The organism is Streptomyces sp. NBC_01497, from assembly GCF_036250695.1.
In the GTDB taxonomy this organism is placed as follows: Bacteria; Actinomycetota; Actinomycetes; order Streptomycetales; family Streptomycetaceae; genus Streptomyces.
Genome location: NZ_CP109427.1, coordinates 346,030 through 403,700 on the forward strand (window position 1 = coordinate 346,030; position 57,671 = coordinate 403,700).

The 57,671-nt window shown below is 69.8% G+C and carries 45 protein-coding genes and 3 pseudogenes (1 of these 48 running past the window's edge); 17 read left to right on the plus strand and 31 right to left on the minus strand.

Annotated elements, in window-relative coordinates; all coding sequences use genetic code 11:
* Both OG310_RS01615 and OG310_RS01620 read right to left on the minus strand, forming a co-directional pair.
* A protein-coding gene (locus OG310_RS01615; RefSeq protein WP_329454055.1) for a response regulator transcription factor crosses the window boundary here: on the minus strand, positions 1-526 show its 5' portion. The gene continues 128 nt to the left of window position 1, outside the view; only the first 526 of its 654 coding nucleotides appear in the window; it begins with the start codon at positions 524-526; its stop codon lies beyond the left edge, outside the window.
* 763 nt (positions 527-1,289) lie between these two features.
* The gene (locus tag OG310_RS01620; RefSeq protein WP_329454056.1) at positions 1,290-2,264 is read right to left on the minus strand and encodes a magnesium transporter CorA family protein; all 975 of its coding nucleotides are present in this window, start codon (positions 2,262-2,264) and stop codon (positions 1,290-1,292) included.
* 234 nt (positions 2,265-2,498) lie between these two features.
* Between OG310_RS01620 and OG310_RS01625 the strand changes: the two genes are divergently transcribed.
* The gene (locus tag OG310_RS01625) at positions 2,499-2,744 is read left to right on the plus strand and encodes a hypothetical protein (RefSeq protein WP_329454057.1); all 246 of its coding nucleotides are present in this window, start codon (positions 2,499-2,501) and stop codon (positions 2,742-2,744) included.
* 263 nt (positions 2,745-3,007) lie between these two features.
* On the opposite strand, the gene OG310_RS01630 is transcribed toward OG310_RS01625, so the two are convergent.
* The 5 genes and pseudogenes from OG310_RS01630 to eno form a co-directional block, all read right to left on the minus strand.
* On the minus strand, positions 3,008-3,817 hold the full coding sequence (locus tag OG310_RS01630) for a trypsin-like serine peptidase (RefSeq protein ID WP_329454058.1): 810 nt from the start codon (positions 3,815-3,817) through the stop codon (positions 3,008-3,010).
* Positions 3,818-4,137: 320 nt separating this feature from the next.
* Positions 4,138-4,509 (minus strand): annotated as a pseudogene (locus OG310_RS01635) (NAD-dependent epimerase/dehydratase family protein); the annotation flags it as partial.
* Positions 4,510-4,615: 106 nt separating this feature from the next.
* Positions 4,616-5,146, minus strand: coding sequence for a hypothetical protein (locus OG310_RS01640; RefSeq protein WP_329460532.1), 531 nt, complete (start codon positions 5,144-5,146; stop codon positions 4,616-4,618).
* A 211-nt stretch (positions 5,147-5,357) separates the two neighbouring features.
* Positions 5,358-6,005, minus strand: a pseudogene (locus OG310_RS01645) (MFS transporter); the annotation flags it as partial.
* Between the two features lie 348 nt (positions 6,006-6,353).
* Complete coding sequence (gene eno / locus OG310_RS01650) at positions 6,354-7,661, minus strand: phosphopyruvate hydratase (RefSeq protein WP_329454059.1); 1,308 nt, start codon at positions 7,659-7,661, stop codon at positions 6,354-6,356.
* Positions 7,662-7,823: 162 nt separating this feature from the next.
* On the opposite strand from eno, the gene OG310_RS01655 reads away from it, so the two are divergent.
* The gene (locus OG310_RS01655; protein WP_329454060.1) at positions 7,824-8,246 is read left to right on the plus strand and encodes a MarR family winged helix-turn-helix transcriptional regulator; all 423 of its coding nucleotides are present in this window, start codon (positions 7,824-7,826) and stop codon (positions 8,244-8,246) included.
* Between the two features lie 606 nt (positions 8,247-8,852).
* On the opposite strand, the gene OG310_RS01660 is transcribed toward OG310_RS01655, so the two are convergent.
* Entirely contained in the window at positions 8,853-9,902 is a 1,050-nt protein-coding gene (locus tag OG310_RS01660; RefSeq protein WP_329454061.1) for an aldo/keto reductase, read from the minus strand.
* A gap of 119 nt (positions 9,903-10,021) precedes the next feature.
* Here OG310_RS01660 and OG310_RS01665 point away from each other — a divergent pair, with 119 nt between their 5' ends.
* Positions 10,022-10,573 carry a TetR/AcrR family transcriptional regulator gene (locus OG310_RS01665; protein WP_329454062.1) on the plus strand — a complete coding sequence of 184 codons (552 nt, stop codon included), beginning with the start codon at positions 10,022-10,024 and terminating at the stop codon, positions 10,571-10,573.
* A 102-nt stretch (positions 10,574-10,675) separates the two neighbouring features.
* On the opposite strand, the gene OG310_RS01670 is transcribed toward OG310_RS01665, so the two are convergent.
* From OG310_RS01670 to OG310_RS01690, 5 genes are all read right to left on the minus strand, one after another.
* A complete protein-coding gene (locus OG310_RS01670; RefSeq protein ID WP_329454063.1) occupies positions 10,676-12,004 on the minus strand; it encodes an MFS transporter in 1,329 nt (442 codons plus the stop codon).
* A 249-nt stretch (positions 12,005-12,253) separates the two neighbouring features.
* Positions 12,254-14,380, minus strand: coding sequence for an acetate--CoA ligase family protein (locus tag OG310_RS01675; RefSeq protein WP_329454064.1), 2,127 nt, complete (start codon positions 14,378-14,380; stop codon positions 12,254-12,256).
* A 13-nt stretch (positions 14,381-14,393) separates the two neighbouring features.
* Entirely contained in the window at positions 14,394-14,792 is a 399-nt protein-coding gene (locus OG310_RS01680) for a Zn-ribbon domain-containing OB-fold protein (protein WP_329454065.1), read from the minus strand.
* 5 nt (positions 14,793-14,797) lie between these two features.
* Positions 14,798-15,952, minus strand: coding sequence for an acetyl-CoA acetyltransferase (locus OG310_RS01685; protein WP_329454066.1), 1,155 nt, complete (start codon positions 15,950-15,952; stop codon positions 14,798-14,800).
* Complete coding sequence (locus OG310_RS01690; RefSeq protein ID WP_329454067.1) at positions 15,949-17,121, minus strand: acyl-CoA dehydrogenase family protein; 1,173 nt, start codon at positions 17,119-17,121, stop codon at positions 15,949-15,951. The genes OG310_RS01685 and OG310_RS01690 overlap by 4 nt, the downstream gene beginning before the upstream one ends.
* Positions 17,122-17,478: 357 nt before the next feature.
* Here OG310_RS01690 and OG310_RS01695 point away from each other — a divergent pair, with 357 nt between their 5' ends.
* Positions 17,479-18,111 (plus strand): TetR/AcrR family transcriptional regulator, encoded by a 633-nt coding sequence (locus OG310_RS01695; protein ID WP_329454068.1) that lies wholly within the window; start codon positions 17,479-17,481, stop codon positions 18,109-18,111.
* Between the two features lie 36 nt (positions 18,112-18,147).
* Positions 18,148-18,939 (plus strand): acyl-CoA thioesterase domain-containing protein, encoded by a 792-nt coding sequence (locus OG310_RS01700; protein ID WP_329454069.1) that lies wholly within the window; start codon positions 18,148-18,150, stop codon positions 18,937-18,939.
* Between the two features lie 57 nt (positions 18,940-18,996).
* Here OG310_RS01700 and OG310_RS01705 read toward each other — a convergent pair whose 3' ends face one another.
* The 7 genes from OG310_RS01705 to OG310_RS01735 all read right to left on the minus strand — a co-directional run bounded on the left by OG310_RS01705 (position 18,997) and on the right by OG310_RS01735 (position 28,035).
* A complete protein-coding gene (locus OG310_RS01705) occupies positions 18,997-19,863 on the minus strand; it encodes a MaoC family dehydratase (RefSeq protein ID WP_329454070.1) in 867 nt (288 codons plus the stop codon).
* A 1-nt stretch (position 19,864) separates the two neighbouring features.
* Positions 19,865-20,785 carry an SDR family oxidoreductase gene (locus OG310_RS01710; RefSeq protein ID WP_329454071.1) on the minus strand — a complete coding sequence of 307 codons (921 nt, stop codon included), beginning with the start codon at positions 20,783-20,785 and terminating at the stop codon, positions 19,865-19,867.
* 745 nt (positions 20,786-21,530) lie between these two features.
* Positions 21,531-22,511, minus strand: a complete 981-nt coding sequence (locus tag OG310_RS01715; RefSeq protein WP_329459987.1) for an ROK family protein — start codon at positions 22,509-22,511, stop codon at positions 21,531-21,533.
* 32 nt (positions 22,512-22,543) lie between these two features.
* Positions 22,544-24,241, minus strand: coding sequence for an ABC transporter ATP-binding protein (locus tag OG310_RS01720; RefSeq protein ID WP_329454072.1), 1,698 nt, complete (start codon positions 24,239-24,241; stop codon positions 22,544-22,546).
* Positions 24,238-25,155, minus strand: coding sequence for an ABC transporter permease (locus OG310_RS01725; protein WP_329454073.1), 918 nt, complete (start codon positions 25,153-25,155; stop codon positions 24,238-24,240). The genes OG310_RS01720 and OG310_RS01725 overlap by 4 nt, the downstream gene beginning before the upstream one ends.
* Positions 25,152-26,111, minus strand: a complete 960-nt coding sequence (locus tag OG310_RS01730) for an ABC transporter permease (protein ID WP_329454074.1) — start codon at positions 26,109-26,111, stop codon at positions 25,152-25,154. Before OG310_RS01730 ends, OG310_RS01725 begins: the two co-directional genes overlap by 4 nt.
* 106 nt (positions 26,112-26,217) lie before the next feature.
* Positions 26,218-28,035 carry a peptide ABC transporter substrate-binding protein gene (locus OG310_RS01735; protein WP_329454075.1) on the minus strand — a complete coding sequence of 606 codons (1,818 nt, stop codon included), beginning with the start codon at positions 28,033-28,035 and terminating at the stop codon, positions 26,218-26,220.
* Between the two features lie 305 nt (positions 28,036-28,340).
* Between OG310_RS01735 and OG310_RS01740 the strand changes: the two genes are divergently transcribed.
* The 7 genes from OG310_RS01740 (at position 28,341) to rph (ending at position 41,083) form a co-directional block, all read left to right on the plus strand.
* Positions 28,341-29,576 carry an ROK family transcriptional regulator gene (locus OG310_RS01740; RefSeq protein WP_329454076.1) on the plus strand — a complete coding sequence of 412 codons (1,236 nt, stop codon included), beginning with the start codon at positions 28,341-28,343 and terminating at the stop codon, positions 29,574-29,576.
* A gap of 339 nt (positions 29,577-29,915) precedes the next feature.
* Positions 29,916-31,439, plus strand: a complete 1,524-nt coding sequence (locus OG310_RS01745; RefSeq protein ID WP_329454077.1) for a M81 family metallopeptidase — start codon at positions 29,916-29,918, stop codon at positions 31,437-31,439.
* Positions 31,440-31,662: 223 nt separating this feature from the next.
* Positions 31,663-32,538 carry an ATP-binding cassette domain-containing protein gene (locus tag OG310_RS01750; RefSeq protein ID WP_443078527.1) on the plus strand — a complete coding sequence of 292 codons (876 nt, stop codon included), beginning with the start codon at positions 31,663-31,665 and terminating at the stop codon, positions 32,536-32,538.
* Positions 32,535-33,386, plus strand: coding sequence for an ABC transporter permease (locus OG310_RS01755; RefSeq protein ID WP_329454079.1), 852 nt, complete (start codon positions 32,535-32,537; stop codon positions 33,384-33,386). The genes OG310_RS01750 and OG310_RS01755 overlap by 4 nt, the downstream gene beginning before the upstream one ends.
* Positions 33,387-33,622: 236 nt before the next feature.
* Complete coding sequence (locus OG310_RS01760) at positions 33,623-35,626, plus strand: PE-PGRS family protein (protein WP_329454080.1); 2,004 nt, start codon at positions 33,623-33,625, stop codon at positions 35,624-35,626.
* Positions 35,627-36,361: 735 nt separating this feature from the next.
* Positions 36,362-37,207 carry a GNAT family N-acetyltransferase gene (locus OG310_RS01765; RefSeq protein ID WP_329454081.1) on the plus strand — a complete coding sequence of 282 codons (846 nt, stop codon included), beginning with the start codon at positions 36,362-36,364 and terminating at the stop codon, positions 37,205-37,207.
* 1,278 nt (positions 37,208-38,485) lie between these two features.
* Positions 38,486-41,083 carry a rifamycin-inactivating phosphotransferase gene (gene rph, locus OG310_RS01770; RefSeq protein WP_329459988.1) on the plus strand — a complete coding sequence of 866 codons (2,598 nt, stop codon included), beginning with the start codon at positions 38,486-38,488 and terminating at the stop codon, positions 41,081-41,083.
* A gap of 488 nt (positions 41,084-41,571) precedes the next feature.
* Here rph and OG310_RS01775 read toward each other — a convergent pair whose 3' ends face one another.
* Positions 41,572-41,784, minus strand: a complete 213-nt coding sequence (locus OG310_RS01775; protein WP_329454082.1) for a hypothetical protein — start codon at positions 41,782-41,784, stop codon at positions 41,572-41,574.
* Positions 41,785-42,475: 691 nt separating this feature from the next.
* Complete coding sequence (locus OG310_RS01780) at positions 42,476-42,868, minus strand: ArsR/SmtB family transcription factor (RefSeq protein WP_329454083.1); 393 nt, start codon at positions 42,866-42,868, stop codon at positions 42,476-42,478.
* A gap of 242 nt (positions 42,869-43,110) precedes the next feature.
* Between OG310_RS01780 and OG310_RS01785 the strand changes: the two genes are divergently transcribed.
* A complete protein-coding gene (locus OG310_RS01785; RefSeq protein WP_329459989.1) occupies positions 43,111-43,938 on the plus strand; it encodes an MFS transporter in 828 nt (275 codons plus the stop codon).
* Between the two features lie 35 nt (positions 43,939-43,973).
* On the opposite strand, the gene OG310_RS01790 is transcribed toward OG310_RS01785, so the two are convergent.
* Positions 43,974-44,744 carry an IS5 family transposase gene (locus OG310_RS01790; protein ID WP_329454084.1) on the minus strand — a complete coding sequence of 257 codons (771 nt, stop codon included), beginning with the start codon at positions 44,742-44,744 and terminating at the stop codon, positions 43,974-43,976.
* Between the two features lie 151 nt (positions 44,745-44,895).
* Here OG310_RS01790 and OG310_RS01795 point away from each other — a divergent pair, with 151 nt between their 5' ends.
* Positions 44,896-45,339 (plus strand): hypothetical protein, encoded by a 444-nt coding sequence (locus OG310_RS01795; RefSeq protein ID WP_329454085.1) that lies wholly within the window; start codon positions 44,896-44,898, stop codon positions 45,337-45,339.
* 636 nt (positions 45,340-45,975) lie between these two features.
* Here OG310_RS01795 and OG310_RS01800 read toward each other — a convergent pair.
* On the minus strand, positions 45,976-46,923 hold the full coding sequence (locus tag OG310_RS01800; protein WP_329454086.1) for an asparaginase: 948 nt from the start codon (positions 46,921-46,923) through the stop codon (positions 45,976-45,978).
* 166 nt (positions 46,924-47,089) lie between these two features.
* Here OG310_RS01800 and OG310_RS01805 point away from each other — a divergent pair, with 166 nt between their 5' ends.
* Both OG310_RS01805 and nhaC read left to right on the plus strand, forming a co-directional pair.
* Positions 47,090-47,737 (plus strand): GntR family transcriptional regulator, encoded by a 648-nt coding sequence (locus tag OG310_RS01805; RefSeq protein ID WP_329454087.1) that lies wholly within the window; start codon positions 47,090-47,092, stop codon positions 47,735-47,737.
* A 163-nt stretch (positions 47,738-47,900) separates the two neighbouring features.
* Entirely contained in the window at positions 47,901-49,382 is a 1,482-nt protein-coding gene (gene nhaC, locus OG310_RS01810) for a Na+/H+ antiporter NhaC (protein WP_329454088.1), read from the plus strand.
* Between the two features lie 238 nt (positions 49,383-49,620).
* Here nhaC and OG310_RS01815 read toward each other — a convergent pair whose 3' ends face one another.
* The 3 genes and pseudogenes from OG310_RS01815 to OG310_RS01825 form a co-directional block, all read right to left on the minus strand.
* A complete protein-coding gene (locus tag OG310_RS01815) occupies positions 49,621-50,829 on the minus strand; it encodes an RNA polymerase sigma factor (RefSeq protein WP_329454089.1) in 1,209 nt (402 codons plus the stop codon).
* A 34-nt stretch (positions 50,830-50,863) separates the two neighbouring features.
* Entirely contained in the window at positions 50,864-51,208 is a 345-nt protein-coding gene (locus OG310_RS01820; protein WP_329454090.1) for a YciI family protein, read from the minus strand.
* A gap of 906 nt (positions 51,209-52,114) precedes the next feature.
* A pseudogene (locus OG310_RS01825) lies at positions 52,115-52,531 on the minus strand (MFS transporter); the annotation flags it as partial.
* 57 nt (positions 52,532-52,588) lie between these two features.
* On the opposite strand from OG310_RS01825, the gene OG310_RS01830 reads away from it, so the two are divergent.
* Positions 52,589-53,089, plus strand: a complete 501-nt coding sequence (locus OG310_RS01830) for a GNAT family N-acetyltransferase (RefSeq protein WP_329454091.1) — start codon at positions 52,589-52,591, stop codon at positions 53,087-53,089.
* A gap of 91 nt (positions 53,090-53,180) precedes the next feature.
* On the opposite strand, the gene OG310_RS01835 is transcribed toward OG310_RS01830, so the two are convergent.
* The 4 genes from OG310_RS01835 to OG310_RS01850 form a co-directional block, all read right to left on the minus strand.
* Complete coding sequence (locus OG310_RS01835) at positions 53,181-53,549, minus strand: hypothetical protein (RefSeq protein WP_329454092.1); 369 nt, start codon at positions 53,547-53,549, stop codon at positions 53,181-53,183.
* 30 nt (positions 53,550-53,579) lie between these two features.
* A complete protein-coding gene (locus tag OG310_RS01840; protein ID WP_329454093.1) occupies positions 53,580-55,181 on the minus strand; it encodes a restriction endonuclease fold toxin-2 domain-containing protein in 1,602 nt (533 codons plus the stop codon).
* Between the two features lie 450 nt (positions 55,182-55,631).
* Positions 55,632-56,048, minus strand: coding sequence for a nuclear transport factor 2 family protein (locus OG310_RS01845; protein ID WP_329454094.1), 417 nt, complete (start codon positions 56,046-56,048; stop codon positions 55,632-55,634).
* Between the two features lie 83 nt (positions 56,049-56,131).
* Positions 56,132-57,112: an SDR family NAD(P)-dependent oxidoreductase gene (locus OG310_RS01850; RefSeq protein WP_329454095.1), complete on the minus strand. Its 981-nt coding sequence runs from the start codon at positions 57,110-57,112 to the stop codon at positions 56,132-56,134.
* Positions 57,113-57,671: the final 559 nt, after the last annotated feature.

Sequence of the window (57,671 nt, forward strand, 5' to 3'; positions counted from 1 at the left end):
CCTCGACCGACCTGCCCTCGCCCACCAGCAGCAGCACCTCCCGCTCGCGCGGGGTCAGCGACTCGACCTGCGGATCGGGTTCCGGGTCGGGGCCGAAGTCCTGGCTGCGAAACCACCCGACGAGCCGGCCCGTCACACTCGGCGCGAGCGTCACCTCACCCCGTGCGGCCGCCCTGACGGCCATCAGGACCTGCTCCGGCCGGGTCTCCTTCTCTATGAGGGTGCGCACGCCGGCCTTCAGCAGCGTCTCGACCGTCCGGTCCGTTATGTCGCTGGTGAACACGACGATCTTCGACTGCGCCTCACGGGAATCCTCATGGAGCAGCCGATGGATGAATTCCATTCCGTCCATGCCGTCCGGATGAAGGTCTGTTATCACCACATCGGGATCGGTCCTCCGGGCCATGATCAGCCCTTCCACCGCGCTGCCGGTGACCGCCACGTCCGTCACGTCGGCCACGGATTCGAATAAAGTCTTCAGTCCGTCCCGGACAACAGGAACGGAGTCACACACAAGGACACGCATCGTCAATCTCCACGTCTGCACGGATGAGCGGTCGGTGTTGACGGCGGACGGCCACTCGGCACGGGCGCCGCCGGTGAGCGTATGACTCTCGCGCCACGGCCGGAACGGAGACCGGGCACATTCAGCACTCCGGAAACACCTTCAGGCCGACCTTGGGGTGGAGCGACAGGCCGGCCAAAAGTGCACCGCAAAACAGAACACCGCGCATCGAGTGAAGAATGCCGCGCTCGTCCATTGCTCCGGGCCGAGTCCGCCGCTCGCGCGGCGGAGGTTCTCTATCACCCCCGGCATGCTGGGTCGCTGACCCAACTCTGCTTCCCCCTCTCCACGCCCCCAAGCGCCCCATCCATGCCAACGAACCTCTGTTTCCCGGGATTTGACCTTCGGACGACGACGGACGACGAGACCCCGGGGAGAGGGACGGGAGAGAGGGCTGCTCGGGGGGTGCGGTCGACCCGGGGGTGCACCCGGGTGCTGTCCGGATGGCCACGCTGTCCTTGCGGGAACCGCCGGCGAGGCAGGAGCGCGAGCGATGGGCCGAGGTGATCGATGATGCGGTCACCTGCTGCAGCACTGACCCGAAGGCGCGTGGCGACGACTGACCCACCGCCCCCGAATCGCTGATCCGTCCATGGGCGCCTCCCGGGTCCGCGACCTCGGCACCTGCGGCCCCCTACGGAAGGCGTGGCCCCGGGACGCAGCATGCCCCCACTCCACGTACACCGGAGGGGGCGCTTTGCCCCCCGCGCTCCGGGGAACGGCGTCAGATCCAGTCCTTGCGGCTGAAAACGAGGTACAGCGCCAGTGCCAGCAACACGATGACGCCGCTGGAGACGGCGAACCCCCACTCGTGAGCGAAGCCCGGGTACGGGACGTTCTGCCCGTAGAATCCGGTCACCGCGGTGGGCACGGCGATGATCGCCGCCCAGCTGGTCACCTTCTTCATGATGGTGTTCACCCGGTTGGCCTGGACGGCCAGGTTCGTCTCCACGACCGAGTTCATCAGGTCGCGCAATGACTCGGTCCATTCGGTGGCCCGCAGCACGTGGTCATAGACCTCCTGGTAATAGGGCGCGAGCGGCACGGTGACGAGTCGGAGGCCAGGGCGCATCAGGGTGTTGACGACCTCCCGCATCGGCAGCACCGTCCGCCGCAGGTCGACGAGTGACCTGCGCAGGACGAGTACCTGCCGCTGAACGGCGAGAACCTGTTCCCGCCCCTCGGCGAACACCAGGTCCTCCAGCTTCTCGATGGAGTCGTCGAGCGCTTGGACGGCACGGAAGTGCCCGTCGACGAGAAGGTCCAACAGGCCGTGAAGCAAGAACCCGACGCCCTCGGAGGCCAGTTCCGGGGAGCCGTCCCAGCGGGCCATCACCTCGTCGATGTCGATCCCGGGACTCTTACGGACGGTGATCAGCGCCTGGTTGGTGACGAACGCCGCGATTTCGCTGACGGACAGCGCGTCGCCGTCCTCGCCGACACTCGTCGCGTAGGCGTTCAGGTAGATGTGCGTGCGGTAATGATCGATCTTCGGGCGCTGGCCCTGGTGCAGGGCGTGCTCCACCGCGAGCTCGTGCAGACCACACTCTTCACCGATCACCGCGAATTCGTCATGCTCGGGCTCATAGAGGTCGAGCCAGATGACCGAGGCCGGATCGCGGAGGTACTCGGAGACGTCCTGGACGGGGAAATTCTCGGAGATCAGAGTGCCGTTGCGGTAGAGGCGGGTGCGCACCATGGACGCCGAGGGTAGCCGTCCGCGCCGCTCCCACCCGCGGTCGGCTCGCCGCCGTTGTTCCACGGACGCCGGACGCGACACCCTTCACCCTTCCGGCCGGACGAACGACCGGTCCGGTACCGCGCCGGGGGCGAAGCAATGCACGCCGAGGCCTGGCGGGTCCTGGCCCCGGGCGGGCGGCCGGCCCGGTGGGATGTGACGGCCGGTCCGGTCCAGCCACTCCACTTCCCCGTCATGTGGGCGGAGCGCGCCGAACTGAGTCACCTGGTGACCCCGGAGCGCCTGCGCGAGACCCTTGAGGAGGTCGGGTTCGAGCTCATCGCGTGGAACGACCTGACGGCGCTTCACGCCTGCGCGACGCCTGACCGACGCTGGCTTCGGGCAGCGGAGCAGGGCCCCGAGCCGACGGACGCGGCATCACCCGGCAGCCTCACCGCACCGCACCGCACCGCACCGCACCGGCTGAAGGGACCGTGCTGAGGCAAGGGTGCGGGCCGCTCACCGTGCCTTCCGGCGCGGGGGTCCCGTTTTCTCGGGCCGCTGTCAGTGCCACCGCCTGCCCCGGCCTGACCAGCGCCCTCATCCGCAGTCCGTCACTCACCTGGCGAGCCGGTTGACCCGGCAGGCCATGCGGCCGACGAACGTGCGGGGTGCCATGAACACACGCCTGGGTGAAGGCCCCTGACCCCCGCGCCCGTCCCCGTGCCCACCCCGGCGAGGTGTGGGCACGGGGACGGGCAACGTCAGCAGCCGTCGCTTCCGGCGGCCGGTACGACATCGGGGTGCTGCCCCAAGGTCGCACGAAGGATCAGTGTGTCCGCCTGCCAGGTGAGCGGCGAGGAGTACGAGGCGTACTCGTAGCAACCGCCCTGGTGCAGGCCCCCGATGATGCCGCTCACCTCGGTCAGATGGGTGCCGGGCAGCTCGGACAGCCACGGGCTGCCGCTGCTGCCGCCCACGTAGCCGTGGCAGTCGAATCCGGGGAATCCGTCCGTGTAGGCGACCGTGACCGAGCAGCGGATCGGCAGGTCGTCGATGCCGGCGTTGTAGGCGACGTCCGTGATGGCCTGACCCGCGCGGGGCGCGGGACCGAGGACGTTGGCGCCCGTCACGTCCTGGATCGCGGTCTTGCGGTGGCCGACCGACCGGTCGGCGACTTGCAGGATGGCGTAGTCGTACCGCGGGTCCTGACCGCTGCTCCACCGTGGGTCGACGTAGGCGTGAGTCACGGTCCATACACCGTACGGGGTGCGGCCGTTGCGATAGCCGGGGGCGAACTCCCAGCCGGCAGCCGTTCCCGAGACGCAGTGCGCGGCGGTCAGGAGGAGGTCGTGGTGGGGGCTCGCCACCACGCTGGCGGTGCACTCGTGGTGCTGGTCGAGCCCGTCGCGGAACAGGGGGCCCACGGTGGACGTACCGTCGAACGCGGTGGCCGTAGGAGTCCCGGGCGGCGCGGGCGGGTCGGCCAGCGCGGGTGTGGCGGACATGATCCCCATCGCCACCAGTGCCGTCGCGAGCACCGTGGCCACCCGGGCTCGGGAGAATCTGATCATGTGTGGGACCCTTCACTCGAACGGCCGGCTGGAGTCGGCTGGCTATGTGGATATAAGACACCGGATGTGCTGGTCAGCGGATCAGCGGACGCCGATCAGTGGACGATCGTCCCCTGACCCCGCAGGCCCACGGCTCCGCACATGACATCGGCCCGGACCGGAGTGCCGCCGGTTCCCAGCACGATGCGGAACGCTACCCCCCGATCCGTCGGCGGAACAGGGGTGTTGGGTCTACTGCCCAGACCAGCTCCCACAACCTGGGCGAAGCGGAATCAACAGGCGTCCTGTTGCCATCACTCCTGCTACGAGCAGCGTCGGTGATCAACCGGCGTGGCGGGCCGGCCCTCGACCAGACCGGAGAGAGGCGCGGCGACAACGAACGGGCGGTCGGTCCCGGCCAGGGCGTCGCCGAGGGTCTGGACCGCGGCGCGTTCGCAGCGGTCGGACTCCGCGGGGTTGCCCCAGTCGTGCTTGTTGGCCAGGTGGATGACCGCGTCCGCCTGGGCGGCGCCTCGTTGCAGCGAGGCGAGATCGTCCAGGTCACCGCGGACGACGCCGGCGCCCTTGGCCACGAGAGCCTGCTCGGCCCGGTCGGATCGGGCCAGGCCGACGACGTGGTGGCCCGTCGAGATGAGTTCGTCGACAACGGCGGATCCGATCCAGCCGGTCGCTCCAGTGACAAATGCACGCATGAGCGTGACCTCCTTCGCCCGGAAAGGGGCAAGTGATGGATGGAGAGGGAGGGGAGTGCCCTGACCACGGCGCGGGCGCCGCGTCAGGTGGTGTGTGGGCCCTCGGCTACCGCGGCGCGATCCGGTGGGCCCGGCGGGCCCCTGCGACGACGAGGGCTCCGGCAAGGAGCACGACGAGTGCGGCGGCGCGCAGCGCGGTGTCAGCGCCGTGGGTGAATGCCTCGGTGACGGCGGTGTGGTCGGCTGGCGCCGGCATGAGCGCTTCCTGCACCGTGTGCGGGAGCGGCGAGTGACGGCTCAGGTCGGTGGGCAGGTGGTCGGTGAACCCCGCGGTGACGATGGTGCCGACGACAGCCACGCCCAGAGCGCTGCCCAGTTCGCGGGTCGCACGCTGCAGACCTCCGGCGATGCCCGCCCTCTCGACGGGCAGGGCCGAAAAGATCTGGGCGGTCAGACAGGGGGCGGCCAGCATGATGCCGAGCCCGACGACGAACAGGGCGACCGCGTACACGGGGTAGGCCATGGTCGAGGCGTACGAGGGGCCGAGGAGGCCGGCGCCGGTGAGTACGAAGGCCGCGCAGAGGGTCGCGGGGATGCCGAGGCGGCGGATGAGCCCGGGAACGTAGCGGGTGCCCACCAGGAGCGGGATGGTCAGCGGGATGATCCCGAGCCCCGCCTCCAGGACGGAGAAGCCGCGTCCGTATTGCAGGAGTGAGGCGTTGACGTAGAAGAGTCCGAAGGTTTCCGAAGAACGTGATCGTCATGCCGACGCCGGCGGTGCTGAGTGCTGGGCTGCGAAACAGCCGCGGGTCGAGCAGCGGATGGAAAACGCGCAGTTCGACACGCACCCAGCACAGGCCCAGCAGGATGCCGCAGGCGAAGGCGGCGAGGACGACCGTGCTGCCCCACCCCTGTTCGGGCCGTTCGATGATTCCGATCAGCAGTGACACGACGGCTGCCACGCACAACAGCGTGCCGGGCAGGTCGAGGGTGCGCTCCTGCCGGGCGCTGCGCGGCGCCGACCGGGCCGCCCACACCGAGCAGCCGGCCGCGATGAGGGCGACCGCCATGAACAGCGCGCGCCAGGAACCCGTACTCAGCACCGCGCCGCCCCCGACGTTGCCGACGACACCGCCGATTCCGGAGGCCGCCGCCCAGATGGCCGGCGCGTGCGGGCGGCGCCCGGGGGCAGTGGCGTGCAGGAGGATGCCGACGCAGTTGGGCAGGACGCAGGCGGCGCCGAGGCCCGTGACGGCGCGCCCGGCCAGCATGATCGCCACGTCCGGGGCCGTGGCCGACACGACAGCGCCGCAGGCGAATATGCCGAGCCCCGCCATGAGGACCCCCTTGCGGCCGAGCTTGTCGCCGGCCGCACCGGCGGGGATGACCAGGCAGGCGAAGATCACGACATAGGCGTCGACGATCCACAGCAGGTCCGACAGGTGCACCGCACGACACTCAGCCCTGATCGAGGCCGCCGCCTTCCCGTTCCGCATCGCGTTCCTGCGATACCACGGGCCCGTTGTGGCCGGACCGGATCTGCGGTCCGCGACCGGCGCGGGGACAGAACGGGGGAGGGCTGCGCCCTGCTCCTCCTGCTCGCGGGCAGCGATCAACGCTACGTGAGCCCTGATGAGATGGAGGAGCTCAGGGCCGGCCACCAGGCGCCGAGGGACCTCCGACCTCCTGGTACGTCACCGTGCCTCGACGCGAGGGCCGGCAGCCCCGCGCAGGGTCCCCAGCCCGAACGCCGGACATGGGCCCCGCGCCCGGCCCACGCCTCTCAGGCCCATGAGCGGGCCCCGATCGCCACGGGCGCGCGGTCCTCCACCTCTGCCCGCTCGTCAGGCCCGACGCAGTGCGGCGCGGCCCGCGAAGCGCGCAGAGTCACCCAACTCCTCTTCAATTCTGATCAGTTGGTTGTACTTGGCGGTGCGGTCCGAGCGGGAGAGCGAGCCCGTCTTGATCTGACCGCAGCCGGTCGCCACTGCCAGATCCGCGATGGTGGTGTCCTCCGTCTCGCCTGAGCGGTGTGACATGACAGCCGTCCAGCCCGCCTCGTGGGCCACGGCCACCGCGGTCAGCGCCTCGGTCAGGGTCCCGATCTGATTGACCTTGACCAGCACCGAGTTGCCGACGCCGGTGCGGATACCCTCGCGCAGCAGCGTCTCGTTGGTGCAGAACACGTCGTCCCCGGTGAGCTGACAGCGCTCGCCGACGCGGGCGGTCAACTCGCGCCAGCCCTCCAGGTCGTTCTCCGCCATCGGGTCCTCGATGGAGAGGACCGGGTAGGCGTCGATGAGCCCGGCAAGGTGGTCGGCGTGCTCGGAGGGAGTACGGCGCACCCCCTCGCCCGCGTAGTCGTACAGCCCCTCGCGGAAGAACTCCGACGACGCCGGGTCCATGACCAGGCCGATGTCCGTGCCGGGACGGTAGCCGGTGCGCTCGATGGCGGTCATCACGAAGTCGAGGGCCTCCTCGGCGGTACGCAGCGCCGGCGCGAAGCCCCCCTCGTCGCCGACGCCCGTGGAGTGCCCGGCGGCCAGCAGATCGCGGCGCAGGGTGTGGAAGACCTCGCTGCCCATGCGGACGGCTTCGGCAAAGGTGTCCGCGCCCACGGGCGCGATCATGAACTCCTGGAAATCCAGCGGGTTGTCGGCGTGGGCGCCGCCGTTGACGATGTTCATCATCGGCAGGGGCAGGAGGTGGGCGTCCGCGCCGCCGAGGTAGCGGTAGAGGGGCTGGCGGTGGGCCGTCGCAGCGGCCTTGGCGGCGGCGAGGGAGACGCCGAGGATCGCGTTGGCGCCGAGCCGGGACTTCGTGGCGGTGCCGTCGAGGGCGACCAGCGCGGCGTCGAGACCCGCCTGGTCCCCCGCGTCCCGGCCGCGCACCGACGCCGCGATCTCCCCGTTGACGTGGGCCACCGCGCGGTCGACGCCCTTGCCGTGCCAGCGCGACGCGTCTCCGTCGCGCAGTTCCACGGCCTCCCGAGCGCCGGTGGAGGCACCGGAGGGGACCGCCGCGCGCCCGAGGGACCCGTCCGCCAGGACCACGTCGACCTCGACCGTGGGGTTGCCCCGGCTGTCGATGATCCGGCGGGCGGTGACGGTCTCGATAGCGGCGTCAATGGTTCCGACTGCCTGTGCGGACATGGGAGTTCCTTCCCGTTGTCGTATGCCGCGACCCCGGCTGCGACGGCGCTGGCGCTGAGCCCGACCAGGCAAACAATACAGCAATGCTGCTCAGTTTTGCTGTACAGCATTGCTGTGCAGGTCAGAAGCACAGCCACGCTGACCAACGGGGTAAAGTGCCGTATGCCCACCTCGGAAGCCGCCGCCATCGCCGCTGAACTGCGCACCGCGATGGGCAAGCTCACCCGACGCGTCAAACACGAGGACCGCATCCCGCTGAGCCAGGTCGCCGTGCTCGGTGCACTCGACCGCGACGGCGCCATGACCACCAGCGACCTCGCCGCCGATCAGCGCGTACGCCCCCAGTCGATGGCCCGGGCCGTGGGATTGCTCATGGAGCAGAACCTGATCACGCGCCGTACGCACCCCACGGACGGCCGCAAGTCGCTGGTCGAACTTTCGGACGCGGGCCGGGCCGCGCTCGAAGCGGAACGCGGCCGCAGGGCCGGTTGGCTCGCTCAGGCCATCGAGGCCGAACTCACCGATGAAGAGCGGGACTTGCTGGCTCGAAGCGCCACGCTGCTGGACCGGCTGGCCACACGCTAGACGAGCGATCGCCATGTGCCCGCCGGCCGCCGCGCCTGACCGTGGCGTCCTCGGTGGTCTCGGGCCGCATCTGCGTGCGGCGTGGCCTACCCTTTCGACGTGACCGGGCCGACGCAGGTCGAAGAACCGTCGGCGGCCCGCAGTGACCGGGGCGCCGTCGCCACCCGCGCGGCTGTGTCCGGCCCACCGCGGACGGCACCGCGCCCTCGCTGTACTGCATGCCTTCGACGAAGCCTCGCGCGGCACCGAGCCCGCTGGCGTCGGAGCCGTGGAACCGCGAGAAGCCCCGTGGCGAGGTCGTAGACCAGAGCGCCACTCAGCACGCACGCGGCCCGCACGACCGGCTCAGCGAGGCTGAACCACCTCGGTAGCCGCCCGTGGCCCGGCCGTGCCGTCGCCAGTCGCCGCCCGCGAGGGCCGGGCGGGCCCGACGCTCGTCGCCGCCGACACCAACCAACTGCTCCCCGGTGCGCGCGTCCTCGTCTGGGCGCTCCCGCGCAGCGACGACAGTCCGCGTGCGGAGTCGATGCCGACCTTCCCGCCGAGGTCGCCGCGGCGCCCGGCGGCGGTGGCAGCGGTGGCTGTGCGTGGCGCGGGCGGCGGGTGTCAGAGGTTGTCGTAGCCGGGGATAGCGGCTTTGATGCGGTCGAGTTCGCGTGCGTCCGAGACGCCCTGGAAGTCGTGGCGGGGGGTGTAGGGCGCTTCGAGGCGGTGGGCCTCGTCGTCGCTGAGGTCGAGTTCGACGCAGGCCACGGCGTCGTCGATCTGCTGGACCGTGCGGGCGCCGACGACAGGAGCGGCGACGACGGGGTTGCGTCGCAGCCAGGCGAGAGCGACCTGGGCGCGGGAGATACCGCGAGCCGCGGCGATGGCGCCGACTTCGTCGATGATGACGCGGTCGCTGTCGGCGGTGGCCTTGTAGAGCATGTCGGCGTAAGCGCCGTCGGTGGCGGAGCGTACGCCGGCGTTCGCCTGGTCGAAGGGGCGGGCGAGGCGGCCGCGGGCAAGCGGGCTCCAGATCATGGTGGCGACGCCTTCGTCGGCGCACAGTGGGAGCATTTCGCGCTCCTCCTCCCGCGCGAGGAGGTTGTAGTGGTCCTGCATGGTGACGAAGCGGGCCCAGCCGTGGCGCTCCTGGAGGTGGAGGGCCTTGGCGAACTGCCAGGCGTGCATGGACGAGGCACCCAGGTAGCGGGCCTTGCCGGACTTCACCACGTCGTGCAGGGCCTCCAGCGTCTCCTCCATCGGGGTGTCGTTGTCGAGACGGTGGATCATGAGTACGTCGACATGGCCGGTGCCCAGGCGGCGCAGGCTGTGGTCGACCTCGCTCATGATCGCCTTGCGGGACAGGCCACCGCTGTTGGGGCTGCCGGGGCGCATCGCGTGGCGCACCTTGGTGGTGATGACGACGTCGTCGCGGTTCGCGAAGTCCTTCAGTGCGCGGCCGAGGATCTCCTCGCTGGATCCGTAGGAGTACAGGTTGGCGGTGTCGAAGAAGTTGACCCCGGCTTCCAGGGCGTGCCTGATCAGGGGGCGGGCGGCCGCCTCGTCCAGGGACCAGACCGGGTGGCCGCGGTCGGGCTCGCCGTAGGTCATGGCGCCGATGGCGACCGGGGAGACGTCCAGGCCGGTGCGGCCGAGTTTGATGTAACGCACGGGGGCTCCTACTGTGGGAAACGGAAGAAAAGCGGAGAGATCTCCGCCTGACCGTTCCGACGTTAGCGGAGAGTTCTCCGTATCGCAAACGGGTGACCGCTCACACCGCAGGAGGACCCATGGCCGACAGTGCGCCGCAGCGCTCCGACGCTCTGAAGAACCGGGAGCTGATCCTCCAGGTCGCCCACGACGCGCTCACCGAGTCGCCGGACGCCTCGCTCAACTCGATCGCCAAGCGCGCGGGCGTCGGCCCGGGCACGCTCTACCGGCACTTCCCCACCCGCGAGGCGCTGATCCTTGAGGTCCACCGTCACGACACGAAGCGGCTCGTCGACTCCGTGCCGGACGTCCTCGCCGCACACCCCCCGCTGGACGCGCTGCGGCAGTGGTTCACCACCCTGGCCTCCTACGTGCGCATCAAGCACGGCCTGGGTGAGGCACTGCACTCGGCTGCCGCGCAAGAGGTCGTCAGCGCCTCCTGGCCGCCCGTCACCGCGGCCGTCGCGCAGCTCCTCGACGCGTGCGAAGGCGCCGGCGAGGTACGCCCCGGCATCGACCCGGTCGACGTCATCATGCTCATGAGCTGCCTGTGGCGCACCCCCGACACCCCCGACGGCATCGCCCAGGCCGACCGTCTACTGGAACTGGCCATCGACGGCTTCCGCCCGTAGCGCCTCCCTGAAGCCGCGCCCCCCTGAAGCCGACCCGCGGGTGCGCGGCCCCACCCGACTCAACGTGCCGGGCGCCGGAGGCGCGACGCTGACCATGTGGCCTCAGTCCGACGCGCCGGGCTCGGGGGCGGCCGCGCCCGTCGTGGCCGGCAGCGGGGACGTACGACGCCACGGCCCGTGGAACAGCAGCGACGCCGGCAGGAACAGTGCCATGCAGCCGAGCGAGATGACCATCCAGAGGTGCCAGCCGGCGTGGCCGACCACACGGGGGACGGCGAACAGCACCAGCACCGCCACGGCCTTGGACGTGAAGCCGAACAGCCCCCAGGCACTGCCCTGCAGTCGCGCGTCGATGTCCTCGGCGTCCTCGGAGAAGTTGGCCATCCAGGGCCCGTAGGAGACACCCATGGCTCCGCCGAGCAGAGCGCCGGTGATCATCACGTGCGCAGGGGAGACGTCTTGGCGATGCATCAGGATCAGCAGGTACCCGGTGACGACCGCCGTCGCGAGTGTGCCGAACACACAGAGCGGTTTGCGCAGTTGCAGCCGGTCGGAGATCCGGCCGCTCGCCACGACGGTGAGCAGATTGAGCACCCAGAACACCGACATGACTCCGGACGCGGTCGACGCACTCAGATCGAACGACTCCCCCAGCATCGTCGGCCCGTAGAGGGACAACGTCAGGTAGAGGACCAGCCACAGCGCGATGCCGACGACGTGGGCCCAGATGGTGCGGTGCGCCAGCAGTTCCCGCGCCCTGGGCGGATCGGCGCGCTCCGAGGTGGCCAGTGCCTGGTGTTCCGTCTGCCGGATACGGCCGCGCAGTCGGGGCGAGAGGTCGGCGATGTTGAACGCGATCACCAGCGAGGCGATCAGCGACACCGCGCCCATGATGACGAACTGGGAGCGCCAGGAGTCGTGGAAGAGTGGCAGTGTGGCGCTCGCGATCGCGGCGGCGAGGAAGTTGGCCCCGACCGGCCCCCAGGTCCAGAAGCCGAAGGCCTGTGCGCGGCCCATCCGCGGCGAGAAGTCCCGGACGATGGGTGCGGTGCCCGCCAGTGACATGCCGTCGATGACGGACAGCGCGATCCGGACCAGCAGCAGCTGCGTGGGCGAGTGCACCGTCGTCATCAGCACACAGCACACCGTGGTCAGCAGCATGAACGGGATGAGCAGGCGCACCCGCCCGACGGTGTCGGTGAGCCGGCCGCCGATGACGGACGCGAGGGCGCCCGCGATGGTCGCGAGGGCGGACACCGTGCCGTACGTCGACAGCGACATGTGCAGGTCTTTGAGCATCAGGGGGACCACGGGGGCGATCTGCCCCTCGTACGATCCGATCAGGACGGCGAGCACCGCCATGCCGAGGATGCGCATGCGGCGCCCGCCGGTCGGGTACTCGTCGAGTTCGCGCATGTAGGAGAGCTTCATTGCTCCGGCCTTTCTGCGAGTGGACCAAGTACCTGATCCGGCCGACCCTCACTCCGCCGCGCAGCGCCGTTCGCGGAGCGCGAGTATGCCGCGGGAGTTCCCTCTCATCCCGGCGCCGGCGCCTGGGACCGTTGGTCGTCAAGGCGGCGAGCCGGCCTTTCCCGAGGCGGCTGCCAGGTGGTGGACGAAGGCCGCCGCGGTCGCGGCGGGCGACCGCGGCGGCCTCCGGGTGGCGCTACGGGAGGGCGCTCAGTTCCAGGTGACCAGCGCGTCCAGCGCCTCGACCTCGCCCCCGCGGACGAGCAGCGGGTTCACTTCGAGCGATTCGAGCCGCGGTCCCAGCCCGCCTGCGAGCGCGCCGATCCGGGCGATCACCTCGGCGACCTGGTCCAGGTCCGCGCGCTCGGACCCGCGCGCCCCTTCCAGCAGCCGGGCGCCGCGCAGTTCGCCCAGCGCCCGACGGATCTCGGCGGCGTCCACGGGCAACAGCCGCAGTGCGGAGTCACGCAGCGCCTCGACCCAGACCCCGCCGAGACCGACGGCGAGGGTCAGACCCCACGCGGGATCGCGGACCACACCGACCAGCAGTTCCACACCTCCTCGGCGCTGCGGCTGCACGAGGGTGCCGCTGCCGGTGATCCCGTGCCGCCCGAGGGCTTCGCACACCTCGCGGTGGGCCCGGCGTACGGCTTCGGGTCCGTTCAGCGCGAGCTTCACGCCCCCGAGGTCGCTCTTGTGACCGAGCCCGTCGGCAACCGCCTTGAGAACGACCGGGTACCCGAACCCGTCGGCCGCCGCGACCGCCTCGTCCTCAGTGGCGGCCAGGGCGGAGGGGACGACGGTGACTCCGTTGTCCCGCAGCAGCCGCGATGCCCGGTACTCCGTCCAGAGCCCCGTGGTCTCCCCGTGCACGACCGGCGCGGCGCCTGCCTCGGCGGGTGGCGCGGTGGCGGCGGCGGGCAGTGTGCGCGACCATCGGACGGCCGCGCCGATCGCCGTCATGGCGTGCTCGATGCCGCCCGCCACGTACGGGAATCCCGTCTCCCGCTGTATGTGACGACCCGTCTCCGTGACATCGGTGAGCATGTTGCTGGCGACGATCACCGGCCGCTGTGCGTCGCGGATGCGCTGCGCGGTCGCGCCGAAGTTCCCGAGTGTCGCGCTCAGGTCGGCCGGCGGCAGCCGGGGCAGGTCGGACAGGAGCATGATCGCGTCCATGCCCGGGTCGTCGGCGACGACCTCCAGGGCGCGGCTGAGCAGCGTCCGGTCGACCACGACGTAGCCGGTGACGTCCAGCGGGTTCTGCACGGTCGCGAAATCCGGCAGGAGTTCCTCCAGCCGCGCCACCGTCTTGGGGGCGAAGGCGGGGAGTTCCAGCCCCTCCTGCTCGGCCCGGTCGGCCACGATCTCGCACGCCCCGCCCGAGGGTGTCACCACCCCGATCCGCCGACCACTGATCGGGCCGGTCTGGGCCAGCAGTCCGGAGGTGATGATCAGGTCCTCCAGCGAACGGACGCGCACCACGCCCAGTTCGCGGAACGCCGCTTCGACGACAGCGTCGTCGCCCACGAGCGCTCCGGTGTGGGCCTGCGCGGTGTGCGAGGCGAGCGTGCTGGAACCTATCTTGAGCGCCACGACCGGCTTGCCCGCCGCGGCGGCGCGGCGGGCCGCGCGCGCGAACTCCTCGGGATGGCGCACGGATTCGAGGAACAGCGCGATCACCTTGGTGGCCGGATCGTCCACGAGGTGGTCGATCACGTCGGTGACCGAGACCATCATCTCGTTGCCCATGGAGGTGAGCAGGCTCAGACCGACGTTGCGGGCCTGGGCGAAGGACAGGATGGAGCTGGCCAGGGCTCCGCTCTGCAGTACCACGCCCACGGGGCCGCCGATCAGCGGCGGCGGGATCGGCAGTCCGTAGGGTGTGGTCCGCGTGGCGGCGTTGATGTACCCGTTGCCGTTCGGCCCGAGGACGGTCAGCCCGTTCTCCTGGGAGAAGGCGAGGATCTCCTCCTCCAGTTGCCTTCCCCGCGGGCCGGTCTCGCCGAAGCCCGCGGTGAGCACCACGTAACTGCGGATGCCGAGGCCCGCGCCCTCCCGCAGCACGGGCAGTACCGCGGGTGTCGGCACCATGACGTACGCCATGTCGACACGTTCGCCGATGTCCGTGAGGCTGCGCCGCGCGGGCTGCCCGTGCACCACGTCGGTACGGGGATTGACCAGGTGGACCGGCCCCGGGAAGCCGTTGTTGCGGAGGTTGTCGAACGTCGACAGCGACCAGCCCGACTTGTCCGTGGCGCCCACCAGCGCGATGGACCCGGGCGTGAAGAGGGCTCGCATCGCCTCAGGGCCGAGCCGCTTCCTGCCCGCGTTCATACGGTCTTCCTGCTCATGCGGTCTCCCTCACTCGGAAGCACGGCAGCGTGGGAGAGCCCTCGCCGCCCAGTCGGGTGATCTCCAGCTCGACCCGGTCACCGATCCTGACCCGGCCGCCGCCGACGATCCGGGACATCATCCGCACGCCCTCGTCGAGGTCGATCAGCGCGACCGTGTACGGCGGGGTGCCCGCGGAGGGGCTGAAGGCCCGGTGCGCGACGGTGTACGAGTAGACGGTTCCGGTCCCTGGCGAGGTGAACCAGTCGAGCCGGTCACCGAAGCAGTGCGGGCACAGGGCCCTCGGGTAGAACACGGCACGGGCGCAGTCCCGACAGCGCTGCAGCCGCAGTTCCCCGGCGGCGATGCCGTCCCAGAAGGGCTGGGTCTCCGCATCGGACGCGAGATCCGCCACAGTGATCAACTCCTTCCCAGGACGACGGTGGACGCGGACGAGAGGACTCCGCCGGTTCCGTGCACGAGAGCGAGCCGGGCACCGTCGACCTGTCGGTCCGGGTCGGAGACGAAGTCGTGCCGTAGCTGCCGGGTCGCCTCGATGAGCAGGAAGATCCCGTACATCCCGGGGTGGGTGTAGGACAGCCCGCCGCCGTTGGTGTTCATCGGCATCTCGCCGCCGGGGGCCGTTCGCCCGTGTGCGACGAACTCCCCGGCCTCCCCCGGCTTGCACAGGCCCAGGGATTCGAGCGTGAGGAGCACAGTGATCGTGAAGGAGTCGTAGATCTCCAGCAGATCGAGATCGTCGTGGGTGATCCCGGCCATCCGCATCGCGGTGGGGCCGGACCGCGCCGCCCCGGTGACGGTCAGGTCGGGCATCTGGGCGATGGAGCTGTGCGTGGTCGTCTCGCCGTGGCCGAGCACCTCGACCGGATGGGTGCCGAGGTCGGCCCACCGGTCCTCCGCGGCCACCACCACGGCGCCGCCGCCGTCCGTGACCAGGCAGCAGTCCAGCAGATGGAGTGGTTCGCTGATCATCGGGGAGTCGAGCACATCGTCGACCGTGATCGGATCGCGGTAGTAGGCGTCCGGGTTGAGCGCCGCCCACCGGCGGGCGCTCACCGCGACCTCGGCCAGTTGTTCACCGGTCGCACCGTACTGGTGAAGGTAGCGGTTGGCGGCCAGAGCGTACGCGCCGACCGGTTGGGGCAGTCCGAAGGGACGGTCGAACTGCTCGGTCAACGTCGCGGGTGGCCTGGCAGCGCCGCGGGAACGGTTGCTGCGCTGGGTGCTGCCGTAGGTGATCAGTGCGACGTCGATGACCCCGGCCTCGATCGCGGCGGCCGCATGGCCCACGTGTGCCTCGAACGAGGAGCCGCCGATGTTGGTGCCGTCCAGGTAGTCGGGCCGCAGGCCCAGGTACTCCGCCAGTGTCAGTGCCGGCGCCCACGACCAGTTCCCCGCGACGAACAGCGCATTCACGTCCGCCGGCCCGAGGCCGGCCTCGGCCAGGGCCGCCCGGCTCGCCCTGGCCTGCTGGGACAGCACGGTCAGGTGCGGGGTTTTGCCCACCTCCGACTCCGCCACTCCGACGATCGCCGCGCGCCTGCGCGGACTCATTCGCCGATCCCGCCGAGTCGTACGTGTCCCTTAAGAAGGTTGCGGGCTATGGTGCGGCGCTGGATCTCGTCGGTGCCCTCGAAGATGCGCAGGAGGCGCAGCTCCCGGTACCAGCGCTCGATCGGCAGTTCCTTGGTGTAGCCCATGCCGCCGTGGATCTGCAGCACGCGGTCCACCACCTGATTGGCCATCAGAGCGCCGTTGAGCTTCGCGATGGAGGAGGCATGACGGGCGTCCATGCCCTGCTGGACCCGCCAAGCGGCGTACAGCGTAAGCCACTTGGTCGACTCGATCTCCACCTGGGAGTCCGCTATCTGCCACTGGATGGCCTGGTAGTCGCCGATCGGACGGCCCATCGAGTGCCGGATCTTGGCGTAGTCCACAGCCATCTGCAACATCCGCTCGGCGGAACCGATGGCACGCGCCGGGATCATGTAGCGCCCCTGACCGATCCACCGCAACGCCAGGGAGAACCCCTGGCCGACCTCACCCAGTACATTCTCGGCGGGCACTCGCACGTTGTCGAACACCAGCGCCGCCGGGCCCCACTGCCCCATCGTGTGGATCGGCTCGGACTTCCAGCCCATGTCCCGGTCGACCAGGAAACAGGTGACTCCGCCATCCGCGCCCCGGTCCGGATCGGTGACGGCGAAGACCATCACGAAGTCGGCCTCGTTGCCGCCGGTGATGAACGTCTTCTCGCCGTTGATCACCCAGTCGCCGCCGTCGCGCACGGCGCGGGTACGGATGTTCCGGGCGTCGGAGCCCGCTCCCGGCTCGGTGATGGCGAAGCAGGAACGCCGCTCACCTTCGATGGTCGGGAGGAGGTAGCGCTCCTTCTGTTCGTCGTCGGCGCTGTAGAGGATGTTGTCCGCGGAGCCGCCGAAGCTGAACGGTACGAAGGTCCGGCCGGTCTCCATCGCCAGGATGGCCGACATGACGGCACCCAGATTCATCCCGCCGTACTCCTCCGGCGTGTTCACCCCCCAGAAGCCTGCCCTGCGCGCCTTCGCCCGTAGTTCGGCGAGGACGCCCGCGTCCACGGCCGGAGCGCCTGTCCGTTCATTGCGCAGCACGTCCTGCTCCAGGGGCATCACCTCCTTGGAGATGAAGGTGCGCACGGTGTCCCGGATCTGCCGTTCCTCGTCACTGAGGGAGAAATCGACCATCGAAGGAAGTCCTTCCGGCTCAGGGCGTGCGGGCGAACGCCCGGGGATTGTTTCTAGAACGCAACTCTAGGAATAAACTCAGACTGGTCCCGGCCGACAAGCGTGTCAAGACGCCTGGCATCGTCGGTGCCACCGATGTGGGGCCGGCGAACGTATCGGACCGGGACAGAACCGGGCCGGCCCCGGCCGCATGACCCACCCGAGGAACCGGACGGGCCGGCCCCTCGCCGGCGGCAGGAGGAGCACGGCCGGTCGGCGGAGTAAGCACAACCGGCACAGTGCGATACTCAATTCTAAGATTGGATTCGGTACGGTGGGCATGTCGGCGGCCGTCGGCTGCACGCGAGGAGAGGACCCATGACGCGAAGCGCGGGCAACGCCGCAACCGGGGGCAACGCCTGGCAGTGGAGCCGCACCGCGGAAACCCGCCGCGTGCTGTTGAGCGCCGCCCGCGAGGTGTTCTGCGACAAGGGTTTCGCCGAGGCGAGTGTCGCCGCCGTCGTGGAACGCGCCGACTCCAGCGTCGGCAGTCTCTACCACCACTTCGGGGGCAAGACCGAGCTTTTCCTCGCACTCTGGGAGGAGCACCAGGCCACCCACGAGCGCAATGCGGTGGCCGCCGTTGCCGCGGCCCGGGCCGCGGGCGAGGGAGACGATCCGCTCGCCCTGTTCATCGCGGGAGCGCGGGCCTTCCTGGAGGGCTCCTGGCAACGCCGGGACCTGGCCAGGCTGTTCATGGACGGCGACGGTCCACCCGGCTTCGAACTGGCGAGGCGTACGCGCAGCCGTGAGTGGGTCCGGCAGAACGGAGTGCTGCTCGGCGCCGGCATCGATTCCGTCGACCGGCTCACGGTCGCCGTGCTGACCACGATCATCGGCGAGGCGGGCCGCGAGATCGCGACCTGCTCGTCCAAACGCCAGGCCAACAAGGTCACCGAAGCCGCGGTCGTACTGATCCGCCGGCTCGGATCGACGCGGGACGAGAGCTGACGGACGGACCGTCAGACCACACGAACGGAGGCGCTCGTGGCCCAGACGGAGCAGCGGGAGGCGTTTTTCACCCGGGCGGGGGACGAGTTCCTGCCCGCGGCGCACGCACGCGGCTGGTGGACATCGGGCATGATCCATGGTCGCCTGCTCGGCGGTCTGGCGGCCAGGGCGCTGGAGGCCGAACATGCGGCAGACGGCCTCCACTTCACCCGGCTGACCGTGGACCTGTTCCGCAACGCGCCGATGGCGCCCCTGCGCGTTCAGACCCACCGGGTGCGCGACGGACGACGCGTCCGGGTCGCCGACGCCACCGTTCACGGTGCGAACGGCCTTGTCGCCCGGGCGAGTACGGTCATGCTGCGGCGCAGCGAGGAGCCACCCGGCCACATCCCGGAGACTCCGCCCTGGGACGCCCCACCCCCCGAAGAGCTCTTCGCACCGCGCGAAAGAGTATGGACGGCCTGGATGTTCGACGAGCACAACGCCTCCGCGAAGGACGGCTGGCGCGGCGACGGCAGGCGCCGGGCCTGGCTGCGCGAGTCGCGTGAGCTGGTGGCAGGCGAACCCCTGTCGCCGTTCGTACGGGCGGCCCTCGCCGCGGACACCGCGAGTCCGCTCGCCCACAGCGCGGACACCGGCCTGCAGTTCATCAACGCCGACTACACCCTGTGCCTGAGGAGACTGCCGCTCAGTGATGCCATAGGCCTGGAGTCGACCGCCCACACCAGCGAGGACGGGGTCGCCGTCGGGCACTGCACCATGCACGACTCGGCCGGGCCGATCGGTTACTGCATGACCACAGCAGTGGCCAACCCGTCACCCGCCTGAACCCCGTGTCCGGGACCGGGCCTGGACACGCGCCACCGAACCGGCAGGGGGCGGGAGTCAGCTGCCCGGCCCGTCCACCCCGCGAACGCGGACGTGCCCGCGGTCGATCACGACCGTCCCGTCGGTCTTGGTGGTACGAAAGCGTGCGCTGTCGCCGTCGTCCCAGACGGACACGGTCAGCGACTCCCCCGGAACCACCGGACTGCTGAAGCGACCTGACATCGACACGAAACGTGACGGGTCCGACGCCGCCAGCGTGTGCAGCAGCGCCCGCCCCGTGATCCCATAGGTGCACAGTCCGTGCAGGATGGGGCGCTCGAATCCTGCCTTCGTCGCGAAGGCGGGATCACTGTGGAGCGGGTTGCGGTCGCCGGACAGCCGGTAGAGCAGCGCCTGCTCCGGCCTCGTTGGGACGGTGACCTGGTGGTCCGGCGCGCGGTCCGGCGCGGACCAGTCTCCCTTGGGGCCGCGATCGCCTCCGAACCCGCCTTCACCGCGAACGAACAGCGCACTGCGCGAGGTGATCACCGGTTCACCGGAGACGGGGTCCACGGCCACCGCCTCGCTGGTCACCAGAGCGCCCGATCCCTTGTCGTACATCCCGGTGACCTTCGATGTGACGCGTACGGTTCCTGCCGGTGTGAGCGGCCGGTGGAGAGCGAAGGACTGCTCCGCGTGCACCAGCATCGCCGGGTCGAACGTCCCGATGCCTCTGCCGCCGCCTCCTTGCGTGGCGAGTACCGCGAAGGTCGGCAGGACCTGCTGCCGCACGCCCTGCGAGTTCTCCGTGGTGAAGGCCAGTTCGCACAGCGGGTCGTCCAGGCCCGCGCCGACACCCACCGCGTACAGCAGCGTGTCTTTGGACGTCCAGGACCGCTCCACGGGTGCGGACTCGATTCCGATGACACTGCGATCGAGGGTCATGTCAGGTGCTCTCCAGGGGGGCGCGACCGTTCTGCGAGGCGTTCGGACGGGCCTTGCCCACCATGGCCGGGATCACCTCGTCCAGTTCGGAGAGCTCCCAGCGGGACTCCTTCTCGGCTCCCGGCCCGGCGTGCCAGCCCTCCGCGACACTGATCGATCCTCCGCGCACGTTGAACACCCTGCCGGTGATGCCGTGGGCCGAGGGACCGGCCAGCCAGACCACCAGCGGCGCGATGTTCTCCGGCGCCGAAGCGTCGAACGCGTCCGGCGCCGGAGCCACCCGGTCGGGTCGCAGCCCCTTGGTCATCCGGGTGAGCGCCGCCGGGGCCACCGCGTTCACCGCCACGCCGTAGCGTTCCAGTTCGCGCGACGCGATGACGGTCAGCCCGGCGATTCCCGCCTTGGCGGCACCGTAGTTGGCCTGCCCGGGGTTGCCGTAAATGCCCGATGAGGACGTGGTGTTGATGACACGTCCGTCCACGCGCACCCCCGCCTTCGCCTGAGCCCGCCAGTACGCCGCCGCGTGGCGCAGCGGGGCGAACGTGCCTCCCAGGTGCACCCGGATCACCGCGTCCCACTCGTCGGCGGTCATGTTCACGAGCATGCGGTCACGGAGGATGCCGGCGTTGTTCACCAGGACGTGCAGGTCGCCGAAGCGTTCGACCGTGGACTCCACGAGCCGGCGTGCGCCGTCGAAGTCCGCGACGTCGTCGCCGTTCGCCACCGCCTCGCCACCGGCGTCGCGGATCTCCCGCACGACCTCGCCCGCAGGGCCGGACGAAGCGCCGCTGCCGTCGACCTCCGCTCCCAGGTCGTTGACCACCACCCGTGCTCCCTGTCGTGCGAACTCCAACGCGTGCCCGCGACCGATCCCGCGCGCCGCACCCGTGACGATCACCACCCGGCCGTCCATGACGCCCATACGTCCTCCCGTCCACGACTCGGTCCCGGCGCCGCGGTTCCGCGGAGCCGGTCAATGCTAGAATCACTTTCTAAAAAGAGTCTCGGTATGGCGGATCGATGTCAACCCTCGGGCTGGGAAAGCGACTTACGACCAAGATCCGACGCTGCGCCTCGGGCACCTCGCTCCCCGACCCTCGCGGCCGACGATGAGGGACGGTGAACGGCCGGGTCGCACCCTCCGCTTCCTCCTGCCGCGCTTTCGCCGCAGGGAGCGAGCAGACCCGCGGGACACCGAGACCCGCGGGACAGCGGAAGAGGCCGCTGCTGTGCTCGTGCACGAACCGAACCCCGGGCGAAGGCGTGCGGCGAGGCGCAAACGACATCGCCGACGCCACGCGAGGGCTCAACTCGGCGTCGCTGAGCGCTACCTGTGCGGCGCCTTCCCGGCGCCGCCGATCGAGCAGGACGTCGGGGCACGGAGGGCAGCGGGCCCGGTCGCCGGCCGCAGACGTGCCGAAGCCGGCGCCGCTCGGAGGCGATATCCGAGCGTCGCCGGCATGACGACAACAGGGATGGCCGGTTCGGCGTCACCGTGCGTGGTCGTGATTCTCGTGCCGGGCCGCTACGGAGCCGACGACGGCGCGGCCTTCAGCCCGTCGTCGATCCGGGTGCGGGGTGCCGAGGCGAAGGGTGTCCGGGACTGTCTTCACCCACGGGTGCGGAGCACCCTCCCGCCCTGCTCGCAGCCAATCCCCCGGACTTGCTCAACCAGGCACCGCGGAGCCAGCCGACTCCGGTGCCTTCGCGGCACCCGAAGCCGCCGGGGCCCCCGCCGTGCCGGTTGCCGTCAGTTCCGTGCGGGTGCGGGAGGCCGCGCCGACGGCGACAGCGCTGCTGCCCAGTGCCGCCCTGACCAGGGTGATCGGAACGCCGCTGACGGGCGGTTCTGCCGCGAGTGCCGCGAGGATGCGCGGTTCCAGCAGGTGCCAGGCGCCGCTGACACCGCCGCCCACGACGACAGTCGTCACATCGGCCACCCCCGCGACGATGACGATGGCGCGGGCGAGTGCCGCGCCCGCGGCGTCGAACACGGCGAGCGCGTCGGCGTCGCCGCGGCCGGCCGCCGCGCCGACCTGCTTCGCCGTCGCGATGTTTCCCGTCCGCTCCCGGTACCGGGCGGCGATGGACCGGCCGGACGCGAGGGTCTCCAGGTGGCCGTGCCCGCCGCACGTACAGCGGATGTCGCCGAAGCCCGGGACGTGGCCGATCTCGCCCGCGGCTCCGTGCAGACCCTCGAAGAGCTCGCCGCCCAGCCAGAGCGCCCCGCCGACGCCGGTGCCGAGCATGATGCCCAGCGCGTACGGTTCGCCCGCGACAGCGCCCCTCGACGCCTCGCCGCGCAGGAACGCGTTGACGTCGTTGTCGAGGAACGCGGGCACGCCGAGTGCGGCCTCGACGGTCTTGGTGACCGCGAAGCCGGCCCAGCCGGTGAAGGAGTCGCTCGCGACGAGGATGTGCCCTGTCCGGGCGTCGACGACGCCCGCGGCGCCGACACCGACGCCCGTCAGCCGTGCGGCGGGTGTCCTGTCGAGAAGGCCTCGCAGCGCTCCGAGGGCGGCGCCGACCATGGCGTCACCGCCTTCGGCCGCGGGAGTGGGGACTTCGGCACGGTCGACCACGTCGAGACCGTCCGTGCAGAGCACGACCTGGGTGGTCGTACCCCCGATGTCGATCCCCGCGTACAGCTCGCGCGGGGTCCCAGGGTCGGTCGACGAGCTCACGCGACGCCGTCCGATCCGCCGGCGGCCGCGAGGCGTTCCGCCCGGCGCTGCCGCTGCCTCACCGGGTCCGGTACGGGCACGGCGGCCAGGAGCCTGCTCGTGTAGTCGCTCTCGGGGTGCATGAGAGTGGTCTTCGTGGGCCCCTGTTCCTCGATGCGTCCGAGGCGCATGACGACGACGCGTTCCGCGAACTGCTGCACCACGGCCAGGTCGTGGGAGACGAACAGGCAGGCGAAGCCGAGTTCGTCCTGGAGCTCGGTGATCACTTCGAGGACCGTCTCCTGGACACTCACGTCGAGGGCGCTGGTGGGTTCGTCCGCGACGAGGAGCCGCGGGTCGAGAACGAGTGCCCTCGCGAGGCTGACGCGCTGGCGCTGGCCTCCGGACAGTTCGCGTGGCGCTCGCTGGGCGAACGAGCGTGGCAGGCGCACCCGTTCGAGGATGTCCCCGACCCGCGCCGCGCGTTCCCGGGCGGACATGCCGCTCCGGTGGACGCGCAGCGGTTCGGCGATGCACTCGGCGACGGTCATGCGGGCGTCGAGCGAGGCGACCGGGTCCTGGAGGACGACGCCGATGCCCGCGCGCATGGCGTGCCGGTCGCGCCGGCGCGTCTTGTGCAGGTCGGATCCGAAGAGGTGCACCGCACCCTCCGAGGGAGTGATGAGGCCGAGCGCGACGCGGGCCGCCGTCGACTTGCCGGACCCCGACTCGCCGACGAGGCCGACCGTCTCGCCCGGCCGCACGACGAGGGAGACGCCGTCGAGCGCCCGTACCGCCCGGCGGCCGCGGCCGAAGACGACCGAGACCTCCCGGAGGTCCACGACGGGCTCGGGAAGGGCGGGTCCCTCCTGTACAGCGGCGGGGCCCTCTCCTCCTTCCGCCACCGTGAGGCGCGGGACCGCGGCGAGCAGCCGCTTGGTGTACTCGTGGGTGGGCCGCAGCAGGACGTCCTCGACGGTGCCGGTCTCGACGATCTCGCCCTTGAGCATCACGGCGACCCGGTCGGCGAAATCGGCGACGACTCCCATGTTGTGGGTGACGAGGAGTACTCCCGTGCCCGAGCCGACGGTGAGTTCGCGCAGCAGGTCGAGGATCTCGGCCTGCACGGTGACGTCGAGCGCGGTGGTCGGCTCGTCGGCGATCAGCACCTTGGGGTCGTTGGCGATGGCCATCGCGATGACGACCCGCTGGCGTTGGCCGCCGGAGAGCTCGAACGGGAATGCCGACGCGCGGCGTTCCGGATCGGGGATGCCGACGCGGCGCAGCAGGTCCACTGCCGCGGCCGCGGCCTCCTTGGCCGGTACGTCCCGGTGGTTGGTGATGACTTCGGCTATCTGGGCGCCGACCCGTGTGAGGGGGTCGAGCGCGGTGGCCGGCTCCTGGAACACCATGGAGACGGTGCTCCCCCGCAGCCGGGCGAGGTCGGGTTCGGTGGCGGCGACGACGTCGTTGCCGTCGACCGAGGCGCTGCCCGTGGCGCGTGCGTTGCCGGGCAGAAGCCCGATCGAGGCGAGCGCGACGGTCGATTTCCCGGAGCCCGACTCGCCGACCAGGGCGAGCGTCTCGCCGGGGCGTACCTGGAGCGACACACCGCGCACGGCAGGTACCTCGCCGGTCTCGGTGGTGAACGTGACACCGAGGTCGTCGAGTTCGAGTATGGGCTCCGTTGCGGCGGAGCGTTCTGCGGCGGTCATCCGCGTCCCCTCACGTCGAAAGCGTCCCGCAGGCCGTCGCCGATGGCGTTGAACGCGCAGACCACGAGGATGATGGCGAGGCCGGGCGGCAGGATGAGCCACCAGCGGCCGGAATACGCGGCGGTCAGGCCCGCCGACAGCATCCCGCCCCAGTCGGTGGCGGGTGGCTGCGCGCCCAGCCCCAGGTAGGACACGTACGCGACGAGCAGGATCGCGTCGGCCACCTGGAAGGTCGCGGCGACCACGATCGTGGAGATCGAGTTCGGCAGGATGTGCCGGCCGATGGCGCGGGTGTGGCCGCCGCCGATCGCGCGCAGGGTGAGGACGTAGTCCCGGTTCTTCAGGGTCAGCGTCTCGGCACGGATGAGGCGGGAGGGCACCAGCCAGGACACGAAGCCGATGATCACGATGAGCCCGGGGACGCCCGGGTTAGATATGGCCGAGATGACCAGCAGGATGAACAGCGCGGGGATCGCGATGCCGGCGTCGACGACGCGCATCATCGCCGCGTCGACCCAGCCGCCCGCGTATCCGGCCGCGGCGCCCCACAGGGTGCCGATGACGGTCGCGAGGACACCGGCCGCGAGGCCGACGAGCAGCGAGACCTTGCCACCGAACATCAGCCGGCCCAGTTCGTCGTGGCCGACGGCGTCGGTGCCGAGCAGGTGGCTACCGCTCGGTTTCAGGTTCACCTGGTGCAGCAGTGTGTGGGTCTGGTCGGTCGAGTAGAGGAGCGGCCCGACGAAGCAGAACAGGAAGAACACGACGACGGCCACGAGCCCGATGACGGCGAGCCGGTTCTTCGTGAACCTGCGCACCGCGAGGCGGAAGCCGGTGGTCCCGGCCGCTTCGGGGTCCGTCTCGGCGGACGCCCCTGTGCCGGGCGCCTGGCCCGGCTGCAGTACGGCGCTCATGAGCGACCTTCCTTCACTCGTGGATCGATGAGGCGCTGCACGACGTCGGCGAGGAGCGTGCCGACGACGGTCGCGACCGCGATGACGAGGACGCAGCCGAGCAGCACCGGGTAGTCGGAGGACTGCGCCGCGGACCAGAACAGCAGGCCCATTCCCGGGTAGTTGAACAGCTGCTCGACGACGAGCGATCCGCCGAAGACGACCGGCACGTAGTAACCGAGCATGGCCACGACGGACGTGAGGGAGTTGCGGAACACGTGGCGCCACAACAGGGAGCGCCCACGCGAGCCCCCCGCGCGTGCTGTGCGCACGTAGTCCTCGGAAAGGTTCTCCAGGGTGGCCGCGCGCATGTAGCGGCTGAAGACGGCGACCATGGAGGCCGCGCCCGCGACGACCGGCAGGACCAGGCCCTGGGGGTCGGCGAAGACCTGCGCGAGTGTGTCGCCCTGGGGCGCCTGCGGCGGGAGGATCGGCAGGATCTGGCTGAACACCAGCACCAGGATGAGGCCCAGGAAGTAGACGGGCGTCGAGTAGGCGATGAAGCTGAGCGTCGTGGCGACGTAGTCGACGGCCTTGTTGCGTCGTACGGCCTGCCACATGCCCAGCGGGATGGCCAGCAGCAGCCCGATGACCGCCGAGAGCACGGTCAGCACGAGGGTCTTCGGCAGACGCTGCACGATGAGCTGCGACACCGGTTCGTTCAGGGTGTACGAGGTGCCGAAGTCACCGTGCAGAAGGCGGCCGAGGTAGTAGACGTACTGCACGGGCAGCGACTTGTCGAGGCCCTGATCGTGGTTGAAGTCAGCCAGTTGCTGAGCCGAGGCCTGGGGCCCCAGGATGCCGCGGGCTGGGCCGCCGGGCAGCGCGTGCAGCAGGCAGAACACCACGATCGTGACGATGAAGATCACGACGATGGCCTGCAGGACACGCCGGGTCAGGTACAGAAAGGTCGTCATGTGTCATCCGGCCGGTTCGGTTCGGGGGAACGGGGCGGGCGGTGCCCGGTGGTCCGCGAGGGCGCCGGCCCGCTCATGAGCGGGCCGGCGCCGTGGGACGCGGTCGTCACTTGCCGGTCCACTGCCACTGCTGGGGGTGGAAGTTGGCGAGTGCGTCCTGGGCGAAGCCGCCGAGTCCCTTCTTGATCACCGAGATCTGGTAATCGGGCTCGGGCAGCCAGACGACGGGCAGGTCCTTGGCGAGCGCGGCACTGTACTGCTGCACGGCCTCGTTGGTCGACGAGGTCGTCGACGCGCCGATGACCTTGTCGGCCGACGGGTTCGTGTAGTTGCCGAAGTTCGAGCCGCCCTTGGTCTGGAAGAGCGAGTCACCGGTCGGGAAGGCCGGGAAGTACCAGCTGCCCGCGGTGCCGAAGAACGACAGCTGCCACTTGCAGATCGACTGCGACGCGGTGCACTGCGGGGTCTGCGAGAGCACCGAGTTGACGGGCGCGGTCTTGATGTCGAACTTGATGCCGGTCCTCTCCAGGGAGGACTGGATCGCGCTCATCATGTTGTCAGTGACCGGCGAGCCGGACTGCGACAGCACCTGCATCTCGAACTTGGTGCCCTTGGCGACACCCGTGCCGCACTGCGAAGCGGACGAACCGGGGCTGGTGCAGACCATCACACCGCCCTGTTCGGACCAGCCGTGCGCGGCGAGGAGCGCCTTGGCCTTGGCGGTCGAAAACGGGTACGGGTTGTCCTTCTGGGCCGAGGAGACGAAGTCGGACGCCTCGGCGGTCGGGATCGGGCCGTAGCCGGGGACAGCGGTGCCGTTGAAGATGACCTTCGCGAGGCTGGTCTGGTCGATCGACTCCTGGACCGCCTGTCGTGCGTACAGCTGCTTGAACACCGGCCCCATGGTCGGGTTGTTGAAGTTGTACGGCATGTAGGTGATGGCCCAGCCGGTCCACGGCTTGACGTCGTAACCGAGGTTGGTGAACGACGACTTCTGGTCGAGGTCGCTGGCGTTGATGTAGCCGTAGTCGACCTGCCCGGAACGCAGCGCGTTCTCCTCGGCGTCCGTGGTGGTGAACGGAAGGAGGTTCACCGTCGAGATGTTGGCCTTCTCGCCGCCGTCGTACTTCTTGTTGGCGGCGAGGACGACCTTACCCGCGCTCGAGAAGGACTTGAGGGTGTAGGGACCGTCGACGGTCTTCCACAGCGGGTCACTCGCGTAGGCCGATATGTTCTTGGCGGCGTTGTTGAGGTACGTCCACACCTGCTTGGCGCCGGCCGGGGTCTTGTCCGCGTCGGACACCTTGCCGGACGCGGAGGTCTTGTCCCACACGTGCTGCGGCATCGCGGTGATGAGAGGCAGCTCGTTGGCCAGCATCCACTGCGGGTTGTAGGCCTTGTCGAACGCGATGGTGAAGTGGGTGTCGTCGACGACCTTGAACGACGTCCAGTTGTCCGGCGCCTGTCCCTGGTTGTAGCTGGCCCACTGCCCCTTGTTGGCCTTGACGACGTTGTAGAAGAACTGCACGTCGCGGGAGGTGACGGGCTTGCCGTCGCTCCAGTGCCGGTTCCCGAGCGTGATCGTGACGCTCTTGCCGTCCTTGGCGAAGTCGGCCGCGTTCGCCAGCGACGCCTTCTTGTTCCACTGGATCGAACCGGTCGAGCCGTCGTAGGCGATCAGTGGTTCCCACAGGGCCGCGATGATCGAGTTGTTGTTGGTGTTGAGGTGGGCGGCGGTGCCGAGCGGGAGGATCCAGTTCGGTGTGAAGTTCGCCGGCAGCGCGTAGTTGATCGTGTCCGACGAGGCGGACGCGGAACCACCACCGCTCGACCCACTGCACCCCGCGACCAGCGCGGTCGCCGAGGCGGCGGCGCCCGCGACAAGTGCCCAGCGGCGGCGTTGCCGCATACGAGCAGGAAGCATGACTCTCCTCAAGGTGAAACGGCCCGCCTGGTCCCACCAGGAGCGGGAGACATCACGGCAGGGGCGCTTGGGACAGCAGTCAAAGCCGCCGATGCCGAAAAAACAAATGCTGGTTCGTAAAAAATAGGTTTCTTTTGAAATGAAATAAGGGTCGAGGGTGAGGTGTGAGCCCTGTCGATCGCCCCATCTGGTCAATATTTAACCCGTACTACCCGTATTTTCTCGTGTGACCTGCGCCACAAACGACTCCCGGAACCGGGCGTAGTGTCAGCGCCAACATCCCCGTTCCGGAAGTAACTTCACCCATGACTGACGTAAGTGCACCGCACCGGGGCGGTGCCGGAGGTGCACGGCCGCTCGCCTCGCGACTCCTCGAACTCATCGCCTCCGGGCAGGCCGTGACGCGCACCGAGCTGGCGAAACGGCTCGGTGTGGCGCCGTCCACGATCTCGATCACGGTCAGCCAGCTCGTGGAACGCGGACTCGTGGCGGAGCAGGGCACCCGCGCGTCCGGCGGCGGGCGCCCGCGCAAGGTCCTGCGCCTCGGCGGGGCCGACGAGTTCGCCGTGGCCGCCGATGTCGGCGGCCGGCACGCCCGCGTCGGCGTCGTACAGCCCGGTGGGGGCCTGACCGACGTTTCGACGGTCCCCTTCGCCATCGCGGACGGCCCCGAGGTGGCCCTGTCCCGGCTGGCCGACACACTGGAGGCGCTGGCCGAGCGGCACGGCCGCGGCCGGCTCAGGGGCGTCGGACTGTCGCTGCCCGGACCCGTCGACGCGTCGTCCGGAGTCGTGACCCTGCCGTCGCGCATGCCGGGCTGGAACAAGTTCCCCGTCGGCCCCTGGCTGACCGAGCGGTTCGGGGTACCGGCGGCCGTGGACAACGACGCCAACTGCATGGCCGTGGGCGAGTACGCCACCCACCCCGACCGGCACCGCCAGACGATCATGGTCAAGATCGGGTCGGCCATCGGCGCGGGCATCATCGTGGACGGCAGGCTCCACCGCGGCGCCACCGGAGCCGCCGGCGACATCACCCACGTACGCATCGACGCGGCCGGGGACATCCCCTGCTCCTGCGGCAACAGCGGCTGCTTGGAGACCGTCGCGTCCGGGGCGGCACTGGTCCGCATCGTGCGCGAACGCGGCGTCGACATCGGCTCGATCGAGGACGTCGTACGCCTCGCGTCCGACGCGGACCCGACGGCGACGAGCGCCGTACGGCGCGCCGGGCGGTACCTCGGCCAGGTGCTCGCGGCGAACGTCAACTTCTTCAACCCGGACGCCGTGTACCTGGGCGGCATCCTGTCCACGCTCGAACCACTGGTCGCCGCGGTGCGCAGCCAGCTGTACGAGGCCTGCCACCCGCTCGTCACGGAACACCTGACCATCGAACGAGCGAGCCTCGGAGTGGACGCGGGACTGTTCGGAGCAGGCCAGTTCGCACTCCAGCGCGCGGTGCGTCTGGCGTTCGGGAGCGCGGCGGAGGGCGCTCCTCGTACCGGCCTCCCGCATCAGAGCGAGGCGACGACGGAGGTGTGAACGCGGCGTCCGGGGACCCACCGGGCACGGGCCCCCTCGGCCACGGCCGCCCCGCGGAAAACCCACCACACGGCCGCATCGGCACGACGCCGTGCCCGCGCCGGCGGTCACACTGACGCAGCCGTGAGAACCCGACGGCCCGACAGACACGGCCCCCCGGCCGGACACCGATCCCTGACAGCACACCAGCCGCGGCGAGAGGCGCGCGGCGCCGGCACGACGGCCGCCGCATCGAACCGGCCGCCGCCACACCACAGACGTCACGACACGGCCCGCGCAGGCCACACGCCCACGCGGACACGAGAGCACCGATTGCACACGCACGCCCCAGGAGGAGCCATGCCACGTCCCCGCAAGCCCGTCGCCCGCCCCGTCATCGCCATCGCCGGACTGGGCATCGAATCGTCCACCTTCTCGCCGGCACGCACCGAGGCCTCCGCCTTCCACCCGCTGCGCGGGGACGAGGTCATGACCCGCTACCCGTTCCTCGCCCCGGACGAGCCGCTGACCGTGGCCGCCGACTGGCACGGCGCCCTCGTCGGTAAGTCACTGCCCGGCGGCCAGGTCACCGCCGAGGCCTTCGCCTCCCTGACCGACGAACTGATCGAGCGCCTCGCGGCGATGCCCCCGCTGGACGGCCTCTGGTACGACATCCACGGCGCCATGACCGTCGAGGGCATCGACGACGCCGAGGCGCTGCTGCTCGCCCGCGTCCGCGAGACCGTCGGCCCCGACGTCATCGTGTCGACCTCCATGGACCTGCACGGCAATGTCTCCCGCGAACTGGCCCACGGCAGCGACCTGATCACCTGCTACCGGATGGCGCCGCACGAGGACGCCATGGAGACGAAGGAGCGCGCCGTCCGCAACCTCGTCGAGCTGCTCACCTCGGGTGCGCCCCGGCCGGTCAAGGCATGGGTCCCGGTGCCGGTGCTGCTGGCCGGCGAGCAGACCTCCACGCGGATCGAGCCCGCGAGGAGTGTCTACGCGGGAGTCCCGGAGGTGGAGGCCGCGCAGGGCGTCACCGACGCGGCGATCTGGGTCGGCTACGCCTGGGCCGACGAACCGCGCAACCGCGCGGTAGTCGTGGTGACCGGGCAGGACGAGAGTGCTGTCTCGGAGGGCGCCGAGCGGCTGGCGCGCGCCTTCTACGAGGCACGCGAGGACTTCGCGTTCGTCGCACCGACCGGCACGCTCGACGCCTGCCTGGACGACGCCCTGGCCTCCTCCGCCCGTCCCTACTTCATCAGCGACTCGGGCGACAACCCGACCGCCGGCGGCGCGGGCGACGTCACCTGGGGACTCGAACACGTCCTGGGGCGGCCTGAGTTCAAGGACCCCTCGGGCCCCACCGTGATCTACGCGTCGGTGCCCGGCCCCGCGGCGGTCGCCGCGGCCGCGGCGGCGGGCCTCGGCGCGACCGTGACCGTCACCGCGGGCGCCGAGGTCGACGACCGGCATGCCGGCCCCCTCACGCTGACCGGTGTCGTCCACGCGATTCGGCACGGCGATCGTGACGCCGAGACCGAGGTGGTCCTGCGGGTCGGCAGTGTGTACGCGATCCTCACGAAGCTGCGCAAGCCGTACCACCACGAGCACGACTTCACCGACCTCGACCTCGACCCCCGCGGTGCCGACGTCGTCATCGTCAAGATCGGCTACCTCGAACCCGAACTCTTCGACATGTCGGCCGACTGGAAGCTCGCGCTCACGCCGGGCGGCGTCGACCAGGACCTGGTGCGCCTCGGCCACCACCGCATTCGGCGCCCGATGTTCCCGTTCGACCGGAACATGGCGGAACCGGACCTGACGGCCCGCATCATCCCCCCCTCCGACGAACCGCTCTCCGCAACGGACGAGTGAGCCGGCGGCGCCGACGCTCCCACCGGACGAACGGCCGGTGTCCACACCCGCGAGAGCGCGTGCGGACACCGGCCGCGGACACCCACTGCGGGTAGGGGCCGTCACCGTCCGAGCGAGATCCGGTGCGACGGCACCCGGTCATGGGCCGCTCCAGAATCTCCTCCAGCGGTGTGTCTCGTTGTCGACGCGGGGGTGGTGCGTCGGCGCGGCACAGCGGGTCTCCTTGCGCGGGCATACGGCGCTGTGCGGACCTGTTGACCGTCCGGGACCCTCAAAAGCGTTCGCCGAAGTCGGCGGGTGCCGGCCTGCGGGCAGACCGCTTCGAATGATCCTCGGCCTGCACGAGCCCACCAGAGGCACCGTCACCGTCGACGGGCGCCCTTTCCGTGACCGCGCCCGCGGCCTGCGCCACGTCGGCGCTCTCCTCGACGCGCACGATGTGCACGCCGGGCGCAGCGCGGCAGCGCAACTGTCTGCCCTGGCCCGCAGCAACCGCATACCGCAACGCCGGGTGGACGAGGTGCTGCAGGAGGTCGGTCTTGCCGACGTCGCCCATCACCGCATCACCGGATTCTCACTCGGCATGAAACAACGGCTCGGCATCGCCTCCGCCCTGCTCGGCGATCCACCGGTGCTGCTGTTCGACGAGCCGCTCAACGGCCTTGACCCGGAAGGAGTTCGGTGGGTCCGCGATCTCTTCAGGCGGCTCGCCGCGGAGGGCCGCACCGTGTTCGTCTCCAGCCATCTGATGTCCGAGATGGAGCACACCGCCGAGCAACTGATCGTCATCGGCCGCGGCGAACTCATCGCAGCGGAACGCCTCACCGACTTCTCCGCCCGCGGCGCGCGCCACAGCACCGTGGTCGGCACCAGCGCCGCGCCCGTCCTGAAGGACCTGCTGACGGTCGAGGGCGCAGTCGTGGACGCCGAGGGCGAACTGCTCACCGTGACCGGTCTGACCCCGGTCCGCATCGGTGAGATCTCCCTGGAGCACCGCATTGCACTGCACCACCTCAGCACTCGGTCCGCCTCCCTGGAGGAGGCGTTCCTCCAGCTCACCGCAGACAGCGTCCAATATTTCGCAGGAGACCCACGGTGACCACAACCACGACGTACGTTCCCGCCGGCCACCTCGGCGTCGACGAACCCCGCGCCCGCTTTCACGACCTGGTGGCCGCCGAGTGGATCAAACTGCGCTCGCTCCGCTCGACCTGGATCGCCTACGGGGCAACAGCGGTGGCCGTTGTCGCGTTCAACACGGGCACCGCATACGACACGTACAACCACTGGCCGCAGCGAGACGCGGCGGACCGGGCCGGCTTCCTCCGGGACGGAATCGCGCTGCAGGAGGCGTTCACCACGAACGCCGCCATGGTCATGATGCTGGCACTCGGTGCCGACGGCGCCGTCGTGATCATCGGTGAGTACAGCACGGGCACCATCCGGACGACGTTCGCGGCGGTTCCGGCCCGCAGTTCGGTGATGGCGGCCAAGACCGTGGTCGTCCTCGCGGTCACCACCGGCTTCGGTGTGATCGTGGCAGGTGCCTCGTTCGGCCTGACGCAGGCAATTCTGGGCCGCCGGGGCGCAGACGTCCCGATCACCTACCCTGGTGCCCTGACCTTGATGCTGGCATCCGCCCTCCTTGCCCCCGTGTGTGCCCTCACCGGCATGGCGATCGGCTCTGTCATCAGGCGCACCGCAGCCACCATGATCGCCTCGGTCGTGGTCGCTCTCGTACTACCCCTCGTCTTCACCGACGGCCGTCACTGGTCGGCTGTCGCCGAGCACGCCACGCTCTACCAGGCGTGGAACCGGCTCGCAGAGGTCAGCCACTCCCCGACCGCGTTCCCGTGGACGGACGGCGGAGCGTGGACCGTCTACGCGGTGTGGGCGTTCACCGCGGCCGGGTTGGCCGTCACCAGCGCACACCGGCGCGATCAATGAGACGGGCAGCCGGCCAACTCCATGGATGGCGGGCCATCGCGGAACCCGAGCCCCGTGCGTATCCATCGACGCCTTCTGGTCCAATGCGGGAGTCGTGCGTCCCGTCGGCGGACTCGACCGTCCGGACGAGGCCGGCTCAAGCAAGGCAACCGTAGGTGAAAAGACACCACCAAACTTTGTGGCGCTTTCGGCTGTTCCTGGCCATGATCCCGACAAGGAACACAGGAAGGGGTCCCATGACGGGTGGGAGGAACGAACTCATGGAGCTGCTGCGACGGGCGGGGCTGGAAGCGGTGAGGGATGGGCGGGTCGAGGAGGTTCCGTTGCCCGAGGCCGCATGGCGGCCCCTCATTTCGAGCGGCGCCAAGCCGACCGTGGCCGTACGGGAGAACCGGCCCGATCTGGTAGCCGAGCTCAACGCACAGTGGCACCGGCTCGCGGTCAGCAAGGGGGTCATCGGCGAGGACGGCGCGTTCCTCATTGATGTCGCCGGCGCCCGGACGGCCCCTGGGCCCAGGCGCTGGACACGGGTGCGACTGACTGGGCAGTGGGACCTCGCCGGAGTACTCGGTGAGCGGCCCGGGCAGCCGGAGTTCGTCACCCTCGCCACCGATGGCAGCACCCTGATCGGAGTGACGACTGAGGAGGGGGAGATCTGGTTCACCCTGTTGGACCACCTCGCAGAGCACCAGGAGGCAGCCGCGGGGGTGGCGGCCCAGGAATCCCCGCAGGAGCGGGAAACTGCTTGGGCGGCACTGTTTCAGGGACCGGGGCCTTCGGCGAGGCTGCGCGAACTGTGGGCACACGGGCTGAGCCTCAACCTGGCCACCCCCGATGACCTCCGCGCGCGCCTCCTCGGCCTGTCGCACTTCCTCCTGTGGCGCCCCCTGCCGACGGCGGTCGTCGAGGCGGCCATCGTCCACCCGGACTGGAAACTTCGGCAGTTGCTGGCCGAAGTACAGCAGAACATCACCGCTGAGCAGTGGGCCCGCCTGATCCTGGGCGAGCAGGAATCCCGACACCGGTGGATCCTCACCCTGCTCGCGGCGGACAGGTGTGCCGAACTCACCGACGGCGCTTACGAGCAGCTCACCGCAGACCCGTCCGCACGGGTCCGGGAAGAGGCTGCTCGCCTTCCCGGACTGCCCGTGCGGATGCTCACCGCCTTGACCGCCGACGTCGACCCCTCCGTACGGACCTCGGCCTGCCGGAGCGCTTGGCCCCGGCTGGCTGCTCTCGCTCGGCGCGCGCTTTTGGGTGACCCCTCCGACACGGTCCGCATGGAGGCACTGTTCCGGTACCACCAGGAGTACCCGATGCCCCGATCGGTCTTTGACACCGGGGAGCTCCAGGACCGCGCGATAAAATCCTGCCGGCTGGAACGCGGCCTCGCCGCATACCTGGCTCACCACGGCATTACGGCCCAGCGTTGCTCCCTGGCGGGCAACCCGCACCTGGACCCGGACCTGGTCGGTCTCCTCGCTCAGGACTCCGACGAGCGTGTCCGATCCGTGGTGGCCACACGTTCCGACCTCTCCGAGGAGCAACGGGCCGTTATCCGGATCGACTTCGACCCGCACGGGCGCTACTCCGCGCTCGACTGGGTCGTGGCGCTCCACCGGGATCCCGACGCCATGCGCCGCTTGGCCGCCTCCACCCACCCCCTCGTACGCAGGAGTGTCGCCCGAGCCCGGCGCCTCCCGCCGGACGTCGTCGAACACCTCGCCCGCGACGAAGACCGAGTCGTGCAGCTCTTCCTTGCGGAATCCTGCGACGACGCGCCCGCGGATATGCTGCTGAGGGTGTGGCAATGGTGGACCGGCAGCCTCAGCAGCCCGGATCGTCCGCGCGGCCACCCGAACTTCCCCCGCCGCGACCTGCTCCGCCACGCCGACGACCTGAACCCACGGATGCGTCAATTGGCCCTGGACGACCCGGAGTCGACGATCGAGCTGGTCGAGCGATTCAGCCGGGACAGTGATGCGGAAGTACGACGCCGGGCCGCGACCGACGCCCGGCTCACACCCGCGTCGGCCGTGCGGTTGCTCGACGACCCGCATGCAGGCGTGCGCCACGCGGCGGCCCGGCATCCCGGCCTGCCCGCACGGGTCCTGATCCGCCTGCTCCGGGACCCCGACACCGCACAAATCGCGTCGCAGCACGCAGCGTTGCCCATCTCCGTCATGGAACTGATGCTCCAGCGCATTCAGCCTCCCGCCGACGCGACGCCGAGGCCTTGAGGCCGGTGGATCGACAGCCTTCCGCAGCTTCTGGCCGCTCGGATTGCTCGGGTTGTCAAAGGTCGCCCTGCCCCTCGGGTGGAGAGCCGGCGGCCGTCGGAGCACGACGGCGTGGACGGATGCGCGCGGCGCCACCGGTGCGGCCGGCTCGCAGATCGGGGTGGCACTCCGTCCTGAGGTGTGGCCGCCGGTCCCGGGGGCCGACAACGCGCCAGTCTTCCAGTTCCTGCCGGACTCGACGGGCGGGCTGGAAGGCGCAGAGGCCGAGAATGCCGGGTGGTTCGGCCAGGCCGAGGCCGCCGTCGTCCACCCAGGTGGTGATGTCGGCCGCGGCGCCGGGGTCGCTGACCTGGCCGAGCCAGGCGGGGCGTCCGCCGGCTGTGCGGCCTTCGGCACAGGGCGGATGACGATGTCGTTGGCGCGTTCGCAGGCGTCGAGGCAGTCGGCGCGCCGGATCGTCGCGACATCGGCCAGCGCGGTGACAGGACCGGCGCCCACCGCGCAGCGCCCCGTTCTCCGGGGAGCGCGCGACGCTCCCCTGCCGGACGGCGCCCACCCCGTCATCTTTCGTGCACATCCCTGACCGGGAAGATCGCCGATTGCTTCGGAAACGCGTCGAGAAAGCCGTCCCCGCAAGGGAACGAACACACTTGGCTCTCGTCCGGTGAACCGAAACCCCTGATACTTCCGTGTGAGCTACATGTGCGGCGATCCCATACGAGAAAGGTATATTCCGTGAATGCACCCCTGCCACTGTCGGCGACCGAAGGATCCGAGGCCGAGGCCTTGTTCCAGTTCGAGACCGGCGCGCCCGAGGGCGCCCGCTCAGCGCTCGGCATGAACGCCACGCGTGTCGGCGACGCCGTGGTGCTGTCGATGCGGAACGACCCGACGCAGTTCTGGAGCAAGGCCCTTGGTTTCGGTCGTACCGCCCCGGTCACCTCAGGGATGATTGCCGAAGTGTGTGCCTTCTACCGGGCGGAAGGGACCCCTCAGGCCGTCCTTCAGCTCGCGCCCTCCGTGCTGCCTGAAGACTGGACCGAGATCTGCGCCCGCGAAGGCATCACGGGCGGATCCTCATGGGTCAAGCTCGTCGCTGACGTGGACGAGGTGGTGGCCCGAGCCGACGACCCGGACCGGCGGCAGGCGGACGGCCTGCTTGCCGCCCCGGTCGAACCCGGTGAGGCCGACCGGTGGGCGTCGGTGATGATGCGGGGCTTCGGCATGCCTGAGGAGCACTACACCGAGATGGTCGCCGCCTCCGCGGTGCACCCCGACTGGTATCCCCACGCTGTCTGGCTGGACGGGGAGCTCGTGGGCACCGGGACCATGTACCGCAGTGGGGAATCAGCGCAGCTGTTCGCCGGCGCGGTGCTTGCGCACGCCCGTAACCGTGGCGGCCAGAGCGAACTGCTCGCCGCACGTGCACGGGTCGCGGGCACGCTGGGTTGCCGTCTGCTCGTTGCCGAGACCGGTACGGAGGCCGACGGCAGTCACAACCCCTCCCTCCACAACATGCTTCGCCTCGGCTTCCACGTGGCCTACGAGCGGCGCAACTGGCTGTGGCAGCCGGCCACCTGAATTCGATCATCCAGCGACGGCCGGGGCAGGCGGCCCCACCGCAGCCGGGGGCGAGCGGGCCTGCTCACGCAGCGGCGTGAAGCCGATGTCCAGCTTCGAGTCGTACGCCTCGGGCCGTAGGCCGAGCGCGGGCGTGCCGTACCGGCCGAACCCGTCGTATGCGCGGTCGGGCGGGGCGCGAGAACCCCCTCCCGGTCCGCGACAGCGTCGATTGCTGCAGCCCTCCCCCGGCCATCGACAGCGTCTTCCGCATCGACCAGTGAGCAGCGTTCTCCTGCCCCGGCTCCAGCATCCTGGCCACCAGGTCAGCCACCTGGTCATCGCTCACCGCGCGGGGTGGCCGGCACGGCACAGCGTCCGCAGGATCTGACGAAAGGTGTGCTCCCTGCCCCACCTGCCCGGAGCAGGGAGCACGCGTGTCTCCGGACGGAACGACGACTCCGTCAGAATGCGAACCGCTCGTAGCCCAGGGAGGTGCAGCCGTGGACGCCAGAGTGGATCTGGCCGATGGTTGCCGTCCCGACGGCATCGGAGCGCTTGGCCCGCAGCCGACGTCATTGCGCGGATAGCGAGCTTCGGAGGGCTTCAGCCGCGTCGACCATCGGCTGTCGGCTGTCGGCTGTCCGCTGTCGGGCCCCCAGATTCGCAACCCGCCCCGCCCGCCATTCGAGCAGCGGTGAACGTCGAGCGTTCGCTCGGTGGGCTGGGCACAGCACTCGCGTGGCGCGACATCCTTCAGGGGACGACGGCGCGCTCAACAGCGATGGGCCCTGGCGGCAAGGGCAGGGCAGGAACTGCTGGTTCCGGCAGCCGTATCTGCAGGCCGAGGGGACCTCGGGCCGGGTGAACGACACCTACGGCCCTACGCGGCGCCCGCCGCTGTGCGAGAAACGTGTTGGTCCCCGAGGGCGGCAAAAGACAAAGGCAAGGAGGTCTCTCTCCTTGCCACTCTTAACTTATAGCGCGTCGGGGGGCTTGCGGCAAGACCCAGGTGGTACCGCACAATCGTCGGCCGAGGCCACAACCTGCGGAAATGAGGGCACGACGTGCGGGTGTTGTTGTCGACGTACGGGGGGCGCGGTGACGTCGAGACAGGGGTGGGACCGGCAGTGCGGCTACGGCCGGCCGATCTGCGGAGAGAAGGCCACCGGAGATGAGGACGTACCCGAGAAGAGGTTCGACACGAGGCACAACACGAGGACCGGCAGAACTGGCACCGCCCGTGACGCGGTCGGCCGGTGCAGTGCGACGGAGCACGACTGCCTCGGAGGTGTCGCCATGAGTGAGCAATACGTGTTGCACCTTCAGGAGGTCGACGAGACGCAGATCGCGGTCGTCGGCGGCAAGGGCGCCCACCTGGGCGGGCTGTCGCGGATCGACGGCATCCGCGTACCGGGCGGCTTCTGCGTGACGACGGACGCGTTCCGGATGATCATGGCGCAAGCGCCGTCGATCGATGATCGGCTCGACCAGCTGTCGCGGCTGCGCCCGGACGACCGGGGACCGATCCGCCTGCTCAGCGCGGAGATCCGCCGGGCCATCGAAGAGATCACGATCCCCGACGCTATGGCAGCGGCGATCACCGGCGCGCTCGCCCAAGTCGGCGAGCAGGCGGCCTACGCCGTCCGATCGAGCGCTACAGCGGAGGATCTGCCGACGGCCTCGTTCGCCGGCCAGCAGGACACCTACCTGAACGTCGTGGGGCCGGCAGCGATCCTCCGGCACATCAGCAGGTGCTGGGCCTCGCTGTTCACCGAGCGGGCCGTGACCTACCGCCGGCGCAACGGCGTCGACGACCGTACGGTCCAGATGGCCGTGGTCGTGCAGCAGATGGTCTTCCCGCATGCGGCCGGCGTCCTGTTCACGGCCGACCCCGTCACGGGCAACCGGCAGACCGCCGTCGTGGACGCCGGCTTCGGCCTCGGCGAGGCCCTGGTCTCCGGGCTGGTGAACCCGGACGTCTTCACGGTGCGACACGGCGAAGTCGTGGCCAAGGCGATCGCCGCCAAAGCGCGCGCCATGTGCGCGCTGCCGGCCGGCGGTACGCGGGAAGTGCCGATCGACTCGCAGCGGCAGGAGCAGCCGGCCCTGACGGATGCGCAGGCCGTGCGGCTCGTGCAACTCGGGCGCCGGATCGAAGCGCACTTCGGCTGCCCTCAGGACATCGAATGGTGCCTGGCCGATGATGACTTCCACATCGTGCAGAGCCGGCCGATCACGACGCTGTTCCCCGTCCCCGAGTCCGGCGACCAGGAGAACCACGTCTACGTCTCCGTCGGCCACGGGCAGATGATGACCGACCCGATGAAGCCGCTGGGCGTTTCCGTGTGGCAGCTGACGGCCATGGCGCCGATGCACGAGGCCGGCGGACGGCTGTTCGTCGACGTCACTCGTCGTTTGGCCTCGCCTGCGAGCCGCGCCGGCCTCCTGGACGCCATGGGCAGAGGTGATCCGCTGGTCAGGGACGCACTGCAGACCGTCCTGGACCGCGAGGATTTCGTCCCGTCCCTCCCGGACACGTCTGCGGGCGGGCCGCCGGCCGGCGGTGCGCCCGTGCCGGTGGAGACCGATCCGGCCATCGTCACTGAGCTGATCGAGCGCAGTCGGGCGTCCCTCGCCGCCTTGGAGAGTGGCATCCGGACGAAGAGGGGAGCGGCGCTGTTCGACTTTCTGCTGGAGGCCTTCGAGGAGCACAGGCGGGTCCTCAGCGATCCGCTCAGCCTCAAGGCGATCATGGCGGGAATGGAGGCCACCTGGTGGCTCAACGACACGCTGCGGGAGTGGCTGGGCGAGAAGAACGCGGCCGACACGCTCACCCTGTCCGCTCCCGACAACGTCACGTCGGAGATGGGACTGGCGCTGCTCGACGTCGCCGATGTGATCCGCCGGCATCCGGACGTGGTGGCGTTCCTTCAGGGTGTCGAGGACGAGAGCTTCCTGGCCGCGTTGCCGAAGCTCACGGGCGGGACCGAAGCGCGCGACGCCATCGATGCCTACCTCGACCGCTACGGCATGCGCTGCGCCGGCGAGATCGACATCACGAGGCCGCGTTGGCGTGAGCGCCCCAGCACGCTCGTGCCCGTGATCCTCGACAACGTCAGGAATTTCGAGCCTGGTGCCGCCGAGCGCCGCTTCGAGCACGGACGGCAGCTGGCACGGAAGAAGGAACAGGACGTGCTGTCACGCCTGCGGTCTCTGCCGGACGGGGACCGGAAAGCCGACGAGGCCAAGCGGATGATCGACCGGGTCAGGACCTTCATCGGTTACCGGGAGTACCCGAAGTACGGGATCGTCAGCCGTTACTTCGTCTACAAGCGGGCCCTGCTGGAAGAGGCCGAGCGCCTCGTGCAGGCGGACGTACTTTCTGCGAGGGAGGACGTCTTCTACCTCACGCTCCAGGAGTTCCAAGACGTCGTGCGCTCGCACCAGGTGGATGACCGGCTCATCCAGCAGCGCAAGGAGGCCTTCCGGGCGTACCACGCGCTCACACCGCCCCGGGTCCTCACATCGGACGGCGAGGCCCTCACCGGGGCGTACCGGCGCGACGACGTGCCGGCCGGCGCCCTGATCGGCTTGCCGGTTTCCGCCGGGACCATCGAGGGCAGGGCCCGCGTCATCGTCGATATGGCGGAGGCCGATCTGGAGGCGGGTGACATCCTGGTCACGGTGTACACGGACCCCAGTTGGTCGCCCCTGTTCGTCGGAATCAAGGGTCTGGTGACGGAAGTGGGCGGGCTGATGACCCATGGCTCAGTGATCGCCCGGGAGTACGGCCTGCCGGCCGTCGTGGGCGTGGAGCAGGCCACCCGGCTGATCCGGGACGGACAGCGGATCCGTGTGTACGGAAGCGACGGGTACGTCGAGATCCTGCCCTGAGCGATCCGTACCGTGGCCTCTCTGCGGGGCCGGCCACGGTGCGGATCATGCGGCGCTGGTGCGGGCCATCGTCGACCCACTTGCGGGGACCGGCGAACTCAGGGGGGCGCACCCGACGTCGTCGAGGAAGGCGTTCGTACCACCCGCACCCCTGCCGCGGCAGGGGTGCTCACCGCCGCCATCGACCGCTGATGGGGCGACATGTTCTCGACTGGCAACGACGTTACGTGACCGCTGCGCGCGGAACCGATGCTGCTACGAACATGGTCCGTGACTGCCGGTTCAGCAGCCTCGGCCATGATTCGCCGCCCTTCGCTACCGCTGCCGGTGCGGTATCAGGCGGAATTCTTGTCGCCAACGGGATTTCCCCCGTGCGCCACTGTGGATATGGTGCCGACTTCGCGTGCCGGACACCATGCGCCCCTGGCGTCTGGTGATCACGCAAAGCTCGCTGGCGAGGACTACGGCCGGAGTCGTGGGGGACTCGGTCAGTGTGGGCGATTCCGCCACTCCTGGACCAAGGAGTCCGCATCGATATCGCTTGTTTCCTCCTCAACGCCTCCGAGACTGGTACCTCCGCCCTTGTCCTGCCAATACTCAAGCATTTCTTTCCGCTGCTGCTTGGACTGCTTTTCAACCCAGCTTCGATTGTCCGGCGACATTCGGTCCATGATCTTTTCCAACGCGTCATCGGATGACATGAATTCCTCCTCGTTTGGAGAACTCTTTTCAGCCGGCCGGCCCGCTGCGTCACGGCCAGGCCGTGTATCAGCCGAACGTCGACTCCGCAGACTCGGCACACTTCTTCTGCTCCCGCTGCGCGAGGGCCGGCCCGAGACCGGACCACGTCACGGGCCGTATGCCGACCCTGTCTGCCGTGTCGGCGCCGGCTGGCTCATCGACGTCACCCACGAAGCGACCCTCAGCCCCTGCGTCATACAGGCATCGACGAAAGCATGATCGCTGCGCAGACCCTTGTCGTGCTGAGTTCGACCAGCCATGACTCTCCCGGGAAACCGACAACAGTCCTACTACCGTCACGCGGAAGCCGCACAGTCGCATCCTGGAACCACTCAGACCCGCTGCTCTGGAGAAAAAAGACCGTCCACCACGTGGTATGCGGCTACTCACAGTCCGGTAGCGCGGCGTAGGGCGACACGACAAGGCCACGAGGTCTCGTCCATCGCCAGGCCTGCCGCGTGAGCCAACTGCCCCGATCGCGACGCGCCCTCATCGTCACCGCTGGAGCCGCGCGGGACGGCCGGCGCGGATGGCCGCGCGGAATCCGGGCCGATCCGGTTCGCGCAGGGGGGGTTCGCAACCGTTTCGGCGGTCGCCAGGGCCGGTCCGCGGCGGGACCCGTGGAACGGGATGGGCCCGTCGATGGAAGGGTCACGCCGTGAGGGCATCCGCCTCGCGTGCCGGCGTCGCCGAACGATAGGCGGGCTCAGGCAGCGACTTGGGCGCCTGCGCGATGACGACATCGAGCAAGCCCGGGAAGCGAGCATCGAGGTCTTCCCGGCGCAGGCGATTCAGCCGCCGGGTCCCTTCGTCGCGCTGGCGGATCACACCGGCTTCCCGGAGCACCTTGAAGTGGCCGCTCTGGGTCGATCTGCTGACCGGAAGCGCGAAGCTCACGCACGCTGGTTCGGCACTCTGCCCGACCTCGGCGAGGCGACCGACGATGGCCAGCCGCAACGGATCGGCGAGCGCGGCCAGTACAGCGGTGAAATCCAACTGGTCACGCTCGGGGTGGACGAGTTCATTCGCTGTGCGGCTGGCCATCTCCCCATCATACCCGGCATGTGTTCGGATGTTCCGAACATCTTCCATGTTCGACCATCCTGAACATATATGGAGAGATGACAGATGGTGTTCCAGAAACTACGATCCGCACCCAGCTGGGCCACGTTGATCGCCTGCTGTGCGGCCCAGTTCATGGTCATCCTGGATGTGACCATCGTGAACGTCGCCGTGCCCCAGATGCGTGACGACCTCGGGCTCGGCGCCAACGGAGGCAGTGGGTCATCAACGCCTACACCCTCACCTTCGCCGGTTTCCTGATGCTGGGCGGACGAGCCGCCGATCTGTGGGGCCGCCGGCGGATCTTCCTGACCGGCCTGGCCCTGTTCACCGTCTGCAGCCTGATAGGAGGCCTGGCACAGAGCGGAGCCTGGCTCATCACAGCTCGCGCGGGGCAGGGCATCGGCGGTGCCATCCTCGCGCCGGCCAGCCTCTCCCTCCTGACGACCCGCTTCACCGACCCGTACGAGCGGCGCAAGGCACTCGGCGCCTGGCCCATCACCTCCGCCAGCGGCGCGGCCCTCGGAGTCCTGGCGGGCGGCATCCTCACCGATCTGCTGAACTGGCGTTGGGTTCTCTTCGTCAACGTCCCCATCGGGGCCGCGGTGGTGGCCCTGACACTGCTGGCGCTGGCCGAATCGCGTCTGGACGGGGCGAGGCCGCGACTCGATGTCTTGGGCGCCCTGACCGTCAGCTCGGGCCTGGCGGTCCTCGTCTACGGAATCGTCGGCACCACCAGTCATCCTTGGGGTTCGGCGCGGACCCTGACCACGCTGGCCGTCGGCGTCGCGCTGCTCACCGCGTTCGCGATCACCGAGATCTACTTCGCCAGAAGCCCGCTCGTACCCTTCTCCGTCTTCAAACGGCGCTCGCTCGCCGTCGTGAACGCGGTGACCGTATCGATCGGCGCGGCCAATTTCGGTGCCTACTACTTCTTGTCCCTCTACCTCCAGCAGGTCGAGAAATACTCCCCCTGCAGGCCGGACTGGATTTCCTGCCCGTGGGCCTCAGCGCCTTCACCGGCGCACCGGTCGGCACCCGACTGGTGGTGAGCCTGGGAGTCCGGAACCAGCTCATTGAGGCTTTTTCAACCTGCGGTTGAGCTGGCGTGATGCAGGGTGAGTACGGCCTGGACGAGGCCGGTGATGCGAGTGGTCGAGCAGCGAAGTTTGCGGAGTAGTCGCCAGGACTTGAGGGTGGCCATGGCTTGCTCGACGAGGGCTCGGATCTTGGCCTGAGATCGGTTCACGGCCTGCTGACCGGCGGAGAGAGCCTCCCATCGGCCGCGGAAGGGGACCCGGATCGTGCCGCCGGCGCCTTGGTAGCCCTTGTCCGCCCAGCAGGGGAGGTGGGCCTGGTCAAGAGCATCGATGATGCCGTGTTCCCGGGCTGCGCGAACGTCGTGGACGGCCCCAGGCAGTGCCGGCGAGGCCCACAGCAGCCGGCCGAACGGGTCGGCGATGACCTGCACGTTCATGCCGTGTCTCTTGTGCTTGCCGGAGTAGTAGGGCCGGTCGGCAGCGATCCGGTCGATGGGCAGGAGAGTCCCGTCGAGCAGGACGTAAGCCTTCGTCGATGCGGCTTGGACAGCCTCGTCGAGGGTCGGTGCGAGGGCGGCCAGGAGGTCGACGGCCTCGCTGATGTAGCGGTAGACCGTGCTCGTCCCAATCTCGAAACCCGCTGCGAGCTGGGCGTACGTAGTCCCGTTGCGCAGATGCGCCAACACCAGCAGAGCTTGACGGCCGACCGATAGCCGGCGCCAGCGGCTTCCGATCCGGCGACGGTGTTCGCGCAGACGAGTGGCGAGGTACGTCAAGGACCGACTGGACACGTCCAGCCCGCACCGGTAGACAAGCACGTGAAGCCTCTGGTGGGTATCGGGTGATCTTGGTCGTGAACCCGTCTACCAGAGGCTTCGCTCATGTGTCGAACCAACTGAGCCGCTACCGGGCGCAAGTTGGCAAAGGCTCACTCTCGGCCCTGGTGTGGCGGCAGCCGGTCTTATCTGGATGGCCGCAACGCTTGCGCCTGGACAGCCCTACCTGCAGCACCTGCTCATCCCGCTGATCATGTTCGGCGGTGGAATCGGCTTGTCCTTCACACCGATGGCCATGGGAGCCACCCAGGGAGTACCGCCGCACCAGGCCGGACTGGCCTCCGGGCTGATCAACGCCACCCGCCAGGTGGGCGGGGCGATCGGCCTCGCGGTCATGGCCACCGCCGCGTCGGGCCTGACGAGTCGGCACGTCGCCTCCGACGGTGCTCCCCATGCCCTCACCGACGGATACGCGCTGGCCTTCCTCATCGCGGGCCTGGGCCTGATAGCGGGAATGCTCCTCACCTTGGCACTCCCGTCGGCGGCCGGGCAACGGCTGGAGCGAGAGAGGGCACAGGCATCCGAAACCTCCCCGGCGCCAACGCCCGCCTCCGTCGAGGGCGTATCCGCGGACTGAGTCCGTCCGGCCCCGGGCCGGACCGCGTGCGATCGACGGTGGCCGAGGGCCTTCAAGTGCGGCGTCGCAGCGACCCGGGGCCGCGCCCCGCGCGGCCGTTCACCCCGCCGAACCGCCGCGATCCACGCGGCGGTTCGGCGGGGGTGGCCTCGGATCGGTGGTCGGCGAGCACGGTGTGGGTGACATCGTCCCGGCAACTCCAAGACGGTGCATCCTCATCGGGTCAGTGGAGAGGACCGCCGGCAACAACGTCCTGCCAGAACATGTCGGTGGGCCACGCCGTCGCCGTGCGGGCCCGACGACGCCCGGGTCCCGTGGACCCACCGGCCATGACGCGGAACGTCCTCCCGAATCGGAGGGTCGCTGATGGCTCAGCCCGCCGGCCGGCTCCCCGCTGGGCGCGGTTCGCCGGACGGTAGGGGTGAGGGCGGTCCGCCAGAAGGTGCGGGGCGAGGGTGGGCCGCCAGAGCCACGGCGTGGGGGCCGCCGGAGCGTGCGCTCGTGATCACCCCTCCGGCCGCCCGCCCACATCAACGAACCAGGAGGGTCCGGCTGTCGGAGTCCGTACGAGCCGACCGGTCCGCGTGTCCCCGATCGCGCCCACGGCCCCCGTCACCAGGGCCGTGGGCGCCTCCCTCAGAACGCGGCGCGGACGGCCCCGACCGGCTCGCCGTGCCCGAGGACCGGCGCGGTGGCGAGCGCCGTGAGTGTCTCGTCGCCGTCCACGTCCACTCCCAGGCGGCGCAGCGCGGCGACCATCACCACGGGACGGGACCGCTGGGAGCCGTCCGCGATCTTGAGCGACACCGCGGACCCGTCCGGGAGGCCGAGTGCGTACACGCCCTCGGCTCCGTCCTTGGCGACGGCCCCGGGCAGGGCGCCCATGAGCCGCGTCACGTCCCGGCCGGTGCCGCCGACGTACCGCGGGTGGGTGTTCATCGCACGGGCCACGCGGTGTTCGAGGCTGCCCTCCGGCGCCGAGGCCAGGCTGCCGAACGCCCGGGCCAGGCCCCGCAGGCTGATGGCGAACAGGGGCGCGCCGCAGCCGTCGATGCCCGTGGCCGCGATCCTCTCGCCCGCCAGTTCCTCCAGGGTCTCGCGCAGTACCACCTGGAGCGGGTGTGCGGGGTCGAGGTACGTGACGGTGTCCCACCCGTTCGCGACGCAGGTCGCCAGCATGGCGGCGTGCTTGCCCGAGCAGTTCATCGTCAGCGGGGAGGGCTGCCCGCCGGCCGCCAGGTACGCGCGCAGCGCCCCCTCGCCGATCGGGAGGGCAGCCGTGCAGCGCAGCGCGTCGGTGCCGAGCCCGGCAGAGCCGAGTATCGCCCGCACGCCCTCCAGGTGGATGTCCTCCCCCGAGTGGCTGGCGCATCCCAGCGCCAGGAGTTCGCCGTCCAGGCCCAGTCCGGCGCGGAGCATGCCGAGCGCCTGGAGGGGCTTGTTCGACGAGCGCGGATACATCGGAGCGTCGGCGTCCCCGATCCGCAGGACCTCCGAACCGTCAGGGGCGGTCGCGAGGACCGTCCCGTGGTGTACGGACTCCAGGAAATCCCCACGCCAGACCTCGGCCACCACGGTGTGCATCAGTTACGTCCACCTCTCCAGTTCGAGTCAACCGTTGACAGTTATCACTTGGCGCAGAGCATGTCGAATGTGGGGGCGATTTCGTCGACACCCCTTGACACCTGCGGAAACGTGCCTGTCAACTGGCAACTGTTAACACTTTGACGGTCCAGAGGAGGCGTCGTCCGTGAGTGAGACACTGCAACGCGGCCTCGCCGTCCAGATCGCCGAGGTGCTGCGGGAACGTCTGCTCGGTGGCCACCTGCCACCGGGGACCCGGATCAACGAGGTGGTGCTCGCGCGGGAGCTCGGCACCAGCCGGGGCCCGCTGCGCGAGGCCGTGCGGCAACTCGTCAGCGAGGGTCTGCTCGTGCACAACCCCAACCGTGGTGCCACGGTGTTCGCGGCCGAACCCGAGGACGTGCGGGCCCTGTTCGAACTACGCACGGCGCTGGAGACGGCGTCCGCCCGGCTGGCCGCGGAGCGCCGTGACGAGAAGGACATCGCCGCGCTGCGCTCGGCCTGCGCTCGGGCGCGGAAGACCATTCAGGGCGGCCGGCGCTTCGTGCACCGTCTGGACCTGGACTTCCACCGGACCCTTACGGTCACCGCGCGAAGTCCGCGCGTCGCGGAACAGTTGTGGCGGGTGCAGCAACAGATCATCCTGCTGCGCAGCCCGCTGGACGTTCCCCCGGCTCACACGGCCGGCTCCCTGGACGACCACGAGGAGATCACCGCAGCCGTCGCCGACGGTGACGGCAAGCGCGCCGCAGCGCTCATGGACCTCCATCTCGACCGCGTGCGGGCCCACATGGCGGGCTCCCCGACCGGCTGACCCTGCCGGACCTGTCCCGTCCTCGTGCCGCGAGTGCGCCCCCACCCCCGGCGCGCTTCCGCATGCCCTGCCCGCCCCCGTCCGCCCTCCCCCGGCGGCCGGCTCGCCGTTCCCCCCACCCCGCCGAAACGCCCCGGCCCCGCCGGGTCACTGGAGTACCCGAATGACCGACCCCACCGCCGCGGCGACGCCCCCACGCGTGCGCCGCACCCCCGGCCTGCTCGTCGCCGCACTGCCCGTGCTGCTGATGCTGACCCTGATGATCACGGGCACCGTCTGGCTCGACCTCGACCCCGTGGTCCTCCTCGTCACGGCCTGTGCCGTCACCGGCGTCATCGCCCGGCGGCTCGGCGTGACCTGGAACGAGATGCTCGTGGGCATACGGTCGAAGATCGACGCCGCGATGCCGGCGCTGCTGATCCTGATCTCCATCGGCATGCTCATCGGCACCTGGACGCTGAGCGGCACGATACCCATGATCGTCGACTGGGGACTCAAGGCGATCCAGCCGTCGTGGATCGTGGTGCTGTCGTTCCTGATCACCATGGTCGTCTCCACCGTGACGGGCACCTCCTGGGGCTCCGTCGGCACCGTGGGTGTCGCCCTGATCGGCGTGGCCGGCGGACTCGGTGTGTCCCTGCCCATGACGGCGGGCGCCATCGTCTCGGGCGCCTATTTCGGCGACAAGATGTCCCCGATGTCGGACACCACCAACCTGTCCCCCGCGGTGGCCGGTTCGACCCTCTTCGAGCACATCCGGCACCTCCTCTACACGACGGGCCCGGCCGCGATCCTCGCCTGTGTCCTGTACCTCTTCCTGGGCCGCACCCAGCACGCCGACGGGCAAGCCGCCCAGCGGACCGAGGCCCTTCGGGCCGTGCTGGAGCACGGATTCCACTTCAACCTGCTGCTCCTACTGCCACCGGCGGTGGTGCTCGCGGGCGCGATCACGAAGAAGCCGCCGCTGCCGACCATCATCGTCTCGTCAGCGGTCGCGGGAGTCCTGGGCGGTGTCTTCCAGGGCTTCTCCCTCCAGCAGATCTGCTCGTCCGCCTCGACCGGCTTCACCGCGTCGATGCTGAGCGGCCACGGGGGCATCGACCCCCGCCACCTGTCCGCCGCGGCCGGCACGCTCCTCAACCGAGGCGGCATGGCCTCCATGGCCTCGACCATGCTGATCGGCCTCGCGGGCTTCGCCTTCGCGGGCATCCTGACCGAGACCGGCTGCCTGGACGTCCTGATGCACCGGCTGCTCGCCAAGGTGCGCAGGACGGGCGGGATCATCCTCGCCACCGCGCTGACCTCGGTGGGCACCGCCCTCGCCATGGGGGTCTCGTACCTGACGATCATCGTGCCGGGCCAGGCGTTCCGGGACATCTACCCCGAACGCGGCCTCGCCCCGAAGAACCTGTCACGCACGCTGGAGGACTCCGGCACGGTCTTCGTGCCGCTGGTGCCGTGGACCGAGGCCGCCACCTATATGTCCACGACACTGGGTGTCGCCACCATGGCGTACGCGCCGTACGCGTTCCTGAACTACTTCGGCGTGATCATCGCTGTGATCTGCGGCTACACCGGTTTCGGCATCGCCCGCCAGGAGCCGGTGCGCAGGAGCGTCGAAGAACCCACGCCGGCTGCGCTCTGACCGCCCCGGTCGCAGTCCGCAGCCTGGTCCGCCCGGAGACAGGAGACCAGCAGGACGGCCCCAGGGTGGGAAGTTCCCGCAGGGACCGCAGGGGGCGTCCGGCGCGCATACCTGCGGCGGCGTGATCGGTCCGGGGATCCCGGTGCACCGTCCAGCGTCGGGATGGGGCCGTGCTCCCACCGATCCCGGCTTCCCGCTCGTCAGGGTCCGAGAGCGCCCCGCGGCGAGACAGTCGCCGTCACAAGTGCCGCAGCCGGTTGTGCAGGTGGCGACGTTCAGCTTCGGTGGGCGCCAGGTCGAGCGCCGCGAGATAGCCCTCGCGGGCTTCCGCCGCACGGCCGGAGCGTCGCAGTAGTTCGGCACGCGTCGCATGCAGCAGGTGGTAACCGTCCAGCTTCCCCGTCCCCGCGATCGCGTCGACCAGCGGCAGCGCCACCTCCGGTCCCTCCGCCATGCCGATCGCGACGGCATGGTTCAGATCGACGATCACGCTCGGTGCCACGAGGGCGAGTTGCTCGTAGAGTCCGACGATCTGTGGCCAGTCGGTACGGGCTGCCACGGGCGCGGTGGCGTGGCAGGCGGCGATGGCGGCCTGGATCTGGAACGGGCCGGCCCTGCGCCGTCGCAGCGCCCGTTCGAGGATGGTGAGGCCCTCCGCGATCCGATCCCGGTCCCACAGTGAGCGGTCCTGCTCCTCCAGGGTGACCAGATCGCCGTTCGGGGCGATGCGGGACGGCCGCCGGGCATCATGCAACAACATCAGCGCGAGCATGCCGTGCGCCTCGGGCTCGTCGGGCATCAACGCGGTGAGCACGCGCGCGATACGGATTGCCTCCCCCGGCAGTCGGGTCTTGTGCGGGTCCCCGTATCCGTCGTTGAACAGCAGGTAGAGCACGTGGAGCAGGGCGGGAAGTCGCTCTGGCAGCAGGTGCGCGGGGGGCACGCGAAACGGGATGCCCGCGTGGGCCACCTTCTGTTTGGCCCGGAAGAGGCGTTGCCCCATGGTGCGTTCCGGTACCAGGAACGCCCGTGCGATCTCCGCGGTACTCATGCCGGTCAGGCTCCGCAGGGTCAGCGCCACTTGAGCATCGAGATTCAGCGACGGATGGCAGCAGGTGAACATCAGCTCAAGTCGCTCGTCCGGAATCTCGCTGTCGCGCGCACAGGGGGGCGGCTGCCCCCTTTCCAGCGTCGCCACCTTCCGCAGCTTCGCCGCCTCGGTCGAAGCACGGCGCATCCGGTCGAGCGCGCGGTTGCGCGCGACGGTGGTGAGCCAGGCAATGGGTTCGGTCGGTATGCCTGATTCCGGCCACTTCTTCAGTGCCTGCGCGAACGCGTCCTGCGCACACTCTTCGGCCAGGCCCCAGTCACCGCCGGTGAGCCGGATCATGGTGGCCACGATCCGGCTCCACGCGGTGGTGTAGATCCCGGCAATACGATCCTTCACCTGGGATTCCACTGCCACCCTCTCGGTCAACCGATCATTCGTCGGCGTCGCCGGGCCAGAACGGCCGCAGTTCGACCATCCCTCTCCAGGCCATCGGGTGCTTGGAGGCGACATCGATCGCTTCGTCGAGGTCGGCGCATTCGAGGATGTCGAAGCCGGCCATCAGGTCCTTGGTCTCCGCGTAGGGTCCGTCGGTGAGCAGCACCCGACGGTCACGGACGCGAACCGTGGTGGCGTCGCTCGCCGGACGGGTGCGGTTGCCCATCAGCCGGATTCCCTTACCGTCCATCTCCGTGACCCAGTCCTCGACATCCGGGGCACCGTCGTCCTGCCCGGGGGTGTGATCCGGGTCCGTACACACCAACATCAGGTACTTCATCGCTTGATCCCTTCGTGGTTCCGGCGGCGGTCGTCGCGCCGATCGTGGTGGTCATGTTCCGGCACAGCGTGACGAGTCCGCAGCCCGAAGTTTCGCGGATCTGCCTCGCTTCCGGCGTGGGCGCCGGTGTCACAGGTGCCGTGCGTGGACGACCGGAGACCTCGGGTACTCGGCGACTCGCCGCCCTCTCGCCGCTCGCGTCGCCAGGCCGAGCCGATCAGCCGGGATCTTCGAGAGCCGTCCAGTCGAGGGTGCTTGGCCCCTCTCCCTCCGCCGCGACGCGGTTCGCCGTACCGACCCGACCGTTGGAAAACTGGTTGCGGGCAGTGAACCGGGGACGCGGCGAACGAGCCGAGGACGCCGTCCTCCCAGCTACTCCCTCCCCTCGCCCCCGGCAGCCACTCACCGATCCGGTCCACAGGGGCGATCGGCTCCTCCATCCGCCCGCGCGGTCTCCGGACGCTCGGACGCGGAGCAATCGCTGCCCGCGCACCCCTGGCCACGTCCATGAGCGGTCTCCTTCCCGTTCGTCGTGTGGATGACGAACGGGCGTGCCGTTCCACTACAGGCTCTCCTGAAGATCTTTCGCACGCTGTACTCGCGACGGTTCCCTGAAGGTCAGCACGGCGTTCAGGTTCTCGGCACGACCGTGCGAACCGCGACCGTGAGAACGGCGACTCACGAGATGGTGCGCGGCAGTCTGAGGCTGAACACGCCCGTCACCGCTGTCGAATCGAGCCAGGCCGGCGGCGTCACCAGCAGCGCGTCCCGCATGCCCCACGGACCGAGCAGGGCCACGAACAGCGAGCCGATCGGACACCAGGCCGCTTGCGAGCGCCGCCTGGTGCGTCGTCGTCATCACTCCGCTTCCCACGCCCTCGCGCCCGTGCGGTACGTCCGAGAGCACGATGCGCCGTGGATGGCGCCCGGTACCTGCGACGTCATCATCGCGGCCGCCGCGCCCTGCGCCACCCGGCCGATCACCAGCATCCAGGGGCTGGGCGCGAGGCCGCACGCCGGCGACGTGAGCCCGAAGGCGGACAGGCTCGCGACGAAGAGCCGGCGGCGGCCGAACGTGCCGCCCAGCCGCCCTCCGAGGACAAGCAGGGACCGGGTACGCCAGGCCGTACCCCGCCACCAGCCGTACCCCGCCACCACGAGTTCGAGCAGCGCGGGTCCCGCGCCGAGGCCCTTGTCGAGGTTCGAAAGGGCGACGTTGACGATGAAGAAGTCGATCAGCGGCGGGCCCGCGCCGAGCAGGACGGTGAAGAGGCCGCGCGGGCGCCCGATCACCTGCCACCTCGCGTCCCGGGGACGCGGCATTTCTGGGAGGAGCGAAAGTCGGGTGGCCGTGGCGCACGGTCCGGGTAGAGTCGGGCGGTGCCCGAGCTGAAGCGTCTGCACGCTGACGATGCCCCGGCGGTCCTGGCCTTCGAGTTGGCGAACCGCGCCTACTTCGCCGCCTCGGTCTCCGACCGCGGCGACGAGTTCTTCGAGCAGTTCACCGACAGGTTCAGGGCCCTGCTGGCCGAGCAGGCGGCCGGAACGAGCGCCTTCTACGTGCTCCTCGGTGAGGACGGCTCAGTTCTGGGCCGGTTCAACCTGTACGACTGTGAGGACGGGACCGCCGAACTCGGTTACCGGGTCGCGCAGCACGTCGCCGGCCTCGGCGTGGCGACCGCGACCGTGCGGGAGCTGTGCCGGGTGGCAGCCACGCGGCACGGGCTGCGGACACTGCGGGCGGGCACCGCTCACGACAATGCCGCGAGCCAGGCGGTGTTGACCAAGGCGGGGTTCGTACCGGTGGGTCCGGCCGACCCGGCACACCTCGGTGGCAAGCCCGGCATCTGGTATCAACGCGTCCTGGAAGTGCGGCCGTAGACCGTGAACGTGCTGGGTTCATGGGCAGAGCCGGTCCCGGCCTTCGCACAGCGACAGGGCGGCCGACCCGCCGTTGTCCCCGGTGGACTCGTCAACTGCCGAATTCCCGGGCGAAGTCATCGGGGTCCATGGTGAGGTCGACGGGCTCCGGGGTGGCGTCGTAGTCGGCCCACCACACGGCTGGGACGTCACCGGCCAGTTCGTGCAGCAACTGGTGGACGATGCGGGCCGCGCCCTCCAGCGGGTCCTGGTCGGGAAAGGTCAGGACCCGGTGTTCGGTCTGCCACGCGAAGGGGTGCACCCGGTCGAACTCCTGGATGTCCAGCTCCAGGATGCCCCCGCTGCTCGACATCCGGCTGTCGGGCCACAGACGGCTCACACAGGCGGACAGTTCGTCGTCCGTGAACGTCCACGCGGCTCCGGTCTCCCGGTCCGCGCTCACAAAGAAGGTAGATCCCACTGCCGGTCCTCTCAAGCGTCCTCGGTGTCGTCAGGGCACGATACGGGTCTCGCCCGGCACTTTCTCGGCCGCGAGCAGCACGTCGAAATAGGCACCGGCCTTGGCGTCGTTGGTGATGATCTCCATGTGGTTCACCTGGTTGCGCGGGTCTTTGAACGCCGCCCCGTACCGCATGATCTCGTCCTTCTGGGCCTTCTCCGCCGACTCGTACACGTAGGAGGGCACGTTGTCGACGTTGCCCAGGCGCAGGGGTGAGGTGCAGCTTTTCTGCGTGCCGACGTACTTCGCGTCCACGGCGGCACCGTCGGACGCACGGACTCCGTCCGCGTTCATTCCGCGTTCGCCACCCTTCCCGTTGGGAACTGTGGTGTAGAGGTTGTACTCGGTCGATCCCGCGACCCTCAACTGGTAGGCGCGACGGGCGTCGATCTTTGGTTTTCCCGTGGTCGGCTGCAGGGCCGGGGTGCTGCGTCCCTGGCCTTGCATGCTCAGCATCCATTGCCTCACCGCCGCCTGGCCGGCGGTGGGCAGCTGGGGGAACGGGCTGCCGGGGTCACGGGGCAGGGGCTGGGTGCCGAGTCCCGCGGGCCCTGGTGCGGCGCTGGCCGTGGCCGCGTCCAAAAGCACGGTGGTACCGGCTACGGCCGCCGTGACAACGGCGGGAATGACGATGCGGGCCGCCGCCGCGTCCACGATCGCCGCGGCCTCCGTGAGCACGGCGAGTTCGGCGTCGGCCTCGAGTTCGGCTGTCATGGCCAGGGCCGCCGCGGAGGCCTCGGACACGATGGCAGCCTCGCCTCCCGCCGCGGCGGCGTCCGATACACCCAGCGTGAGGATCGTCAGGCCGATTCCCACGGCCGCGACGCCACCCGCCAGCTCGGCCATGTGGGTGAGGTGGGAGCGCAGCGAGTCGATCTTCTGCGCGTAGGTGTCACAGGCCTGGCTGAGTTGGTGGGCCGTGGTGGAGAGGGTGTTGAGGACGGGGCCCGTGACGGTGCAGTCGATGTGGACGCGCTGCCAGCTCGCTTCGAAGGCTTTGACGTCGCTTGCCTGGCTCTCGCTGGTCACCGGCGCGACGTGCCGGTCGCCTTCGAGGCCGAGAGTGGTCAGGAGGCCGGCGAGTCGCTGCCAGTCACGGCCCGCTTGACGCAGTGCGTCCGGGTCTCCCTGGGGCCAGAACTTGGCGATGATGTGACGGACCGCCCAGTTCTGGTGTCCTACCGCCGTCGGTATCTCCACCGGCCGCGGCTCGCTGTCGCAGTCGGGGTTCGAAGACGCGGGCAACTGTGCGGGCAACCGCATACCGTTCAGTACCTGGGCGTCGGCGACGAGGTAGTTGGCGGACATGGTGTAGAGGGTGTTCGCGGCGCCGCCCATGTACGCGACACTCTTGGCCAGGGCGTCGCTCACTTTCTGGGCCGCGGGATCGTAGACGGCGCCGAAGGCATGGCCCGCGTCGTCGTCGCCCGCCATCCCCGAGGCGTCGCCGAGCGAGCCGATGAGGCCCGAATAGATCTGCGAAGCCCATACCTGCAGGTCGGCGAAGCCCGCGGACGAGAGCGCCACCTGCACCGGATCAATGTCGATGTCGTAGTCCGTCACCGCTCCCCCGACCACCAGAACGAGCTGCACATGCTACCCGCGCACGTGCCGGAGATACGAGCTTTCGCGTGGGCGTCGCGTCGAGGAAACGCTTGCCCAGGACGGGCTACGCGGGACGCGCTGAGCACCTCGGTCGTTCGCCTGGAGGAGCGACTCGACCATGCGCCAACGCGGCACCCACCCCCGCACGTTCAGCGTCGGGCTGTCGGGCCGCCTGTCGCGCCGTCAGAACTTACGGGCCGGGACGCCGGTGACGGGGATCAAGGCGGGCGACCCCGACGCGGTCGCGGTCTCCAGCCCTCAGGTCGATCGCCAAGTGTGGCGACGCCTGCCTGTCCCACCGACGAGGCGACGCTCGCCGGCAACCCGCCGCGCGCACCCCGCACACCTTTGCTCTCGCTCTCGCCCTCGCCCACCCGGCCGCCCGGCCGCCTGCACGTAAGCCCCGCAGCCCCAGGTCAGCAGGGCCCCATCAACGCGTCAGTCCTTCTTGGAGGCCCGGTAGACGGAAAGAGTGTCTTCGTACAGGTGCATGCTGGTGATTTCACCGTCCTCGACCACCAGGTGCATGACGGACGGTGTGGTGAACCTCTTACCACTCGCCGAGAAGGTGTGCGTGAAGGTACCCAGCACGATCACGTCACCGTCCTCGACGATCACACGCTCCAGCACGACCTCGCTCCTGCCGGCCACGAAGGCCGGCCACATCGTGGTGAAGTAGGGTGCGACCTCATCGCGCCGGGTGCGGTGGCCGGTCCACGGCAGTGCGTCGCTGCCCGGCACATTCCAGTCGATCTCCGGTGCGAACAATTCCTGGATGCCTTCGGCGTTCTGCGCGCCGAGCCGCTGGAGAAACGACTCGGCCACCGCTCGCGAGCTCTGCGTGTCAGTTGCCATCCCGCGTATCCCTTTCTCGGCAACATTTCCTCGGCATCACTGGATCTCGCGCCGACCGGCCCCGGCGACCTCATGGCGGGCTGTCAGGATATCCACGCATTTGTACCACCGATCGCCTGAAGCCCGTACTCCCAGAGGCGGTCCGCGGCGGCGGGGTCAAGGGACCACTCCGCCACCATCCCGGCCATCGCGGCAGAACCCCCGGCCATGCGGGAGGGGCCGCCTTCCACGGTCTCCACCTCTTGGTTTTCTTCGAAGTAGCGGCCTGTCACACCATCAACGAGGGGCGACGCCGCGAGCAGTGTCGCTGTGGCCGCGGCTTGTGCGGGCGTTTTGAAGTGATCCGGGGTGAGCTGGTTGCCCTCCGCGTCCTGGGCGCCGAGCATGCGCAGGGAGGCGGCATCCAGGTGGCGGGACAGATTCGTGTGCGCCACTCCCGGAGCGCAGGCATTGGCGATGATCCCGTCGTCAGCCCATCGGCGGCCGACCCCGACCGCGAGCAGCACGTCCGCGGTCTTCGACTGCGCGTAGGCGATGATCGGGTCGTAGGGCCGCCGCTCGAACTGCGGATCGTCGAAGTCGAAGCCCGCGATCAACTGCACACCGGAGCTGACCGTCACCACGCGCCCCCGCTCCGCGGACCGCAGCGCCGTGCGCAGGCCCGTCAGCAGCGCGAAATGACCGAGATAGTTGGTCGCGAGCTGCATCTCCCAGCCCTGCGCGTTGACCTGGCGCTCGGGAAGCATCATGACGCCGGCGTTGGCGACGACGGCGTCGACGGGACCGCGCCAGGCAGCGCAGAAGGCTCGCACCGATTCCAGGTCGGCCAGGTCGAGGGCGGCCGCTTCGGTCCGCGGGAACTCCTCCACGATCGCCTTGGCGGTTGCGGGATCACGCGTGGCGATGGTGACGTGTGCGCCGGCTCCGGCGAGAGCACGGACGGTTTCGGCCCCGAGCCCTGACGCCCCTCCCGTGACGATCATGCGGCGCCCCGTCAGATCGACCCCGGCCAGAACCTCCGTCGCGGTGGCACGTGCGCCGAAGTGAGTACGAAAACGCGTCATATGGAAAATCCTTGCTTGATGAGGCAGGTAAAGGGCGCGCTGCATGACCTCGGCGCCCAGCGGACGCCCGCACATCAGGCGTTGGCCCGGTGTGCGCCGGCTTGGTTCGTTGGGCACTGAGCGCAGGAGAGGCACGAGCAGCGAAGGGCTGGGCGGAGTGTCGGTCCGTGGGCGTACAGCGGTGTGAAACTGGGTGACGCCGGCTCCCGCTTCCCGTGCGTGGATGCCGCCCAGGCCGTGCGAGCAGGTGCAGTCAGCCCCGGCGCGGACGGCGAGACCTTCCCCTGTCTGCGATGTCCACGCGAGGCCTCGGAACGACCTCGGATACACACCGCCCATCGATCGTATTTATTATCGGTCACTACAAAACTTACCCTACGAGGTACCCACGTCAAGAGAAAGGCGGAGGACCGCTCGGACGACGCCGGCGGCGGGCGACTGACGCGGGTGGAAGTCGAACGTGCGGATCGCGTCCTGAGCGAGGGCGAACCGGTGCACTCCGGAGCAGGTCCGACGATCCCCCGTTGTGGTCGCCGGGACCTCACCACACTATCTCCGG

Coding starts and splice junctions, on each gene's coding strand:
- OG310_RS01730 (WP_329454074.1), bottom strand. CDS start 26,111: ATGACGACCTTTCTGTACCTGACCCGGCGTGTCCTGCAGGCCATCGTC.
- OG310_RS01740 (WP_329454076.1), top strand. CDS start 28,341: ATGACTGACGTAAGTGCACCGCACCGGGGCGGTGCCGGAGGTGCACGG.
- OG310_RS01690 (WP_329454067.1), bottom strand. CDS start 17,121: ATGGTCGATTTCTCCCTCAGTGACGAGGAACGGCAGATCCGGGACACC.
- OG310_RS01760 (WP_329454080.1), top strand. CDS start 33,623: ATGACGGGTGGGAGGAACGAACTCATGGAGCTGCTGCGACGGGCGGGG.
- OG310_RS01795 (WP_329454085.1), top strand. CDS start 44,896: ATGGCCGCAACGCTTGCGCCTGGACAGCCCTACCTGCAGCACCTGCTC.
- nhaC (WP_329454088.1), top strand. CDS start 47,901: ATGACCGACCCCACCGCCGCGGCGACGCCCCCACGCGTGCGCCGCACC.
- OG310_RS01745 (WP_329454077.1), top strand. CDS start 29,916: ATGCCACGTCCCCGCAAGCCCGTCGCCCGCCCCGTCATCGCCATCGCC.
- OG310_RS01705 (WP_329454070.1), bottom strand. CDS start 19,863: ATGACCCTCGATCGCAGTGTCATCGGAATCGAGTCCGCACCCGTGGAG.
- OG310_RS01780 (WP_329454083.1), bottom strand. CDS start 42,868: ATGGCCAGCCGCACAGCGAATGAACTCGTCCACCCCGAGCGTGACCAG.
- OG310_RS01620 (WP_329454056.1), bottom strand. CDS start 2,264: ATGGTGCGCACCCGCCTCTACCGCAACGGCACTCTGATCTCCGAGAAT.
- OG310_RS01820 (WP_329454090.1), bottom strand. CDS start 51,208: ATGAAGTACCTGATGTTGGTGTGTACGGACCCGGATCACACCCCCGGG.
- OG310_RS01800 (WP_329454086.1), bottom strand. CDS start 46,923: ATGCACACCGTGGTGGCCGAGGTCTGGCGTGGGGATTTCCTGGAGTCC.
- OG310_RS01720 (WP_329454072.1), bottom strand. CDS start 24,241: ATGACCGCCGCAGAACGCTCCGCCGCAACGGAGCCCATACTCGAACTC.
- OG310_RS01695 (WP_329454068.1), top strand. CDS start 17,479: ATGACGCGAAGCGCGGGCAACGCCGCAACCGGGGGCAACGCCTGGCAG.
- rph (WP_329459988.1), top strand. CDS start 38,486: ATGAGTGAGCAATACGTGTTGCACCTTCAGGAGGTCGACGAGACGCAG.
- OG310_RS01775 (WP_329454082.1), bottom strand. CDS start 41,784: ATGTCATCCGATGACGCGTTGGAAAAGATCATGGACCGAATGTCGCCG.
- OG310_RS01670 (WP_329454063.1), bottom strand. CDS start 12,004: ATGAAGCTCTCCTACATGCGCGAACTCGACGAGTACCCGACCGGCGGG.
- OG310_RS01675 (WP_329454064.1), bottom strand. CDS start 14,380: ATGAACGCGGGCAGGAAGCGGCTCGGCCCTGAGGCGATGCGAGCCCTC.
- OG310_RS01655 (WP_329454060.1), top strand. CDS start 7,824: ATGCCCACCTCGGAAGCCGCCGCCATCGCCGCTGAACTGCGCACCGCG.
- OG310_RS01625 (WP_329454057.1), top strand. CDS start 2,499: ATGTGGGCGGAGCGCGCCGAACTGAGTCACCTGGTGACCCCGGAGCGC.
- OG310_RS01735 (WP_329454075.1), bottom strand. CDS start 28,035: ATGCTTCCTGCTCGTATGCGGCAACGCCGCCGCTGGGCACTTGTCGCG.
- OG310_RS01685 (WP_329454066.1), bottom strand. CDS start 15,952: ATGAGTCCGCGCAGGCGCGCGGCGATCGTCGGAGTGGCGGAGTCGGAG.
- OG310_RS01665 (WP_329454062.1), top strand. CDS start 10,022: ATGGCCGACAGTGCGCCGCAGCGCTCCGACGCTCTGAAGAACCGGGAG.
- OG310_RS01845 (WP_329454094.1), bottom strand. CDS start 56,048: ATGGCAACTGACACGCAGAGCTCGCGAGCGGTGGCCGAGTCGTTTCTC.
- OG310_RS01630 (WP_329454058.1), bottom strand. CDS start 3,817: ATGATCAGATTCTCCCGAGCCCGGGTGGCCACGGTGCTCGCGACGGCA.
- OG310_RS01850 (WP_329454095.1), bottom strand. CDS start 57,112: ATGACGCGTTTTCGTACTCACTTCGGCGCACGTGCCACCGCGACGGAG.
- OG310_RS01710 (WP_329454071.1), bottom strand. CDS start 20,785: ATGGGCGTCATGGACGGCCGGGTGGTGATCGTCACGGGTGCGGCGCGC.
- eno (WP_329454059.1), bottom strand. CDS start 7,661: ATGTCCGCACAGGCAGTCGGAACCATTGACGCCGCTATCGAGACCGTC.
- OG310_RS01725 (WP_329454073.1), bottom strand. CDS start 25,155: ATGAGCGCCGTACTGCAGCCGGGCCAGGCGCCCGGCACAGGGGCGTCC.